Source organism: Micromonospora sp. NPDC007208 (assembly GCF_042869175.1).
GTDB lineage: Bacteria > Actinomycetota > Actinomycetes > Mycobacteriales > Micromonosporaceae > Micromonospora > Micromonospora foliorum.
This window is the reverse complement of record NZ_JBIAFG010000026.1, coordinates 1-55,928: the sequence shown is the minus strand read 5'-3', so window position 1 is coordinate 55,928 and position 55,928 is coordinate 1. Positions and strand designations below refer to the sequence as shown.

The following is a 55,928-nucleotide window of genomic DNA, read 5'->3' as shown; positions in this document are numbered from 1 at the left end:
ATCGCGCTCACCGCACTGACCCTGGGGTACGCGTTGCTGCCACGGCCGCCGTGGACGGCCGAGGGAATGTTGCCGGGGTACGGGATGGCGGTCTCCGGGTTGTTCGCCGGGCAGGTGGCGCTGCTCGCGATGCTCGGCCTGGTGGTGGTGCAGCGCCGCGCCCTGCCTCGCCCCTTCTTCCTGCTGGCCGGTCTGGGCGCGCCGGTGCTGACAACCGTCGCGATCGGGCTGGGCGTCGCCTACTCCTCCGGGCTGACCTACGGCCTCGCCGAGTATCTGGACCGTGGTTCCAGCCCGACGCCCGCCCGGCCGCTGCCGCCCGGGGCGCCGCCGCTGTCGCCGCCGATCGCCTACCGGTGGGTCACCCTCGGCTTCACCCTGGCCGTGCTCCTGGTGGTCGTGACGGCCCTGCTCGTACCCCGGATTCGCCGGAATCGCCGCCGTCGGGAGGCCGAGGAACTGGTCCGGCGGGACTATCCGGAGGCCTCCCGGGCGACCCCGGAACGGGTCCGGGCCGTCCGCGACGCGATCGTGCGAGCCCGGCTGACGGATCGGCTCGGGCCGCTGCTGGCCACCGCGTACGTGGTGTTGGCACTGCTCACGTTGGCGGCGGCCGGGCTCTCGGTGATCGGTCCCGGCCCGGGTGCGCTCGCTCGACGACTCGGCGGCGAGTCGCTGGCCCGCCCGGTGATCTTCGTGACCGACCTGGGGGCCCTGCTGATCGGGCTGTTCGCCACGGTCCTCGCCGTGATGGGACTTGTCGCCTACCGATCCGGCGCGATCCGGCTGGTCGGGGTGCTCTGGGAGCTGGCCACCTTCTGGCCGCGTGCCGCGCATCCACTCGCCCCGCCCTGCTACGTCGAGCGGGCGGTACCGGAGCTGACCCGCCGGATCGGCCAGCTCACCGCCGACGGGAACGGGGTGGTGCTGTCCGGGCAGAGCCACGGCAGCGTGCTCGCGGCCGTGACGGTCCTCCAACTCCCCGACCACTGCCGCCGGCGGGTGGCCCTGCTCACCTACGGCTCTCCGCTCGGCAACCGGTACCGGCGGATCTTCCCCGCGTACGTCAGCGACGAGATGGTGCGCGAGGTCGGCAGTCGGTTGGCCTGGCGGTGGATCAACCTGTGGCGGTACACCGACGCGGTGGGCGGACCGGTGTTCGTCCCGTTCGTTCAGGGATCCGACGACCCGGCCGCCCGGGTCGACCGTCGGGTACGGGATCCGAAGGGACTGCTCATCCCACCGACCGACACCGTGCCCCCACCGGTGCAGGGCCACCGGTTCACACCGGACGACGACTTCCACGCCGCGATCCGCGAGCTGGTCGGGCGCCTGGAACAAACGGCCGAGTGAACGGCTGCCTCAGAGGGTGAGCTGCCAGTCGGTCCAGGAGTCCACCGGGTGGAAGCCGAGCTGCTCGTTGATCGCCACCATGTAGCTGTTGCTGGCGGCGTTGATGGTGTCGATGCTCCGCACCGCCGGCTCGTGGGTGAGCAGATGGTGCAGATTCTCCGCCTTGGCGATGAGGCCGAGCCGGTGCCCACGGTGGGCCGGGTCGACGATGGTGATCTGCTGGAACGCGTGCCAGTCGGCGGAGGCGCCAACCTCCAGGAGTGTCCAGGCGACCAGCCGGCCGGAAGCCTCGTGCCGCATTGCGAGGTGGTACCGCCGGCGGCCCTTGGCCTCCAGGGCCCGATCGGTGCCGCGGATGCGCTCGGCGTCCACCTGCTCCGGCTCCCACTGCATGTCACCGAGGGGCGCGTCCATCATCAGCCGGCCGTCGAGGTAGGCGATGTCCGTCAGATACTCCTGCGGGGTGGCGCCCTGCCAGCACACCGATCGGTACCCCGCGGCCCTGGGCTGGGCCTCGACGAGTGCCGCGCGGAGCGCGACCCGGTCGATGTCGGCGATCTCCAGCCGGCGACGCACCTCGACCAACACGGCTTGGGCGCCGGTCGACGCGGCGAACGCGTCGCCCGCCACGCTCCGGGGCGGCCCGTCGGGCAACGCGGAGACGGTCAGCCCGACGACCCGCTTGCGCCCGTGCTCGCGCAGGACCCGTACGCCGTACTCGTGCAGTGCCCGACCGACGCCCCGGCGCCGCAGCTCCGGGCGCACCTTCAGCTCGACGGTGGCGTTGTCGGTGTTGTCGAGCTGCGGCAGGTCCAGTTGTAGGAAGCCGGCCGGGACGCCGTGCAGTCGGGCCAGCGCCCAGAGCGTCCGGGTGCCGGGCAACGGCGTGTGGAACAGCGCGTCGAAGCGGCGCCGGCAGAAGGGCGGCAGGTCCGGCAGATCCCCGTCGTTGACCGCCACCCCGATCCGGTACGCCTCGTCGACGGAAGTCCGGTCGGCGCCGTCGAACGACGCGATGGTGATGCTCATGCCGGTGAGCGTGCGCCTCGGAAAAGCGATCGGGCCAGCGAATTAATCGCTGGCCCGATCGAACGTGGTCGGGAGGGGCACTCGCACAACGCCTCCGGCGTTGGGTCGCAAGAACTTCAAAAGTCTTCGGCGAAATGCCCTCCCGCACGGAGCATCTTGCGCCGTCCGGTTCCTGTCGTCAAGTCCGTAGCGGCGGGTTTTCCACACTCACAGCGAAAACCCAGTTACCGACTGATCCACTCGGCCCCCGAGGTCAGCCGAGGAGGCCAGCGTCGCGGGCGGCGCGCAGCGAGGGCTTGATGTGGTGGGTCGGCCCGACCTGGCCGGCCACCGCGTCGATCGTCTTCAGGCCCTCGCCGGTGTTGAAAACGACGGTCTCGGCCGTCGGGTCGAGCCGACCGGACTCGACCAGCTTGCGCAGTACGGCCACGGTCACCCCACCCGCGGTTTCCGCGAAGACCCCGGTGGTCCGGGCCAGGTCGCGGATGCCCGCACGGATCTCGTCGTCGTCGACGTACTCCATCCAGCCGCCGGTGCGGCGGACCGCCTCCAGGGCGTAGAGGCCGGCCGCCGGGTCGCCGATGTTGAGCGACTTGGCGATGCCGGTGGGCTTGACCGGGATGATCGTGTCGGTCTCGGCGTGCAGGGCGACGGCGATCGGGTTGCAGCCGGCGGACTGCGCGCCGAAGACCTTCCAGCCGTCGGCCGGTGCCTCGACCAGGCCGATCTCCACCAGCTCCGAGAACGCCTTGTCAATCTTGGTGAGCAGCTCGCCGCTGGCCATCGGGATGACCACCTGCGCGGGGATCCGCCAGCCGAGCTGCTCGGCCACCTCGTAGCCGAGGGTCTTGGAGCCCTCCGCGTAGTACGGCCGGACGTTCACGTTGACGAACGCGGTGTCCTCGAACTCGTCGGTCTCCACCAGCTCGCCGCAGAGCCGGTTGACATCGTCGTACGAGCCGTCGATGGCGACCAGCTCGCCGCCGTAGACGGCGGTGGTGATGACCTTGCCCTGCTCCAGGTCGCTGGGGATGAAGACCACCGAGGGCACCCCGGCGCGGGCGGCGTGGGCGGCCACCGAGTTGGCCAGGTTGCCGGTCGACGCGCAGGCGAACCGGGTGAAGCCGAGCGCCTTGGCTGCGGTGAGCGCCACCGAGACGACCCGGTCCTTGAACGAGTGGGTGGGGTTGGCGCTGTCGTCCTTGACCCAGAGCGGCGCGGTGATGCCCAACTCGGCGGCGAGGAGCGGGGCCGCCACCAGTGGGGTCAGCCCCGGGTCGAGGGTGACCCGGGTGGCCGGGTCCTGACCGGCGGGGAGCAGTGCGGCGTACCGCCAGATGTTGTTCGGGCCGGCCTCGATCTGCTCGCGGGTGACGGTGGCCAGTGCGGCGGTGTCGTAGTCGACTTCCAGCGGGCCGAAACACTCGTAACAGGCGTGCTGGGCGGCGAGCGGGTAGCGGGCCGAACAGGCACGGCAGACCAGGGCGCGGGCGGGGCTGGCGGAGGTGTCAATGCCGGAGGTGACGAGCGTCGACGTCATGTCGAGAGTCCTCTCATCTTTCCCCGCATCGCACGGTGCGGCGGGGACGGAATTGGCACCTGCCCCGCGGGTCGCTCAGCGGTGAGCGCGCGGGGTGGTTGCCGGGGCGTCGTCGGGCCGTATCCCTCAGCCCCTCTGGATGAGGTATTCAGTTGTGCCGTCGAGTCTAGGACAACGCTGTCGGCCGCTGCTACCGCAGATCCCACGGTGTGAGCGAACCGCCGGTATCCCGGCGGGTGGCGTGCGCTGCTGGTCAGCGGCGGCGTCGACGCCCGAGGTAGACCGCGACGGCCCCGAAGACGGCCAGTAGGGCCACGAGAACCCAGCCCGCAGTGGCGATGGCGCCACCCGTGGGCCGGTCACCGCCGGCGAGCAGCCAGACCGCACCCGACACGACGAGAAGCGCGACCACCACGGACACCATGACGACCACGGCGCGCTGCGCGGGGGTCATCGCTGCCACCGCGGTCGAACGGTGCCGGGCATCGCGGCGCCCGGGTCGGCCAGGATCTCGGCGACCGAGCGGCCGCCGATGGTCAGCGACCCGAGCAGGGCGTTGCGGGCCTGCTCGGCTTCGGCCTCGGCGGCTCGAATCGCGTCGCGTACGTGCTCGCCGAGGGTGAGGTTGTCCACGGAACGCCGGGCCTGCGGTGTGATCCGTACGTCGAGCAGCTGACCGCCGATGCCGACGGTTGCGATCACCGCGCCGTCGCCGGCCGCACCCTGATACTGGTCGCCCGTCGGCCGCTCGACGAAATCCGCCGCCGACTCCATCGCGGCGGCGATGTCACGACGGATCGCCGAGAGGGCATCGGGGTTCATCCGGCCCTCCGGGCGGCGGTACGCAGTGCCTCGGCGGCCGACGCCGGGTCGTACGCCTGCGGCGCTGGTGCGGGAACGTCGACCGGAGCGGGCTGCCCGGAGACCTCGGCGATCGTCGCGGTCAGGGCCTGGGCGGCGCGCATCCTCGCGTCACCCACGGCGGTCACGCACGCTGCCCCGAGGGCCTGCGCGTCGAGGTCGCGGAACGCCTGCGGGCTGAGGTAGACGTCTTCGACCCGGCCGGCCCCGGTGGCCCTGACCACCACGGTGCCCGAGTCGTCAGTGCCCTCGTAGACCGCCTCCTGTGCCGCGCTGATCCGGGCGAGGACCCCGTTGAGCTGATCGGTCATCGCTCGCAGCGACCCGCCGGTCAGGGCCGCGCGTTCCGCCTCGCGCGCCGCGTGCTCGAACGCTGGTACGTCGCTCACTCCTTCACCCACCCCTTCGGCTCGGCGATGCGAACCCGGACCTGCTCGGGCAGTTGCAGGCTCGTGGTGTCGATCCGGTCACTGTCGCTTGTGAACATGTTCTCCAGAACGCTGAAGGCGTCGCCGACGTCACGCCCAGCCGTCCACACCTGCTGCACGAAGGTCAGCACCGCGGTGAGCGTCGTGATGGCGAACGCCGCCCATGCTCCGACGATCGCCCACTGCACGGCCGGCGTATAAGGGCCGGAAGCGTAGGCCACACCGGCGGCCACCAGCGCCGCGCCCGTGACGCTGATGTAGCTGACCAGGTTCGTGGTCAGGCCCCACCACATGTCGTCGCACATGTTCCGTACGTTGCTCGCCGCCTGCGCGATCGCGTCGAGTGCGGGCTCGATGCGCGTTTCCAGGAACGCCTTGAACGCCTCGGCGCCCTGATCGGCCCAGTAGGTGTCGACGTCACCGCGCGCCCGGGTCAGGCCCGCCTTGCACTGCTCGAACACGTCGCTCATGTCGTTCCACGCCTCGGAACCCTTGTCCCACGGGTCCGGCGTGCGGATGTTGATCTCGACGAGTGCGGTGAGGCTGGCCACCACCGCCGGACCGCCACCGGTGGGCCAGACGGCCGCGGCGAGCGCGGTGCCGAGGACACCGACCAACACCCAGAGGTTTTCGGTGGTGTCGCCGTCGAGTCGGTCGGAGTAGAGCGAGGAGTCGGACATCGCGGCTCCGTTCAATCCTGGTATGTGAAGTTCTCGCCCCGCACCCGCTCCTGCTCCTCGTAGTGGGTGGCGATGGTGGTCAGTGCGGTGCCGATCGAGTCCATCGTCTTCTGCAGCGCCGCGGCGACGTCGTCCACGCCCTGCCGGACACGCTCGTAGTCGTCGGGCAGGTTCCAGGCGAACATCGGAAAGGCATCCCGGGGCAGTGTCAGCGAGGCGATCCTGGGCAGCACCGTATCGGCGAATGATTTCGCGTCGGCGCTGATCGCCTGGCCGGCCTTGCGCATGGCCTCGGTTTCGAGCGACGTCACGACGGCCCCCTCACCAGACATCCAGCGATCGATGGAAACGGCTGGTCCTGGCGGTTCATCCTGCCACGGATGCACCACCTGGGCTGTCCCTGCCGCCGTCGTTCGGGTCGACGGGTCAGCGCGCGCTCACGGCCACCGGGTCGGTCACCGCGATCGGATCAGTGACCGCGGTCGACTGGGGCAGCGAGCTGGCCCGGGGTCGGGGGCGGGCGGCGAGGTTCGCGGCGATCAGGGCGGCGATCGTGATGGCGGCCCCGACCAGCTCGACGGGCTCCGGGCGGTAGCCGCGGGCGATCTGCACCGCGAAGGTGGTCACCGGGACCAGGTTCATGAACAGCGCGGCGTTGGCGGCACCGAGTCGCTGCACCCCGGTGTTCCAGGCCAGGACCGCGATCACGGCGCCCACGAACACGGCGTACGCCAACTGCGGGGCGATCGCCACGAGGTCGGCGGCGGCCGGCGCGTGCTGCCAGCCGACGGCGTCGGCGCCGATGCTCAGGGCGAGCATGGCGGCCGTGCCGGCGAGCGCGGTCAGGGTGGTGAAGCGCAGCGGCGACCACTCGCCGAACCGGCTGGCACCGTGGGTGTAGATGCCCCAGCCCAGCACCGCGCCGATCATCATCAGCCCACCGAGGCCGAACTGGCCGAGCCCGGCCAGGCTCCCGCGCGTGATCACCAGGCCGACTCCGAGGAGCGCCACCAGGGAGAGGGCCAGCAGGAGCGGCTTCGGGCGTACGCCGTCGCGAGCCCAGCGGACGAGTTGGGTGATCACCGGAGTGGTGGCCACGAAGAGTGAGATCTGCTGCGGGGCGGCGTGTTCGAGCGCCAGGTTGGTGAGCAGGTTGAAGCCCGCGAAGCCGACCACTCCGAGCACCACCACCTCCAGCGCCCGGCCACCGTGCCGCAGCGCGCCGGCACCCTCGCGGAGCAGCAGGATGGCGACCAGGACGACGGCGGCCAGCAGGTAGCGCGCGGTGGTCAGGTTGAGCGGGTCGACCCGGTCGAGCGCGCTGGCCAGGATCGGGAACATCACTCCCCAGCCGAGCACGGCGACCAGTGGGTACGCGGTGGCGCGGGATCGCATCGGCAACTCCAATGTTCGAGTATCGTCGAACCAACGACACCGACCATAGGGTGTTGTTCGATTATTGTCGAACAAGGGTTACACTGGTCACATGGAGCCGCACGAACCCGAACTGACCGCCGTACCGGTCACCAACGTGTTGGCCGCACTCGCCGACGACGTGCGGCTACAGATCGTCCGGGCGCTCGCCGAGGGCGGCGAGGCCGCCTGCGGCAGCTTCGACTTCGGCGTCTCCAAGGCGACCCGGAGCCACCACCTCAGGGTGCTGCGCGAGGCGGGCCTGACCCGCACCCGGGCCGCCGGCACCAGCCGACTGGTCCGGCTGCGCCGGGACGAGCTGGACAAGCTCTACCCCGGCCTACTGGACGCCGTCCTCACCCAGCGCCCGCCGGCCTGACTGACACCGCCCCACCCAGGCCCACACGGCGGCAGCCCGCACGGCGGCGGCGGCGGGTGAGACCTGCCCCCTTCTTCGCGATCTTGCACTTGTTGTCGTGAGATAGCGGGGCATTCCGCGCATATCGGCGACTGAAACTGCAAGATCGGCGCGGGCGGGGGCGCGGGCGGGGGCGGGGGGCGGGGGGCGGGGGGCGGGGGGCGGGGGGCGGGGGGCGGGGTGACGGTGTGGGTTCTTCGTGGGCGAGGATCTACTGATGATCTCTCGCGGGACGGCAGCGCGGCGACGGGTCAGCACGGCGTCCGCGACGGTCACGGCGGTCATGGCGGCTCTCACTCTCGGCGCGTGTATACCTGGCGACCATCGCGGCCAGGGCGGCCCGGACGGCCCGCGACCACTTACCGCGCCCACCACCGCCGCAAGTCCGTCGGGGAGCGTCGACCCGCTGGCCGAGTGCCCGGCCACCGGTGTTCGGATCCGGTCGACCGGCGGGGACGCCGCGATGGGTCTGCGCGCCCTCGGCCTGGAGTTGGTCAACTGCGGCGAGCGCCCCTACCAGCTCAACGGGTACCCGGTGCTGCACGTGTTCGACGAAGCGCGCGAGCCGATCATGCTGCGGGTGGTCAACGGCGCCAAGGAGATCACCTCGGGCTTCGACCAGCCGCCCCGGCAGGTCACCCTCGCCGCCGGGGAGCGGGCCACCGCCGTGGTGCTCTGGCGCAACCTGGTCACCGACTCGACGGTGGTGGCCACCAACGGCGAGTTCCTGACGGTGGCGCCCGCCGCCGGGCAGCCGGCCGAAGAGGTGGACCCGGACGGGCCGATCGACCTTGGCAACACCGGCCGGATCGGCGTCAGCGCCTGGAAGAAGGCCGACCCGTCCACGCCGGTGCCGAGCCAGCCGGCCCCGCCGCCGGCGCCGAGCGCGGTGCCGTCGTCGGTGAGCCCACCCGACAGCCGACTGTGAGCCGACCCGCTACGACGTGATGTCCTTTCGAGTGAAGCGCCAGAACGCCAACCCCCAGAACAGCGTCGCGTAGCTGATCGCCGAGATGCAGCCGCGCACCACGTCGTCGGTCTGCACCGGAGTCGACAGCAACCCCAGCCAGGCGGTGCTGAAGTGGGTGGGCAGGAAGTCGCGCAGCGCGCCCAGCGCGGTGATCTGGTCCAGGATGCTGGACAGGATCCAGAGCAGCACAGCGCCACCCACCGCGCCCAGCGCGGCGTCCGTGGTGACCGACAGCAGGAACGCCAGGCCGGCCACCACCAGCAGTACGACCGCCAGGTAGCCCAGCACGGCCAGCAACCGGAGCAGCCCTTCGGTGGGTTCCAGCTCGGCGGCGACCGTGCTGCGCAGCGGCGACCAGCCGTAGCGCAGGGTACCGGCGAGCAACGCGGTGCCTGCCAACAGCAGCAGGGCCAGTCCCGAGTACGCGAGCGCGACCACCAGCTTCACCGTCAGCAGCCGCGCCCGGGGCACCGGGATGGCCAGCAGATAGCGCAGGCTGCCCCAGCTCGCCTCGCTGGCCACCGTGTCGCCGCAGAACAGCGCGACGACCACCACCAGCAGGAACGACGCCGACACGAAGATCGAGAACAGGGTGAAGTTGAGCCCGCCGGAGGTGGCCAGGTCGACCAGGCTGGCGAACTCGTTGTTGCCGTTGTCGTCGTCGCCACCGGAGTTGAACTGGAACGCGATCAGGATGATCAGCGGCAGCAGCACCATGAACCCGAGCGCCAGCTGGGTCCGCCGCCGGGACGCCTGCCGACGGAACTCCGCCACGAACGGCATGGTGGCCGACGGCCGGTAGCCACGGGCCTCACCCGCGTCAGTAACAATCATCACCGGTCACCGCTTCCCCGAGAGTTCTCGCCCACCAGGGCGAGGAACGCGTCCTCCAGGCGCCGCCGAGGCACCACCCGGTCCACCCCGATGCCGGCGCGCACCAGCTCCGCCACCACCTCGCTGCGGGCCGTGCCGTTGGTGTCGACCACCAGTTGGCCGTCGCTCTCCGGCAACACGCGAACCCCGTGCAGCCGGTCCAGCACCGCCCGCGCCGCCACCGGGTCGGTGACGTCGAAGAGCACGCTCGGCGACTCGCCCACGATCTCGTCCACCGGCCCGGACGCCACGATCCGGCCCTTGTTCACCACCACCGCGTGCGTGCACGTCTGCTCCACCTCGGCCAGCAGGTGACTGGAGACCAGCACCGCCCGGCCGTCCGTGGCGTACCGCTGGAGCACCCGGCGCATCTCGGCGATCTGCGGCGGGTCGAGCCCGTCGGTCGGCTCGTCCAACACCAGCAGTTCGGGAAGGCCGAGCATGGCCTGGGCGATGGCGAGACGCTGGCGCATCCCGTGGCTGTAGTTCTTGATCCTCCGGTGCACGGAGTCACCCAGCCCGGCGATCTCCAGCGCCGCGTCGAACTGGGCGTCCTCCCACGGCCGCCCGGTGGCCCGCCAGTACGCCTTCAGGTTGTCCAGACCCGACAGGTGCGGCAGGAAGCCCGGCCCCTCCACCAACGCCCCGATCCGGGACAGCACCGGCGAGCCGGGCACCAGCCGACGACCGAAGACGTAGATCTCCCCGGCGGTCGGCTGGGTCAACCCCATCAGCACCCGCAGGGTGGTGGTCTTGCCGGCACCGTTCGGCCCGAGCAGACCCACGACCTGACCGGGGTGCACCTCGAAGTCCACGTTCGACACGGCGACGAAGCCGTCCGCGTACTCCTTGCGCAGTGCGCGCACGGCCAGCGGGGTGTCCGCGTACTCCGGATGCACCGACCGGTCCTGGCGGCGGTGCCGGCGGCGGACCAGGGCGACGACCACGACGAGCCCGATCACGATGGCGGCGAGCAGGCCGGCGAGCACCCAGCGCCAGATCGTCGCCGCGGTGGGGATCGGCTCACCGCTGACCGTGGGCAGGCTGACCGCGCCGTCCGCGGCCACCGTGTAGACGGTCGGCTCGGCGGGCGTGGTGTACGCCTGGTCGGAGGTGGCCACCACCAGTCGCAGCCGGTGCCCGGCCTCCACCCGGCGGACGATCCCGGGCAGCGTCACGGTGACCGGGCGGGCGTCCTGCACCTGCTGCGGTAGGCCGGTGAGCCGGATCGGGGCGACCAGGCCGTTCGGCAGGGTGGCCGCGCCGTCTGGGTCGACGTCGTAGAGCTTGACGAAGAGCACCGCCTCGCCGGTCGGCGACGCGGCCCGCACTGTGACGGTGGGCGCACCGGCCACGTCGACCGCCTCGGTCAGCGGGGTCGACTCGAACCGGGCGTGCTGGCCGGGCACGTCGCCGGCCACCCCGTCCAGCAGCGACGTGAGCCCGCCCGCGAATGGGATCGAGGAGATGGCGGCCGGGTTGCCGTTCGGCGGGTTCGCGATCGGCTGCGCCGGACCGGTGACCGTCACCTCCCGGCGGGCGTTGCCGGCCAGGCCCGGGTAGTCGGCGCGGCGGAAACCGGTGGCGACGAGACCGCGGTCGAGCGCGTCGAAGCCGGCGATCCGGGACCAGGTGAAGTCGTCGCCGGGCGCATCGCCCTCGCCCTTGACGTAGTGGTCGAGCCACTGGACGGTCAGGAACTTCACCCGGTCCTCATCCGAACGGGGTCCACTGCCACCGTCGTGTCCGCCGGTGAACCAGGCGACCCGTACCGGGGTGCCGGTGGCGGCGATGCCGCGCGCGTTCGCGTCCGCCTCACCGAGCGGGAAGAGCGTGTCCGCCTCGCCCTGCACCAGCAGGGTGGGGGCCTTGATCCGGTCCAGCGCACCCGCCGGGCTGGAGCGGCGCAGCAGGTCCACGGCGGCCTGGTCGGCGCGGCCGGTGGTGGCGATCCGCAGGTACGCGGCGCACACGTCGGCGGCGAACCGACCGCAGGACGGGTCGGCGGCACCGGCCGGGGCGCCACCGGGACCGCTGCCGGGGCCGGCGCCCGGTCCGGGGCTGGGCGGGCCGGCCGACGCCGGTGCGCCCTGCGGCTGGGCCGCGGTCCCGCCGGAGAGCCCGGCCGGGCCGGAGCCCACGTTGCCGCCGCCGCCGAAGAAGAGGCCGGCCCAGCCCTTCTTGAACACGCCCTCGGTCGGCGCTCCGCCGGTGCTCTCCGGCAGGAACGCGCGGGACAGGTCGTTCCAAGTGATCATGGGTACGATCGCGTCGACCCGACGGTCCTGGGCGGCCAGCAGCAACGCCAACCCACCGCCGTACGAGCCCCCGACCACACCGACCTTCGGATCGCCGGCGGCGTCGGTGCGCACCTCCGGCCGAGCGGCCAGCCAGTCCAGCAGCCGCTCAGCGTCGCGTACCTCGTAGTCCGGGTTGTCCAGGTGGATCTCCCCGCCGCTGCGGCCGAAACCCCGCGCGGTCCAGGTGAGCACCGCGTAGCCGCGACCGGCGAACTCCTCCGCGTCGGAGCGCACCGACTCCTTCGTGCCGCCGAACCCGTGCGCCAACAGCACCGCTGGCACCTTCCGACCGGACGAGGCGTCGTCCGGCAGGTAGAAGGTGGTGTCCAGGTTCACCGGTTGGTCGCCGGACGGTCCGGAGCGGACGGTGAGCATCGCGCTCTCGGTGCGTACGCCCGGTCCCTGTGGCCACACCGCCCAGGTCACGGCGGCGGCCAACAGCACGACGACCACCGCGGCTGCGGTCGCGCGGCGGCGGGTGGGCAGGGCACGCCGGAACCACGCGGCCGGCGACGGCGATGTCATGCGGCACACGGTACGGCCCACAGCCTGAGCGTTGGCTGAGATCCGCCGTACGTCCGTCCGGTTGCCCCGATCGGTGCGCGGTGGGGGTGCGAGCGCGCAACGTCCGACGCGGCACAGCGAGTTGAGTTCGGATCCCGTGAATTCCGATCTTCCGCGGATATCCACCTCGATCCCTCCATGTCACACCCACAGCTGACACAGAGCGTGCCGGTAACGCGGACAAATGGTGACATGGCTCGAAGTGACGCGAACCTGACTCGCCCAGTGAGGTCTGACCAGTCGGGGGTTCGATTAGTTTTCCGGTCCGGTGGACGGGACTTGTCGGCTAGCCCGACGCCACGCCGATCAGCGCCCCACGCCGGAGGAGACACACATGACAGTCCCCGCGCCGCGGGCCCGTCGACGGCCGTCCACGCTGGGCCGACTGCTGCCCCTGCTGCTCATCGGAGCACTGTTGGCGCCGTTGGGCCTGCTCGTCACGTCGAGTTGGCGGCAGACCACCGACGACCGGGACCTCGCCGCCCGGGAACGGCTCGGCGTGCAGTACCTCACCGCTCTGGCGGCGGTCACCGACGCCCTCGTGGAGGCCCAGTCCAACGCGATCAACGGCCGCCCCGTCGCACGGGAGGCGTTGAACGGGGCGGTCGAGCAGGCCGCCGCGGTGGATGCCCGCATCGGCGGGGAGCTGCTCAGCCAGGAACGCTGGGCCGGCGTACGGGCCAAGCTGGAGGCGCTGCGCGGCCGGGGCGCGGCCGACCCGGAGGCCGCCTACACCGCGTACGGCGAGGTCTCCGACCTGCTGCTGGCCCTGCACCGGAAGGTCCGGGAGAGTTCCGGGCTGGTCCGCGACCCGGAGGCCGACTCGTTCTTCCTCCAGGACAGCGCCGGCCAGGAACTGCCCGAGGCGGTGGTCGCCGCCGGCCGGCTCGCCGACCTGGGCACGCTGGTCTCCCGCCGGCCGGCCGCCGAGCAACCGCGCGGCCTGATGGAGCTGACCGGGCTGCGGGTGACCGCCCTGGCGCCCGCCGCCGACCTCGTCGACAACCTGCGCTCGGCCGTGGACGGTTCGGAGAGCACCGACCTCGGTGCCAACGTGCTGACCCCGCTGGACACCTACCAGCGGTCGGTGGAGGCGCTTGCCGCGTTCTCGGTGCCGGGCAAGGACACCGGCGTGGTCAACCCGAGCCAGTTGAGTGCCGCCGCGCTCAACTCGCACCGCTCGGCCCGCCAACTTCAGCCGGTCATCCTCGCCGAGTTGGACGCGCTGCTGGTCGAGCGCATCGACCGGCTCAACCGGGACCGCTGGCTGACCGCCGGAGCGGGGGTCGCCGCCGTTCTGTTGCTGAGCTGGCTCGCCGCGTTGCTGATCGCGGCCGGTCGCCGGGCCCGACGTCGGGCCGCCCTCGCCGCGACCCACGCGGACAGCCCCGACACCCCACCGCACCGCGACCCCTGGCAACCGCCGACCGATGAGCCGCGCGCGCTGCAACCGGCCGGTGCGGCCCGTGACCCGGAGATCGCGCAGTGGGGGGCATTCGATGCTGCTCGGTAGGCTCCGGATCCGCGGCAAGCTCGCGCTGCTCGTGGTGATCCCGCTGCTCAGCATGGTCGGCCTGGCCGTGCCGGTGCTGCTCGACCGGGTCGGCGCGGCACAGCGGGCCGGCGACACCGCCGAACGGGTCCGGCTCGCCAGCCGGGTCGGCAGCCTGGTCCAGGACCTCCAGCAGGAACGGGTCCTCTCCGTCGGCTTCCTGCTCGGCCAGGTCGAACGCAGTGAAGTGGTCCGCAAGTCCGCCGACGTGGACGACCGGGTGGCCGACCTCCGGGCGGCGCGGAGCGACGCGCTGACCGACCAGGTCGACCACGCCCTGGACGGCGTGTCCAGCCTCATCGACCTGCGCACGGCCGTCCTGGCCAGGGCCGCCAACCCGGGTCAGGTGATGGACGCGTTCGGCCCGGTCAACAAGGGGATCATCGAGTCGCTGCGGCTGGTGGTCGGGGTGGACACCGACACGTTGGCGGGCCGGCAGGTGCTCGCCCTCGACGGGCTGCTCCGCGCCGATGAGGGCCTGGGCGCCTGCGCCACCCTGAGCCTGCTGGTCAAGGCGATCGGCACCCCGGACACCACCGCCGGGTACGTGGGCTGCATCGCCGCGCTCATGGTCGACAACTCGCGCTTCCGCAGCCTGATCACACCCGAGCAGCTCACGGTGGCCCAGCTCAACGACGCCGCCGTGGCCGCGCGTACCAAGCCCGACTTCCTGATCAGAAGCGCCCGCGATCCGGCCGCCGCGGTCCGCGACGTGACGATCGAGGCGCTCTTCCCGGCCGTCCGCACGATGATCCGGCTCGGTCAGTTCGTCGAGAAGAAGCTGGTCGCCGACGTGCTCGCCGAGGTGACGGCCGAGCAGCGGCGGGCGCTGACCGCCGCGTACCTGGTCGGTGCCGTGACGGCGTTGATCCTGACGCTGGTGGTGCTGCTCAGCGTGGCGGTGGCGCGGACGGTAGCCCGACCCCTGACCCGACTCACCCGCTCGGCCGACCGGGTCGCCCGGGTCGCCGAGGCGGAGCTGGTCCGGGTCACCGACGACGAGGCGGAGAGACCTCAAGCGGTCCGGCTGGAGCCGGTGGACATCCGCGCCAAGGACGAGATCGGCGACCTGGCACGGGCCTTCGACCGGGTGCAGAACACCGCGGCGCAGCTGGTCGAGCGGCAGGTCGCCGGCCGGCGCAACGTGGCGCAGATGTTCGGCCACGTCGGGCGGCGTACCCAGAACCTGGTGGGTCGGCAGATCGCGCTGATCGACCGGCTGGAGCAGCAGGAGGCCGACCCCGGCCGCCTGGAGCACCTGTACCGACTCGACCACATCTCCAGCCGGTTGCGACGCAACGCCGGCAGCCTCGTGGTGCTCTCCGGCTCGGCCGGGGCCGACGCGCACACCGCGCCGGTGCCGCTGGCCGACGTGGTCCGGTTGGCGCTCGGTGAGATCGAGGACTACACCCGGGTGGAGGTGCAGGTGCCTGCGGGCGTCTCGGCCGCGCCGGCGGTGGTCGGTGACCTCGTCCTGGCGCTGGCCGAGCTGATGGAGAACGCCACCGTCTTCTCCCCGCCGCACACCCGGGTGCTGGTGGCCGCCGAGACGTCCGGCCTGGGCGCGCGGCTCACCGTGGTGGACCACGGCATCGGCATGAGCGAGCAACGGCTGGCTGAGGAGAACGCCCGGTTCACCCGCCGGGAACGGCTCGACCTGGCCCCGACCGAGGTGCTGGGTCTCTTCGTGGTGGGCCGGCTGGCCCGTCGGCACGGCTGGCAGGTTGCCCTGGCCGCCACCGGCGGCGGTGGGGTGACCGCACAGCTGGAGATCCCGTCGGCGTCGCTGGTGCTGCGTCGCGCCGACCGGGCCGGGGCCGCCGTGGCCCGCGCCACGGTGCCGGATCGGGACCGGCGTACGGCGATGCTCGACCCCGAGCACGACGCGCGGCCCAGCGCGGTGGCCGTCGCCGTACCGACCCGCTTCGACTCGGACCTGCTGAGCCGGGCCACCCGCAGCCTGGACACCGGCCCATCGTGGAACGCGTTTGGTCGGGGCCAGCCCGAGCAGGCCGCTCCCGAACCCCCGAGCCCGGAACCGGCGGGCAAGCCGACCGGGCCACGGGTGCGGCAGCGGGTGCCCGGGGCCACTCTGCACGCCACCGCCGCGACGACCCGGCCGGTGGACGCCACCGGCGCGGACCCCGCCGCCGCCCGCGCACTGGTCGAGGCCTTCCAGGCCGGGGTACGCCGCGCCGAGCTGCACGTGACACCGAGCCTCGACGCCGCGTCGGCGCAAACGGCCAGCCACCCGTCGACCAGCGCCGGGGCGGCCGTGGTGGACCGGGACGCGACCGTCGACCTGCCCAGCACCCCGGGCGGCGCCGGCCCCACGGTGCCTCGTGGCGGCAACTCGACCGATGCCGCACCGGGGCGGCTCCGGTTGAGCCGACGGGTGCCGGGAGCGAACCTCACCGCCATCCCGGCCTGCCAACCGCTCAGCACCCACCTCGGTGACCCGGCCGAGGTCCGCGACCTCATCAACGAGTTCGAGGCGGGCGTCGCCCGCGCTCTCCGCGAAGTCAGCCCCGACCACCGGAACGAAGAAGGATCATCACGGTGACCAGCCCCTTCCTGCACGACAATGTCGACCAGAGCCAGCCCAGCGCCAATGGGGACCTCAGCCCGGAGGCCCGTACGTTCAACTGGCTGTTGGACTCCTTCACCTCCAGCACCGCCGGGGTCCTGGAGGCGATCGCGGTCTCCTCGGACGGTCTGCTGATGGCCATGTCGGCGATCAAGGATCGGTCCAACGCGGAGCGGTTGGCCGCCGTCGTGTCCGGGATGACCAGCCTCGCCGGTGGGGCCGCCAGTTGGTACGCGCTCGGCGGCCTGAACCGGGTGATCGTCGACATGGCCGACGGCTACCTGCTGATCAGCGCGATCAGCAGTGGTTCCGTGCTCGGGGTGGTCGCCGACCGTTCGGCGAACCTGGGCACCGTCGCGTACGAGATGACGCTCTTCGCCGGGCGGGCCGGTGGCGCCCTGACCCCGCGACTGATCGTCGAGTTGAAGAACGCCGCTCAGCAGTGACCCCCGACGTCGCCGGCGAGGATCCGGATCCGGATCCGAGGGTCCGGATCCGCCCGTACCTGCGTACGCAACCCCCGACCGGGGACGGCGCGGCGGCGACACCGGCCCTGCCGGAGCCGGACGGGGGCCAGCCGGCCGGTCCCCGTCCGTTCGTGCTCACCTCCGGGCGGGTGGCGGGCGCCGACCCGGCGATCGGGCTGGAGACCCAGGTGACCGCCCGCATGGACAGCGGCTGGTGGGCCGGCCCGCCCGGTGCCCTGCTGGCACCGGAACTTCAGACGATCATCGCGCTCTGCGCGGAGCCGATCTCGGTGGCCGAGATCTCGGCCCGCGCCCGACTGCACTTCGGCGTGACCCGGGTGCTGGTCGGCGACCTACGCGCCGCCGGGCACCTGGACGTGCACGTCACCGACACCGACGACGCTGTCGACCCCGATCTCATCCTGCGAGTGATTGATGGACTCCGTGCGATCTCCTGAATGGCCGGTCGCCCCGCTCGGCGGGGTCGCCGCGAACAGCGCCGCCGCCCGTTACGGCATGTCCCCGGGCACCGGGCCGATAGTCGGGCGGGCCGGCCCACCGGCGTCCGCGCCGCCGCCGTACCGGCCCTCGTCCGAGACGGGGTCGGTGCCGCCTTCGGCCGGTAAGCCGGCCGCACCGCCGATCCCGGTCAAGATCCTGGTGGCCGGCGGGTTCGGGGTGGGCAAGACCACCACCGTGGGTGCGATCTCCGAGATCGCGCCCCTGACCACCGAGGCCGAGATGACCACCGCCGGGATCGGCGTGGACGACCCGGGTGCCCGGTCCACCAAGACCACCACCACGGTGGCGATGGATTTCGGCTGCGTGACGATCGACCGCAGCCTGAAGCTCTACCTGTTCGGCACGCCGGGGCAGACCCGGTTCGGCTTCATGTGGGACGACCTGGCCCGGGGAGCGCTCGGCGCGTTGGTGGTGGTGGACAGCGCACGGCTGGACGACTGCTTCCCGGCCGTCGACTTCTTCGAGCGGGCCGGGCTGCCGTTCGTCGTCGGGGTCAACGCCTTCGACGGACGACTGGCCCTGGAACTCGGCGAGATCCGCTGGGCGTTGGCCATCGGCGATCATGTACCCCTGGTGCAGTTCGATGCCCGCGACCGGCTCTCGGTGCGGGACGCCCTACTGGTCGTCCTGGACCGAGCGCTGGACCGGGCTACCCGGGACAGGAGGGCCTGAGCGGACCAGCTCCGGCCGTGGCGGGAAGAGGTGACCTGGTGAGGGGCGACCTGGACGAGACGCTGGCCCGGCTGGCCCGACGTGAGGAGGCGTCGCGCCGTCGGGCCACCGACCGTGACGACACCACCGCACCGTCGAGGCCGCCTGGCCACGGTGGCGACACCCGCAACGCCCGGTCGGGCCGGCATGCGGGGGTGGAATCCCCGAGCGAGGTGGCCGGATGGGGGCCGGTCGAGGAGGTGGCCGAGGCGGTCCGCCAGGTGGTCGGGGCCTACCCGGGGCTGGCGGTGACCGTGCGGGTGGAGCACGCCGGGCGGACGTACCCGATGCGGGTCTCCTGGGACGGGCCTGCCGTCACGGTCGGACCGGTTCCCCCGCCGACGCCGGTGGAACCCCCGCCGGCCTGGCCGCTCTCCGGCCGGACGGTGCCGGCCTGGGCGCCCGGCCCGGACGGGTTGACCCCGGACCCGGCGGCCCGGTTGGCCGAGCTGATCCGACGCGACCCGACGTTGTTGGACGAGCTGGATCCGCGGCGCTGACCGGCGGGGCTGGCTGCTGGCGGCTACGGTCGGGCAGTGGCGCAACCCGACCTGACCCTGACGGCGAGCCTGCGGCCGGCGGCGCTGGACGCCCGACGGGGCATCGTGCGCCTGCACCCGGAGGCACTGACCGCGCTGGGGCTGCGGCCCGGCGACCCGGTCCGCCTTGCCGGCCGCCGGGAGACGGCCGGGATCGCGGCGGCGGCCGGGCCGGGCGCGAGCAGCGCCCTGCTGTACGCCGACGACCTGACGTTGGGCAACCTGGGTCTGCGCGACGGCGGTCAGGTGCGGGTGAGTCCGGTGCCGTTGGTGCCGGCGAGCCGGGTCGTCCTGGCCGGGCCGGTGGGGGTCGTGGCGGCGGTCAGCCCGGAGATGCTCCGGCTCGCCCTGCTGGGCAAGGTGCTCACCGCCGGGGATGACGTGTCGCTGCTGCCGCAGGACGTGCTGCCGGACGCCTCGGTTCGCAGCCTGGTCGAGGCGGCGCGACGCAGCCTCGCCAACACCGTCGGCTTCGCCTGGACCAGCTCTCTGCTCAGCGTGGTCACGGTCGAGCCGTCGTCCGGCGCACTGGTCACCATGGGCACATCGGTCGCCTGGGAGCACGGTGCGACGACCCATGGTGGGCCCGTCCCGGTCGGCACCGAGTCGACCCGGCCGGGTACGAGCGCCGACGCGGTTCTGGCCGAGGACGCCCCTGACGTGGACGAGCTGCCCGGGTTGCGGGCCCAGGCCGAGGAGCTGACCGAGCTGCTGGACCTCGGCTTCCACCACCGGGAGGTGTTGGGCCGGCTCGGCACCACCATCTCGTTGGGGGTGTTGCTCGTCGGCCCGGCGGGCTCCGGGAAGTCGGCGCTGGTCCGGGCCGTGGCCGCCCGGGTCGGTGCCCGCGTTCACCCGCTCTGGGCGCCGGAGGTGGCCGCGTTGGCCAGTCAGGCCGCCGCCGAGCGGTTGCGCGTGGCGGCATTGGCGGCACGGGCCGAAGGGCCGGCGGTACTGCTGGTCACCGACGTCGAGGCGCTCGCACCCGCGGACGACCCCGGTCCGGTCGCGACGGTGTTCCGGCAGGTGCTGGCGGAGAGCATCCGCGCCGGCGTCGCCGTGGTCTGCACCACCGGCCGACCGGAGGCGGTCGACCCCGCCCTGCGCGCGCCCGACCTGCTGTCGCTGCGGATCAGCGTCCCGCTCCCGGATCAGGCGCTGCGCCGCGAACAGCTCACCGTGCTGACCCGACAGGTGCCGTTGGCCGACGACGTCCGGCTGGACGACGTGGCCGCGCGTACCCCCGGGTTCGTCGCGGCGGACCTGGCCGCGCTGGTTCGGGAGGCCGGGGTACGCGCCGCGCTGCGACAGAAGTCCGCCGAGACGCCGACGGTGTCGATGGCCGACTTCACCGCCGCCAGGGAGGTGGTCCGGCCGACCACGATGGCCGCGTCCACCTTGGACCTGGCCTCGGTGACCCTCGACGACGTGGGCGGGCTAGACGAGGTCAAGCAGACGCTTACCGAGTCCGTGCTGTGGCCGCTGACCTACCCGGACACCTTCGCCCGGCTCGGCGTGCAGCCGCCGCGCGGCGTGCTGCTCTACGGGCCGCCGGGCTGCGGCAAGACCTACCTGGTCACCGCGCTGGCCGGGTCGGGGCGGGCCAACGTGCTGTCGGTCAAGGGCGCCGAACTGCTCTCCAAGTGGGTCGGTGAGAGCGAACGCGCGGTCCGCGAGCTGTTCCGTCGGGCCCGGGAGGCGGCCCCCACCCTGATCTTCCTGGATGAGGTGGACGCGCTGGCGCCGGTACGCGGCCAGGCCACCGACGGGGGCACCACGGACCGGGTGGTCGCCGCCCTGCTCACCGAACTGGACGGGATCGAGACCCTGCGCAACGTGGTGGTGGTCGGCGCGACGAACCGGCCGGACCTGGTCGACCCGGCGCTGCTGCGGCCGGGCCGGCTGGAGCGGCTGGTCTACGTGCCGCCGCCGGACGGGCCCGCCCGCGCGGAGATCCTGCGGGCCGCGTCCCGGCAGGTGCCGCTGGCACCGGACGTCGACCTGTCCGCCCTCGGCGAGGAGCTGACCGGCTTCTCCGCCGCGGACTGTGCGGCGCTGGTCCGCGAGGCGGCCCTGGCTGCGATGCGGGAGTCGCTCGCCGCCGCCACGGTCACCGCCGAGCACGTGTCGACCGCACGGGCCCGGGTACGCCCGTCGCTGGACCCGGCCCAGGTCGCCGGGCTGGCCGCGTACGCGGCGAACCGCCAGTGATCAAAACTGCACAACCTTTTGTCGCGCCCAGGACGTTCCTAAGACGTCACATTCCTCAGTGGAGTCATCCACTGCGACGTCAGGTGGTGTTCCTTGCGCAAGCGGCTCTCTCTTCTCCTCGTCCCCCTCGTGGCGGCGGCGACCCTGGTCTCGATCGGCGCGCCGGCGACGGCTCATCCGGCGAAGCCGTTCCCCACCCGGATCGCGCTGCCGAACGGGTTCACCCCGGAAGGGTTGACGATCGGCCGGGGCACCACCGTCTTCGTAGGGTCCATTTTGGACGGTGCGGTTTGGCGGGGTGACTTACGCACCGGTCGTGGCTCGGTGCTGATTCCCGGCACACCCGGCACCGACAAGGCGGGCCTCAAGCTCGACCCGCAGGGCCGGCTCTGGACCGCCGACTTCTCCGGTGGCGGCGCGAGCGTGTACGACGCGGACACCGGCACCAAGCTGGCCCACTACCAGTTCACCGATGTGCCGGGCAGCTACGTCAACGACCTCGTGATCACCGAGCGAGCGGTCTACTTCACCGACTCCGCGCGGCAGGTGCTGTACGTGGTGCCCCTGGGCCCGGGTGGCCGTCTTCCGGCCCCCACCGCCTTCCGGGTGCTGCAGCTCAGCGGTCCGGCCGCCACTCCGGACGTCTACCACAACGGGATCGTGGCACTACCGGACGGCGATCTGCTGGTCGCGCAGATGCTGTCCGGCCAGTTGGTGCGCGTCGACCCGCGTACCGGCGGCAGCCGCCTCGTCGACCTCGGCGGCTACTCGGTGGAGCGGGCCGACGGGCTGGTGCTGCGCGGACGCACCCTCTACGTGATCCGGAACCTGACCAACGTCGTCGCGGTGGTCCGGATGAACGCCGGGTACACCGCCGGCGTGGTGCAGCGCGAGATCACGGGCCCGCAGCTGCGTTCGCCGGCCACCGGCGACCTGCTCGGCTCGGCGTTGTACGTGGTGAACGGTCGGTTCGACGTGGAGTCGACGCCAAGCACCGACTACGACATCGTCCGGCTGCCGGCCTGACCGAGGCGGTCGGCGGCGGCCCGCACGGGGTCGCCGCCGGCTGTCCGGTGCGGGCATGGGTCAGTCGGTGGGGAGCAGCGGGCCAAGTGGGCCGAGGTCCAGGTTCAGGTCCTCCGGGGCCAGGCCGAAGTGCTCGCGCAGCCCCGTCATCTGCTCCTCCAGGGCCATCAGCGTCACCCCGATGCGCTCGACCTGTTCCTCGGAGAGGTCACCAAGATCGACCCGGCGGAGGGCCTGCCGCTCCATCAGTTGCCGCAGCAGCTCGACGACGGTGAGCACCAGGCTGGCCAGGCCTCGCTCGACCGAGTCCCGGTCCACCGTGATCCGACGGTCCAGCGGGGTGACCCGGGGCGGCTGCCACGACTGGCCGCCCAGCGCAGCGACCAGCTCCCCGGCCTCGTCCCGCCCGGTCATCCGGTGTTCTCCGGCGAGGCCAACGCGCCGACCGAGGCGACCAACGCGCGCAGCGAGATCCGGACCAGGTCGACCTCGGCGATGGACAGCGTGATGTCACCGCTGATCACCACCCCGGTGGCGAGCACCCGGTCGAGCAGGTCGACGAGGGCAACCGGCCGGTAGGCCAGCGGATCGTCCGCGCTGTTCGGCGCGAGGGCGGCGGTCAACGCGACTCCCCGACGGCACCGTCGAGATCCGGCCGTTCCGCCACGAAGGAGTACGCCGGCCACGGGCCGGTCAACTCCAGCCGGACCCCCGGGTGCCGGCCACCCAACGATCCGAGCAGGTCGGTGAAGCGGGACAACTCCGAGACGTCGACCAGGTACGCCCCGTTGAGCACCATCGGCGTGGGCGCACCCGAGAGCCGCCGGTCCTGCGGAGCGTGCCGGCGGCCCGCCACGGCTACCTCGCAGAGGGCGGCGTGCACCGCGTCCGCGGCGGCGCTCGCCACCTGCTGGTGTTCCTCCCGGGCGGTCAACTGCGCGCGTCTGCGACGCAGATACGCCGTCCCCACCCCGCCGGCGCTCGCCGTCTCGGCGTTCACGCTGGCGGCCCCCGGAACCAGGTAACCCTTCACGCCCCACTCGCCGCGCCCGGTCAGTCGGTCCAGGGTGGCGACGAGTTCGGCACGCCGGGCGGCGAGAGACGCGGCCACCCCGTCGTCGCCGCTGTGCACGGTGGCGAGCCGGGCCGGCACCACGGGCCCGTGGCGGGCCAACGTCTCGACCACTGCGTGGTGCGCCCGAGCCGCCCGCTCCAACCAGACCAGGTCCTCCAGGTTGCGGCGCAGCGGCTCCTCGCCGTACTCGTCGAGCGGCGCGGCGCTGACCACGGCGATCAGCCCAGCGGCGGACACCGCCCGGACGGCGCCGCCGTCCATTCCGACGATCGCCGCCAACGTCGCCGGCTCGACGTCCCGAACCACGCCGTGCAGCCAGGCCCCGACGGCCGGGGCCGGCCGCTCGCTGGTCACCTCAGCCGTCGAACTCATCCCACTCCTCCACTTCGGCGTCGCGACGTCGCGCCCGGGACCGCCGCTCCACCTCGACCTGCGCCGGTTCCCGCGGTGCCAACTCCACCGGCGGACGGGCCCGCGAGCTGAGCCACGGGTCGTGCTCCCACCAGTCGATGCCGATCTGACGTGCGGTGTCGACCGAGGCGATGACCAGTCGCAGCTTCAACGTCAGCAGCTCGATGTCGAGCAGGCTGACCCGGATGTCCCCGGCGATCACGATGCCCCGGTCGAGCACCCGCTCCAGGATGTCGCCCAGGTTCGCCGGCTCGTGGCCGGCGGGCAGGACCTGGCCGGAGTTCTGTACCACCGACGGCGGCTGCGCAGCGGTCATGTCAATCCACCTCACTCTTCCCGCGCTGGTAGCGCCGCACCCGCCGATAGCCGAGCAGGTTCCCCTCGACGTCCAGCTCCACCTCGTACAGGCCGAGCAGGTCGATGGAGTTGGGGATCCGGCGTGCCTCCACCACCTCCACCCCGACCAGCCAACCGTCCTCGGTGGCCTCCAGCGACGTGGTCACCGACGGCTCTCGGCCGGTCAGCTCGACGAGCTGCCGCAGCCCCGCCCGGGCAGCCTCGGCCGCCGACACCGGCTCGACGTACTCCTCGTCGGAGTAACCGTCGGCGGTCGGATCACGTCGCCGGGCGCGGTCGCCGTCGGTCATGGCGCACTCCTTCCTGGCGGGCCGGGCCCTGCCGGCGCGGACGTGGCCGCTCACCGGCCTGGCCCCCGCCCCCGGTGAGCCGGTCCAGCACCCGCTGCTCGGCCCGGTCGCGTTCCTCGGCGCTGAGCTCACCGGCTGCCGCCGCCGCGTCCAACGCCTCCAGCTCGCGCCGGATGTTCACCGGGTTCCGCTGTCGCGCCTCCGCTTCCCGGGCCACCACCCCGACCACCGCGGTCAGCCCGCGCACCGGCGCGTACGGCAGGGTCAGCAGCGCCCAGAGCAGGTCCACCGGTCAGCCCGCCAGCTGGTGCGCGTCGACGAAGTCGTACGGGGCGAGCGGCCCGAGCAGCCGCATCCGCAGCAGGCCCCGGCGGTCCCGCGCGTACTCCTCCAGCACGTCCACCAGGGCCGCCTCCTGGTCGGTGTCCACCAGCACTGCCACGTGGGCCCCGTCCATCTCGTGGCCGGGCGGGCGCATCTGCGTGGAGACGACGTACTCGGCCGTCGTGTCGAGCAGCCGTCGGTTCTCCGCCTCGCGGCGCAGCTCGACCGCCTGGCTGATCAGCTCCCCGAGCCGGATCCGGGGCTCCCGGCTGGCCGCCTCGGTCCGGCCACGCACCTGCTCGGCGAGCCGGGCGGCGGCCGGGTTCTCGTCGAGGATGGCGCGCAGCAACGCCGATTCCTCGAAACTGCCCTGCACGACGTACTGCACCCTGCCCTCGAACTCGGCGAGCGCGGCGGCGAACCGGTCGTGGTGCGGTCGCAGCAGGTCGAGCACCGCGTCCGGGCCGGTGACCACGGTGCCGAACCGCACCGGCAGGACCGGCGCCACCACCGCTGTCCCGTCCAGCAGTTCCTGGTACGCCCGAAGGTCGGCCGACCGCCCCAGCGGCGCATCCAACGGCACCTCGCTGACCAGAGCCCCGAGGTCGCCGTGCCGGACCACAGTCACCTCGCCGGGCGGCTCGCCGACCCCGGCGGCGTCGGGCGTCACCTCCACGTCCGCCGGCACCAGCCCGTAGACGAAGAGTCCCGTCTCGTCCGCCATCTCAACCCCTCCCGAGGTCCCGCACGTTGCCGGCGGCGTCACCGACAGCGCCGGTGACGTCCCGGACCGACCCGGTCACGTCCCGAACCGCGCCGGTGACACCGCCGACGAGGCCGCCCAGCCCCTCACCCTCGGCCGGGGCGAGGTCCAGCCGGTCGACCGCCTCGGCGAACCGCAGGTACGTCTCGATGCTCGCCACCACCACCCGAGCGTTGATCTCCACCAGGGGGATGCCGACGACCCCGACCGTCACCTGCGCGTCGATGACCACGCCCTTGTCGAGCACCGTCTCCACCACGTCGGCGAGCCCGCCGGCGGAGCCCACGCGTTCAAGGGCTCCCCCGGCGGCGGCATCGCCGGCGGCGAGCGTCACTCGTCCTCCTCGCGGCGGCGGCGCACCACGGGCCGGCGCGGCGGCTCGGGTCCACGTCGGACCGGCGGACGGGGTCGCTGCGGCTCCTCGCGGGGCTGGGGGCGGCGGGCCCGCTCCGGTGCCCGACGTCGGGGCGGCGGCGGAGGCTCCTCGTCGGGTTCGTCCGCGTACCCCTCGTCGTAGCCGTCCTCGTACGCCTCGTACTCCTCGTCGTACTCCGGCTCGACCGGTCGCCGTTGCGGACGCTGACGCGGTCGCCCGCCGGGCCGCCGGCGTGACTCTTCCTCGGCGTACTCGTCGTCCTCGGGGCCGGCCGGCGCCCCGCCGCGCTGCTCCTGCCCCCGCTCGCGTTGCTCCCGCTCCTCGCGCAGGCCGGTCTCGTGATCCTTGACCACCTGGGAGTCGCGGATCTCCCCGCGCCAGCCCTCGACCTGGTCCGGGTCGAGCGCCACCTCGGTCATGACGTGCCGGACGAAGTGCTTCAACTCCAGCCGCACCCGCCGGCCCTGGGCGCGCCACAGGTTGCCGGTGTGCTCGAAGAGGCCCTGCGGGTGGTACTCCAGCACCACCAGGATGCGGGTCAGGTCCGGGGTGACCTCGTGGAAGCTGACGGTGCCGTCGACCGAGCCCTTCTCGCCCTTCGACCGCCAGTGGATGAGCTTGTCCGGCACCTGGCGGACGATTGTCGACTCCCACGTCCGGTGCGACCAGAAGACCTGCGCCTTCCAGGTCATCTTCTCGTCCGAGTCGTTCTCGGCCTGCTCGACCTTCTTCATGAAGCTCGGGAAGTCGCCGAACTGCGTCCACTGGTTGTACGCGGCCCGTACCGGCACACCGACCTCGATCGTCTCGACGATGTTGGTGACCTTCTTCTTCTTGCCGCCGCCCTTACCGCCGCCCGTGCGGCCGAGAGCCGACATCACCTTCTCCTTACCGCCGGCCACCCCGGCGTGCAGCATCGCTTTCATCGGCGACCCGCCCTCGGCAAGCTTCTGCGCGCCGGTGGCGGCGGCGATCAGACCGGGACCGCCGCCCTGGCGCGCGTACTCGCTGAGGCGGCCGGTCGCGCCGGTGATCCGCTCGGTCACCACGCTCATCGCACGATCACCGATCGCCCCGGCGAGGTTGCGCACCTCATCGGCCAACTGGCCACGGAGTTTGTCGCCGAGGCCGCCCGCGTTGGTGTTCCCCGCCATGGTCACCTCCCCCGCCGCTGCCCGGCCGCCGCGCTGTCCTGGTCGTCCGACGCGTTCCGGTCGTTCGTCTTGTCCCGATCGCTCGTCGTGTTTTGGTCGCTCGGCGCGTCGCGGCCCTTGTCGTCGCTGCCCTGGTCGCCGGAGCGCCGGCGCAGGGCATCAGCGGAGCCGCGCAGGCGGCCGGTGAGCGCGTCAACGCCGCTGCCGGCCGCCGCGGTCGCGGCCGCCCGGCCGGCGTTGACCAACGGCACGCCGAGCCGGCCGAGGTTGCTCAGTTGGGGGGACGACTGAAGTGCCGCGCCGCCCCGCTTCAGCAGCCCGCCGGGGTCTCGGCTGGCGCGGCCCGCGGCAACCGCCGCGGCCAGGGTGAGCGCGGTACGCAGTTTGCGGCGACGGCCCAGCAGGTAGCCGAAGCCCACCGCCAGTCCGATTCGTGTTCCGTTCTTCATCAGGTCTCCATTCGCTCCCCGAGGGTCCGGACGCCTGCCCGGTCGCGACTAAAGAAGGGGTGCCGGGGAATAGCGCGAACCTTGCCTTCGATCAGGCGTCCACCTCTGCGGACCCGGGCGGCAGTACCCGGCGACGTTATGTCGAAACCGGTACGACAATTTCCGTCGACGTCGCCGGAAGGAGATCCGGAAATGCGGCGCGGCAACGCCCAGACCGGACATTCAATCGGTCATGAGCAGGGAGATTGCACAGCGAAGGCGAAAAGCCCAAATAGCTTCAGAGAGCGGGGGGCGTCGAATCGAGACAGATTTCGGCGCGGACCTTGCCGCCGTTCTCGTGCAGTTTCGCGCCGCACTTCTGCAACACGGCGACCGCGCCGATGTTGTCCGTGGTCGTCTCGGCGACCACCGCCCGCATGCCGGCCCGAGCAGCGGCGTTCAGCAGCTCCCGCAGGGCGGCCGCGCCGATCCCCTGCCCCCGCGCCGACCGGCCGAGCCACATCCCGGTCTCCACCGTGCCGGGCTCGTCACAACGCGTCATCCGGACCATGCCCATCACCTCGCCGCCGACGAGGATGGCGTACATCTGCGAACGAGTCGGGCCGTCCAGCCCGCCGAAGCTCGCCCGGTGAAACTCGCGGAACGCCTCGCGGCGGGCGAGCGACCAGCCGGCGGGGGCCTCGACCGGAGGCATCACATCACCGGGTTCCGCCTCCGCAGCCGCTACGGAGAGCAACGGCTCCAGGTTCCGCTCGTCCACCGGCTCCAGCCGGACCGCACCCGCCACGTGCCGCAGTCTGCCGCCCTCATCGGCCGAAGTCCACCCCATTGGCCATCCACTGGCGGTCCGGACAGGCGTACCGGCCGGTCGGGCGGCCCGGGTGTTCCACATCACGCTCTGTTGTCACCCGACCGGGTGTCGCACGCTCAAACGGCCGACCCGAACTCGCAGAACACCACCGACGCGTCGTCGGTGGACTTGTGCCGGCGCAGTCGATCGGGGTGGTCACGTTCGGCGTCCCGCACCCGGTCGATCAGCGCGCCCGGGCCGTCGGCGCTCAGCAGGTCCAGCAGACCAGCCCAGTCGGTCAGCCCGAACTGCTCCACCGCACTGGACGCGCCGTCACTGAGCAGCGCCGCCCGCCGTAGCGCCCGCGGACCGTTCCGGGGCGCGGTCCCGGTCACCGCGTGGAAGGCCGCGTCCGGGTCGGAGGCCGCCACCCAGTAGCCGTGCGTGCGGTTCATTCGCTCCCGCTGCACGCTCACGGCGTGCCGGAACCGGGTGACCGGGTCAGCCGCGCCGCCCGGCACCATGGCCACGGTTTCCCGCAGCTCCGCCATCGCCGCGTCCAGCCGGTTGTCGGTCACCACGCTGACCTGCCCGCCGACGTCGAGGACCAGCGGGCTGTCGCAGAGCACCAGGTAGTCCACCTGGTCGCCGCAGTCCCGCAGGAGGCAGACCGTGCTCGACGGGGTGCCCGGATGGTCGAGGTCGCACTGCTCGCCGTGGTCGGCACGCACCGCGAGGATGGCCGCGGCCAGGTTGCTGGTCAGCCGGGCGGCGGGGCGTACCGCCTCGGCGACGCCGATCCGGGCCGCCAGGTGCCGGACGTACCACTCGGGCCCGTGCACGCAACCGGTGTCGAAGCCGTCCGGCACTGTCGCGCCGTCCAGCACACCGACCAACGGGCCGAACCGGAAGACCAGGTCCTCGTTGACCGGCCGGTCCGGGGCCGGCGCGGACGCGGAGCGTACCCGCATCACCGGCGCCGGCCCCGGCACACCGACGGCCGCATGCGTCTCTCCCTGCACCTGACCGGCGGCCGAACGGCCCTGGTCGCGAACCGCGGACACGCCCTGCTGGGCGCTGGACCGGACCGACTGCGCCGCCTGCTGCGCGGGCTCCCGCAGGTTGTCCTGCATCTGGTGGCCAACCTGGCTCGCCTGCTCGCGCAGCTCACCGGAGTGCTCACTCACCATGTTCCGCGCTCGCCCGGCGAGTTGCCGCTCACGCCCGCTCGGCGGGATCAGGGAGGCGGCCAGCAGGCCGACTCCGAAGGCGACCAGACCGGCGGCCATCGGGTTGCCCTGAGCCTGCTCGCGGGACTGCTGCCCGAGTGAACGGGTTTCGTCGCGTACCGAACCGGCCATGTGCGACATCCGCTGGCCAGTCTCCTGCCCCATGTGACTTGAGCTGCCCATCATCTTCTCCTTCGCTCGGGTGAACGCCCCGCGGGCCTGCCCGACGCGGTCACCGGCGATCCGACGCGGGTTGACCCTGTCGGTCAGCGCGTCGACGTCACTGCTCAACTCGTTGCGGGTGGTTTCGATCTCCCGCCGGATCCGATCCGGATCACTGGACATGACCTGTTCCCTCCCGACTCGTTCACCGACCCCGCAGGGCGTCCGGCAGCTCCCGGGCAGTCTGCTGCGTCCGGGGCAGAACCGCACGAGCCCGCTTCAGCTGGGTCCGGGCGTTGATGAAGAGACCACCGGCCACGGCGGCCCAGATGACCGCGACGATCAGCGCCGCCCACCCCTGGTCCATCGTGTTGGACAGCCCCCACCAGACGGCGTACGACACGAAGAGCACCGCCAGGAACCCGGCCAGCCCCGCACCGCCGAACATGCCGCCGGCCTTGCCCGCCTGACTGACCTCCTCGCGCAGCTCGGCCTTGGCCAGCTCGACCTCCTTGCGCACCAGAGTGGAGACGTCCCGGGTCACCTCGCCCAGCAGTTCGCCGACCGAGGCCTGGGTCCGTTCCTTCTCCGGGGCGCTCACGGCGCCACCCCGCCGGGCAGGTCGGACTGCTGCCGACTGGCGGCCGGGACGTTCTGCGCCCGCGCCGTCCCCACGTACGGCTGCTGACCGGCGTCCGCCGGTGCGCCCTGGGCGGATGACGGAGCACGGGAGGCGCTGCCACCCTGGCCGTTGCCCGAGGCCGGCGCGGTCAGGCCACGGGTCAGCCGCCCGACCAGCAGCCCGGCCACCGCCGCGCCCGCGAGGAACGTCGCCGGATGCTGCCGCGCGTACGTGCGGACATCGTCGAGCACCTCGCCGGGTTCGCGCTGGTCGAGCCAGCCGGCGGCCTGCTGGGCGGCGTCGGCCGCCTTGCGTACCACCTGACCGGCCAGCCCGGAATCGCCGTCCCGTTCGGCCATCGAACTGAGGTTCTGACCCAGGTCGCGCAGGCCTGAAGCGGCCCTCCGCTGCTGCGTCTGCGCCTGGTCCCGAAGCTGCCCGGTGGCCTCACCGGTCAACTGCTGGGCCTGTCGCCGCGCCTCCGCGGCCACCTGCCCGCCCTGTTCAGCGGCGGCGTGGGCGACCTGACCCCCGGCCTGCGTGGCCTGCTGGCCGACCCGGGAGGCCTCCTGTCGGGCCTGCTGTCCCGTGCCGCTCTGGTTCGTTGCCGTCATATCCCGCTCCCTTCCTGAGCCCGAGGTCGCGTGCGACCCCGGAACGCCACCCGCCTACCCGCCTGGTCAGCCGGCATGCGGTTGGGCCGGCCGACCTGGGCGGGAAAGGCCGGCAGCGCGGCCGTGAGGGGGTGGAACAGGCGGATTCGGGCCGCAGAGGTGCGGGAGAGTACGCAGCGGTCAGCGGCGGCGGTTGCGGGCGCGCGACGAGCGCAACCGGCGGAGTCGGCTGATCAGCACGGGGTCGGCGGCGAGTGCCGCCGGATTGTCGAGCAGGCCGTTGAGCAACTGGTAGTACCGGGTCGACGAGATCCCGAAGGTGTCCCGGACGGCCTGCTCCTTGGCGCCGGCGTGCCGCCACCACTGCTGCTCGAAGGCGAGGATGGCCCGCTCCCGTTGGGTCAGCCCCGGCGCGGGATCAGCGGACGGCGCCGACTCGTCCGCCGCCGGCTCGTCGGCGCTCTCGATGGGCGGCGCCGGTCGGGGATTCGGGACGGTCCGCCCGGCAGCACCCGCGACCTCACCCGGACGAGCGTCGGTGGACGGCTCGGGGGTGGCCGGGGTGGTGTCGGCGGACATGTCGCTCAGCCTAGCCAGCGACGACCAGGGACGCAGCAAGCGGCGCGGCCGGTCCGGACCGCCGGGAACCCCGACGGCCGGGTCGGCCGCGCCGCGTCACTTCGGTCGGGTCAGGAGATGTCGCGGCGACGCATCGCCCAGAGCGCCGCCCCGAGGATCACCACCACCCCGACCGAGAGCAGGACGGAGGACTGCTGCCAGGTGATGTCCATCGTGGCCGGCTTGCACTCCCCGTAGTAGGTCGCGTTGCAGGAGTTCCAGTCCTGCAGGGTGACCGTCTTCGTCATCCAGGCCAGCGCGTACGTGGGCAGCAGCCAGGCCTCGGCGAACCGCACGCTCGCCATGGACAGCAGGATGCCCAGGCCGAACTGGCCGACCACCATCACCGCCACCACGCCACCGAGGGCCATCGCGGTGTGCCGACCCAGCGAGGCGAGGGCGAAGCCGATGGTGGTGAGCACCAACACCAGCACCACGCCGCGTACGCCGGTCAGCATGAACGACTGCCAGACTCCCGAGGTCATCTTCTCGGTGCTGCCCCGGAAGTTGGCGACCGCCCAGAACCCGGCAAACCACAGCACCGCGGCCGGAAGCGTCACCGCCAGGATGCCGGTGAGCAGCGCGGCCAGCTTGGTGAGCAGTACGGTGAGCCGCTTCGGCCGCCAGAGCAGCAGGTTCATCATGCCGCCGGTGCTCCACTCGGCGCCGACGAAGGACGCGCCGATGACGAACCCGACCAGGGCGAGGATCGCCGCGAACGGGATCAGTGTCTCGTCGAACGTCTCCTTGAAGTTGAACGTCGAGGGCAGGAACCACCGCGCCTCGATCTGGTCCCGGGACGGTGCCGTGATCATCGAGCAGTCGTCCGGGTAGCGGCCGTCGGTCGCCGTGCCGGCCGTCTTGGCCTGCTCACACGCGGCGCGCTCCTGCTCGCTCCAGCGCACCTGCTCCTGGTACTGCTGGTCGGCCTGACGCTCGGCCTGGGCGAGCTGACCGGCGTCGATCTTCTGGTTGGTGAAGAACACCCCGACCACCACCGCGGCCAGCACCAGCAGGCCGAGCAGCGTCATGTAGCGGGTGAAGCGCCGCTTGCTGAGCCGGCGCAGCTCGGTACGAAAGAGGCTCACGCGCCCCACCCTCCCCCGGCGGGACCGGGCTGGCCCGTTCCGCCGACCTTCATGGACTCGTCGACCTGCCGGTGCTGACCGGGTACCGGTGCGGTGGCGGTCAGTTCGAGGAAGACGCTCTCCAGATCGACGGCGATCGGCGCCAACTCACTGACGTAGAGGTTCTTCTCGGCGAGCAGCCGGGTCACCGACGCCGGCTTGTCGACGCCGGCAAGCATCAGGTGGTCCGGGTGACCGGTGACCCGGATCCCCGCCTCGGTGAGCGCCTCGGTGGCCACCGGCAGGTCGCTGACCGCCTCCAGCCGGATCCGGACCGCACCGGACGAGTGCTGCGCGAGCACCTCGTCGACCGGGCCGAACGCGACCCGCCGGCCCAGCGAGATGATGGTGACCGAGTCGCAGATCAGCTGGATCTCGCCGAGGATGTGGCTGGACAGCACCACTGTCATTCCGGACTCGGCGAGGGTGCGCATCAGGGTGCGCATCTCCCGGATGCCGCCCGGGTCGAGGCCGTTGGCCGGCTCGTCGAGGATGAGCAACTGCGGGTTCTTCAGCAGGGCCGAGGCCACGGCGAGCCGCTGCTTCATGCCCAACGAGTACGTCTTGACCCGCTCGCCGGACCGGTCGCGCAGCCCGACGAGTTCCAGCACCTCGTCGACCCGGACGGCCGGCACCTCGCCCGCCCCCGCGAGCAGGGACAGCGTGTCCCGGGCCGTGAAGTGCGGGAAGAACTGTGGGCTCTCCACGATCGCGCCGACCTTGCCGGCGACCGTGGGCAGCGCGTCGGGGACCTCGTGGCCGAGCAGCGCCATCCGGCCGCCGTCGGGCCGGATCAGGCCGAGCAGGGTACGCAGCGTGGTGGTCTTGCCGGACCCGTTGGGGCCGAGGAAGCCGTGCACCTGCCCCGCGTCGACCCGCATGTCGAAGCCGTCGAGCGCGTTGCGGGTGCCGCGTCGACGACTCTTGTACGTCTTACGTAGACCTTCGATCTCCAGGACAGCTGGCAAGCTGCACCTCCCCCGATGGGTGGGCGTGACAGCCGACACCATACGCGGTATGCAGAAGCGCGCAATACCCGGTATGCATCGACGCGCCGATCTCGCTAATTCATTGACGGAGCGTGACCGCTCAGGCGCAGACGACCTGCACGCCGGCGGCGCGGAACGCGTCCACCAACTCCGGGGCGGCACCGGAGTCGGTCACCAGCGTCTCCACCCGCTCGACCGGGCAGATCCGGGCGAAGGCGTGACCCCCCAGCTTGGACGAGTCCGCGATGATCACCACTCGCTTGGCGCGGGCCACCATCAGGTTGTTCATCGCCGCCTCCCCCTCGTGGTGGGCGGCGGCGCCGAGCTGCGGGTCGATGGCGTCCACGCCGAGCAGGGCGACGTCCAGGGTGACTTCGCGCAGCAGCGCCCCGCCCAGCGGGCCGACCAGCTCGAACGACTTCGGGCGCACCACGCCGCCGGCCACCACGACCTTCATCCGGGATCGGACCAGCAGCTCGTTGGCGATGTTCAGCGCGTTGGTCACCACTGTGAGCTGGGCACCTTCGGCGCTGGTGTTCAGATCCGGTCGCACGGCGAGCGCCCTCGCCACCTCGGTGCTGGTGGTGCCGCCGTTCAGGCCGACCACGGTGCCCGGCGTGACGAGCGCCGCGGCAGCCGCCCCGATCCGCTGCTTCTCGGCCGAGTGCTTGGCCGTCTTGTAGCGCAGGGGCAGGTCGTACGACACGCCGTTGGCGACCGCGCCACCTCGGGTTCTCGTGATCATCTGCTGCTGCGCGAGCTGATCGAAGTCACGCCGGATGGTGGCCTGGGAGACGTCCAGCCGCTCGGCTGCCGCCTCGACGCTGACCCGGCCGTTGTCGGTCAGCATTTCGAGCAGGGCGTTCCATCTGGCGTACCGGTCCACTGCGGGGGTCCTCCCGGCAACTTGCACGGACGGTGATTGATTGCGTGCACACTAGTGCGCGAAACTAGGCTTGCGCAAAAGACTGACCTGCGCGATCGACCGGTCGGTTGCCATGGTCACCCGCGTTCGCGCAGAATAACGCGCGAAATGCGGGCCTAACGAGCCGTATTGCGCACCGATCGCCCCTGCGAGGAGTTTCCCATGGCGTACGTGGACGCGGAGATCGCGAGCCAGCCCGACTGCTGGCGGGAGGCGGCCAGGCTGGCCGAGGTGGTACGCGGTGACCTGCCGCGTCCCGGGGAGCGGGTCGCCGTCGTCGGTTGCGGCACGTCGTGGTTCATGGCGATGGCGTACGCGGCCCGCCGCGAGCAGGCCGGCCAGGGTGAGACCGACGCGTTCCAGGCGTCCGAGTTCCCCGCCGGCCGCCGCTACGACCGGCTGATCGCGATCACCCGTTCCGGCACCACCACCGAGGTGCTGGAACTTCTCGCCGCGCTACGCGGACAGACACCCACCACTGTGCTCGTCGGTGACCCCACGTCCCCGGCGGTCGAGTTGGCCAACGCCACCGTGGCCATGCCCTTCGCCGACGAACGGTCGGTGGTGCAGACCCGCTTCGCGACCACCGCGTTGGCCCTGCTCCGCGCCCAGCTCGGCGACCCGGTTACCGCGCTCGCCGCCGACGCCGAGGTGGCGGTGCGGTCCCCGCTGCCGATCGACCCGGCCACCATCGAGCAGGCCACCTTCCTTGGTCGGGGTTGGACGGTCGGGCTGGCCCAGGAAGCGGCGTTGAAGTGCCGCGAGGCGGCCACCTTCTGGGCCGAGGCGTACCCCGCGATGGACTACCGGCACGGCCCCATCTCGGTCGCCGCGCCGGGCCGGCTGGTCTGGGCGTTCGGTGAGCTGCCCGACGGGCTGCCCGAGGACGTGGCCGCCACCGGCGCGGCCTTCGTGCACAGCCGCACGCACGGTTGGCGCACGGTGCTGGGTAGCTGGTCCGCCGGCCGTACCCCGGTCGACCCGATGGCCGACCTGATCCTGGCCCAACGCTTCGCGGTCGCGCTGGCGACCAGCCGGGGCCTCGACCCGGACGCGCCCCGCCACCTGACCCGGTCCGTGGTGTTGGCGTGAGCGCGAGGAGTGAGCCGGGGTTGCGAGCCCCGCAGTCGCGAACCGAGACGGCACCGTGAGCGACCGCGTGAGCGACCACGTGGTCGTTGCGCTGGACGTTGGCGGCACCGGCATGAAGTGTGCCCTGGTCCGACCGGACGGCGTCGTGGTGCGCACCGAGCGGCACCCCACCGACGCCGCCCGCGGCCCGGCCGCCGTGGTCGGCACCATCCTGGACGTGGCCGGTGGGCTGGCCGACAAGGCTCGCGCCGACGGCCTCACCCCGATCGCGGTCGGCATCGCCGTGCCCGGGGTTGTGGACGAGGCACGCGGAGTCGCGGTCTGGTCGGCGAACGTGGGCTTCCGGGACGTACCCCTGCGGGACCTGACGGTGGCGCGGCTCGGCCTGCCGACGGCGCTCGGCCACGACGTGCGGGTCGGTGGTCTCGCCGAGGCCCGGCTCGGCGCCGGACGCGGGACCGGGCACGTGCTGTTCGTGGCGATCGGCACCGGCATCGCCTCCGCGCACGTCGTCGCCGGCACGGCCGCCGTGGGAGCCCACGGCGCCGCCGGGGAGATCGGCCACATCCTGGTCCGGCCCGACGGTCCGCGCTGCGGCTGCGGCCGGCCCGGCTGCCTGGAGGCGGTCGCGTCAGCCGCCGCGATCGGCCGCCGCTACGCCGAACTCGCGGGCGGGACCGCGGACGCGCCGGTGACCGCGGCCGAGGTGGCCGAACGGGCCGCGGCCGGCGAACCGCTCGCCAGCCAGGTCTGGCAGGAGGCGATCGAGGCGCTCGCCGACGGCCTCGCCAGCGGGCAGGCGCTGTTCGACGTGGCGACGATCGTGCTCGGCGGCGGCCTGGCCCAGGCCGGGGACCGGCTGCTGGCCCCGCTGCGGGCGGCGCTGCACGAACGAATGACCTTCCACCGGGAGCCGCAGCTGGTCGCGGCAGCCCTCGGCGACGAGGCCGGTTGCCTCGGTGCCGCCCTGCTCGCCCTGGACGCAATGGGTGTCCGTGACCATCAGGAGAAGCGATGACCGTACGGGTGAACGGCCGAGTGGTGACCCCGACCGGAGTCGTCCGACAGGGCTGCGTCGAGTGGGACGGCGATCGGATCACAGCGGTGGCCGAGTATCCGTCGGTGCGCGACGGGCACTGGATCCTGCCCGGCTTCGTCGACATGCACACGCACGGCGGAGGCGGGCACACCTTCACCACAGGTGACGCCGACGAGGCCCGCGCGGCGGCCGACTTCCACCTCTCACACGGCACCACCACGCTGCTGGCCAGCCTGGTCAGCGCGCCCTTCCCGCTGATGCGTACGGCCACCGAGGCGTTCGCCCCGCTGGTCGACGAGGGCGTGTTGGCGGGGGTCCACTTCGAGGGGCCGTACCTGTCGGCCGTCCGCTGCGGGGCGCAGAACCCGGAGTACCTGCGCGATCCGTCGACCGACGAGCTGACCGAGCTGATCGAGCTGGGCCGGGGCGCGGTCCGGATGGTCACCCTCGCCCCGGAGCGCGACGGCGCGCTGGAGGCGATCAAGCTGCTCACCGCGCAGCGGGTGGTGGCGGCCGTGGGCCACACCGACGCCACGTACGAGCAGACGCGCGCCGCGGTCGCCGCCGGCGCGAGTGTCGGCACCCACCTGTTCAACGGGATGCGGCCGGTCCATCACCGCGAACCGGGGCCGGTGGTGGCCCTGCTCGACGCGCCCACCGTGATCTGCGAGCTGGTCGCCGACGGGGTGCACCTGCACGACGGCATGCTGACCTTCGTCACGGCGACCGCCGGCCCGGACCGCGCCGCGCTGATCACCGACGCGATGGCCGCCGCGGGAATGCCCGACGGCGAGTACGAACTGGGCGGCCAGACCGTCACCGTCGCCGACGGGGTAGCCCGGCTCGCCCGCGACGGCGCGATCGCCGGCAGCACCCTGACCATGGACGCCGCGCTGCGCCACGCGGTGAACGCCGGAATCCCGATCGCCGACGCCGCGCGGATGGTGGCCACCACCCCGGCACGGGCCATCGGCCTGGGTGACCGGGTCGGGGCGCTCCAGGTGGGTCTCCGCGCCGATCTGGTGGTGCTCGACGACGACCTCAACGTGGTGCGGGTGCTGCGCGGAGGCTCCTGGGTGGACTGACGCCGGGGCTTCGGAGAGTGCCGGGGCGGTGAGGTGGGCCTGTCGGGTGCCTCGAACACCGGCCGCGCCTGTTGCGCGGCCTGTCGAGCTGCCCCACAAGTGGGTGGGGCGGGCGCACCTTCACAGGCTCGGTGTCGGTGCAGGGCCGCGCATGCCTGCCCCACCTGTGGGGCAGCTCGACAGTGCGCCCAGAAAGCCTTTGGAGCTGAACCGTTGCGGGCCGCCAACCGGGCGGGGCCTCAGCCCAGGCTGGGGACGTCCACGCCGAGGACGGCCTGCTCGTCGGGGCGGTGCACCAGCACGTCGGACAGGTACGACTGGACCGCGTGGCGCATCCCGACGTCCCGACCGGCCTGCTCGGAGAGCAGCCACTTGTGCTCGATGATCTGGGCGAACAGCTCCTGCGGCTCCAGCTTGCGGCGCAGGTGCGCGGGAACGGCCCGGACCACCGGCTCGAAGACCTCGGTGAGCCAGCGGTGGGCTGCCTGCTGCTCGTCGATCAGGTCGCTCTCCGCGCGGTAGGCGTCGAGGTCGTTGAGCAGCTTGCGGGCCTGGTTCTCCTCGGCGTCCAGCCCGGTCAGCCGCAGCAGCCGCCGGGTGTGGTAGCCGGCGTCGACGACCTTCGGTCGGACCAGGAAGCGCCCGTCGTCGATGGACGACATGGCCACCTCGGCGACGTCGAAGCCCAGCTCGTTGAGGCGGCGGATCCGGCCTTCGATGTCGTGCCGGGCCTCCCGTTCGATCGCCTGCTCATAGGTGATCTCGTGCCAGAGCCGCTCGTAGCGCTGCACGACCTCCTCGCACACCACCTCCGGGTCGATGGACTCGTGCAGCAGGCCGGCGGCCTGCAGGTCCAGCGCCTCACCGAAGATGTTCACCCGGGCGATCTCCAGGTCCTCACCACGTTGACCGTTGGAGAGCGAGTTGTGCAGGGCGCCCGTCTCCGCATCCACAAGGTAGGCGGCGAAGGCGCCCGCGTCCCGCCGGAACAGCGTGTTCGACAGGGAGCAGTCGCCCCAGAAGAAGCCGGTCAGGTGCATCCGCACGATCAGGGCGGCGAGCGCGTCGAGCAGCCGGCTCATCGTCTCCGGCCGCAGGGTGTGCGAGAAGAGCGCCCGGTACGGCAGCGAGAACTGCAGGTGCCGGGTGATCAGCACCGATTCGAGCGGCTCCCCGTCCTCGGTCTGCCGGTCGGCGACTACCGCCACCGCCTCGACCGAGGGGAAGTCGATCCGTTCCAGGGCCCGGAGCAGGTCGTACTCGCGCTCGGCGATCCGCTCGCGGGTCTCCTTGAACGCGTACACGTACTCGCCCAACCGGACGAACCGGACGATGTGCCGGGAGATGCCCTGCGGCAGCGCGACCAGGTGTTGGGCAGGCCACTCCTCCAGCGGTGTCGACCAGGGCAGGTCGAGCAGCGCCGGGTCCACGAGGGCAGACGTGATCCGCACGGGCACAAGCATGACTGGTTGCCCCCCGCATCCGCCCCTGATCGTGGTTGGGCCCACAGCGCCGCACACCCGGGCCTCGCGCCGGGCCGGTAGCGTGGTCGCGTGCTCAAACCCACAGCGGTACGACGTGACCTGCGGCTACGGCCCGTCCGCCCGGCCGGCTGGTGGTTCGACGCGCTCCTGCTGGTCGGTTTGGTCGGGTTGACCGTGGCGCTCGCCGCCGACCAACTCTTCGGGTTGGACCGGGCGGTCGCCGACTGGGCCGACGGGCACCGGCCGGCCGCCGCGTACTGGGTGGCTCGGGTGCTGAACTTCCTCGGCCAGGGCACCCCGCTCACGTTGATCGCCGCCGGGTTGGGCGTGCTGCTGGCCGTCCGGCTGCGGTCGGTGCGACCGATCCTGCCGCCGGTGGTCGCGTTCGTGCTGACCTTCCTGACGATCGGTCCGCTCAAGGTCTGGACGGCGCGGGCAGCACCGAGCGCCAGCGTCAAGGAGCCGTTTCTGACGCCCGAGCAGACCCTGCCGCTGTTCCACGACGACCTGCCGGTGCGGTTCGCCCAGTCCTACCCGTCGGGGCACGTCGCCAACGCCATCGTCTGGTACGGCGTCATCGCGCTGCTGCTCGCCCCGCTGGCCCGCAGCTTCGGCCGCAACCTACCGGCCCGGCTCGTGACCGTGATCCGCATCGTGCCGCCGCTTGTCGTCCTCACCACCACCACCTACCTCGGCTGGCACTGGCTGACCGACTCGGTGGCCGGGCTGCTGCTGGGCCTGCTCCTGGACCGGCTGCTGCACCGGGCGCCCTGGGACGGCGTGCCGCTCCCCGGCCGGCTACGCGGGTGGGATCGGCCGTTCACCTCGTACCCCTAGGGTCTTGTTTCGTGGATCAACTGGCGCGGCGGCTGGGCGTACCCGATGCGGTTGTCATCGGGTTGGGCTCGATGCTCGGCGCGGGCGTCTTCGTGGTCCTCGGTCCGGCCGTGGCGGCGGCCGGCGGCGCCGGCCTGCTGCCCGCGCTGGTGCTGGCCGGCTTCGTCGCCTTCTGCAACGCGACCAGTTCCGCGCGGCTCGCGGCCCGGTACCCGGAGTCCGGCGGCACCTACGTCTACGGCCGGGAGCGCCTCGGGCCGTTCGCCGGGTTTCTGGCCGGTTGGGGCTTCGTCGTCGGCAAGACGGCGAGCTGCGCGGCGATGGCGTTGACCGTCGGGGCGTACCTCTGGCCGGGTCAGGCCCGGTTGGTCGCCGTCGGCGCGGTGCTCGCGGTGACCGCCGTGAACCTGCGTGGCATCGGCAAGACCGCCGCCGTGACCAGGGTGTTGGTCGGGCTGGTGCTCGCGGTGCTGGCCCTCGTCACGGTCGTCGGCCTGATTGGTGGGCCGGTGCACCTGGACCGGCTCGGCGAGCCCGGCGGTTCGGCGCGGGGCGTGCTCACCGCCGCCGGGTTGCTGTTCTTCGCCTTCGCCGGGTACGCCCGGATCGCCACCCTCGGTGAGGAGGTCCGCGACCCGCAGCGGACCATCCCGCGCGCGGTGCCGCTCGCGCTCGGCGTGGTGCTCGTGATCTATCTGATGCTGGCCGTGGTCACCCTCGGCGTGCTCGGCGCCGACCGGCTGGCCGGTTCCGCCGCGCCCCTGGCCGACGTGGTGACCGCCGTCGGGCTACCCGGCCTGGCCTGGGTGGTCCGCGCCGGTGCCACCATCGCGGTCGTCGGGGTGCTGCTGTCCCTGGTCGCCGGGGTCGGCCGGACCACCCTCGCCATGGCCCGCCGCCGTGACCTGCCCGGCGCGCTGGCCGCCGTGCACCAGGTGCACCAGGTGCCGCACCGCGCCGAGCTGGCGGTCGCCGCCGTGGTGATCGTGGTGGTGCTGCTCGGCGACGTACGCGACGCGATCGGCTTCTCCAGCTGCACGGTGCTCGTCTACTACGCGATCACCAACGCGGCGGCGCTCACCCTGGGCCGGGACCCGGGCCGGCGGTTGCCGGTCCGGGTGCTCGCCGGTCTGGGGCTCTTCGGTTGTCTACTGCTGGCGGTCAACCTGCCGCTGGGCAGCGTCCTCGCCGGCTTCGGTGTGCTCGCCGTCGGCGCCGCCTTCCACGCTCTGCGGGCTCGCCGCTGAGCCCGTCAGGCGGCCGGAGTCAGCGGCTCAGCCGCTGGTAGCGGCGCACGGCCAGCGGGGCGAACGTCGCGATCAGCAGCACCGGCCACAGCACCGCCAACAGGATCGCGTGCTCCGCCGGCCAGGAGTCGCCACCCAGGCCCGGGTTGCCGAACAGTTCGCGGATCGCCGCGACGGTGGCCGACAACGGATTCCACTCCGAGATGGTCCCGATGACAGAAGGCATCAGCTCGGGAGACACGAAGACATTGGAGATCGCGGTGAACGGGAACGCCGCCGGAAAGACGATCACACCGACCGTGTCCGGGTTGCGGACCAGCAACGCCAGGTAGATCCCGACCCAGGTGATCGCGATCCGCAGCAGCAGGAGAAGGCCGACGGCGAGCAACGCCTTGCCGACCCCCTGTCGCCACTGCCACCCGACGAGCAGGCCACAGATCAACAGGGTGGACATCTCCAGCAGGGCGCGCAGCAGGTCTGCGGCGCTGCGACCGGTCATCAGGGCGGACCGCGCCATCGGCATCGACCGGAACCGGTCGACCACGCCCTTGCTGAGGTCCAACGCCACGCCGGTGGCGGTCGCCCCGAGCCCGTACAGCATCGTCATCACGAAGACCCCCGGCAGCAGGAACTCGCGGTAGTTGCCACCACCGGACACCTGCATGCCGCTGCCGAACACGTACCCGAAGACCAGGACGAACATGATCGGCAGCGAGAAGTAGAGGATCAGCTCCTCCGGCGCGCGGATCACGTGGGTCATGTTCCGCCTGGTCATCGTCCAGCCGTCAGCGATAGCGGTGGTCATGCCACGTCCGCCTTTCGTCCGGCGGCGACGGGCTCGCGGGCCTCGTCCGGCCGGTGCCCGGTCAGGTGTAGAAACGCCTCGTCCAACGTCGCGCGCCGCAGGCCGATGTCCTCGACCGCGATCCCGGCGTCGTCCAGCGCGCGTACCACGTCGACCAGGCCGGCGACGCGATCGACCACCGGCACGCTGAGCCGTCGGACCTCCGGGTCGAGTTCGGGCTCCGCACCGCAGATCGGCGCGACGAGGCGGGCAGCGTCGCTCAGCTCGGCCGCGTCGCGAACCACCACCTCGACCCGGTCGCCACCGGTCATCGCCTTCAACTGGTCCGGCGATCCCTCGGCCACCACCCGACCGGCGTCGATCACCGAGATCCGGTCGGCGAGCTGATCGGCCTCCTCCAGGTACTGCGTGGTGAGCAGCACCGTCGTCCCGTCCGCCACCAGACCGCGGACCAGGTCCCACACCTGGTTGCGACTGCGCGGGTCCAGGCCGGTCGTCGGCTCGTCCAGGAAGAGCACCCGCGGCGTGCGGATCAGGCTGGCGGCGAGGTCCAGTCGGCGACGCATCCCGCCCGAATACTCACCGGCGGACCGACTCGCCGCCTCGTCGAGCCCGAACCGTTCCAGCAGTTCAGCGGCGCGTCGGCGAGCCTCCCGTGGGCCGAGCCGGAACAGCCGGCCGAACAGCTCCAGGTTCTGCCGGCCGCTGAGGATCTCGTCGACCGCGGCGTACTGCCCGGTCAGCCCGATCCGGGCGCGCACCTCGTCCGGCCGGCGCAGCACGTCGTACCCGGCCACGGTGGCCCTTCCCGTGTCGAAGCGCAGCAGCGTGGTGAGGATCCGTACGGCCGTCGTCTTGCCCGCGCCGTTCGGTCCCAACAGTCCGTGGACCGTGCCGGCCGGCACGGTCAGGTCGAACGCGTCGAGCGCGGGGGTCGGGCCGTACCGCTTGCCCAGACCCTCGGCGACCACCTCGAATGTCGTCATGGCCCCACGGTGCGGTGGGGCGCTTACCGGTCACGCACCGTCCGCTGACGGCGGCGCACCGGGCTTCTCCGCCTCGGTGATCTCCTTCAGGACGAGGATGATCTCCGCCCGGGCGGCCTCGCCGACGTACCAGCCGGTGAGCCCGCCGGTCAGCGCCTCCTCGCAGAACCGCCTCGCGGCGGCCAGGTCCCCGCGTACCCGGGCCACCTGGGCGAGGCCGAGCCGGGCGCTGGCCACGAACTCGGGTGCGCCGCTGCGCTGCGCGAGGACCAGCGCACCGGCGAAGTCGTCGTGCGCCGCCGCGAGGTCACCGGCGCGCAGCCTTATCTCGCCCCGGGTACGCAGCATGTCGGCCTGGTCGACGGCCGACCCGAGCGCCTCGACCAATCCCATGGCCTCATCCATGTGGGCGCCCGCCGTCTCCGGATCGCCCTGCCAGGCGGCCAGTTCGCCGAGCGCACCGAGCGTGATCATGGTGCCCCACCGGTCCCCGGTGCCGCGGAAGCCGTCGAGCGCGGTGGCCAGCGCGGCCCTGGCCCGGTCCCATTGGTCACTCCACATCAGCGCCGAGCCGCTGCCCATCGCGCCGAGCGCGTTGATCCACGGGTCCGGGCCGACGAGCCGTCGCAGCTCCCCCATCAGCTCGTCGACGTGATCGGCCCCTCCAGACGGCGGTCCGGTCGAGATCCCCGACAGGTACAGCAGGAAGGGCTGTCGGGGCGCCCGGTCGAGGCTGCGGATCACGGACCGCTGCGTCCCGAGGGACGGCAGAGGGCCGGAGCCAGCGAGCGAGGCGTTGTAGACGCAGAGGGCGAACTCCTCGCTCAGCCCCGGCGGCGCTTCGGTGCCGAGCAGTTCGAGGACGTCGGCGGCGAGCCGCGCCCCTTCCCCGCGCATGCCGCGCAGCCACCAGTAGAACGACAGGGCCGCGACCATCCCGGCCGCGTCGGACGCGTCACCGGCGGCCGTGGCCCGCCGCAACGCCGCATGCAGGTTGTCCCGGTCCGCGTCGAGCCGTCGTAGCCAGTGCAGTTGTTCCGCGCACCGGAGTTGGTCGCTTGCGGTCCAGGCGAACTCCAGGAAGTACGCGGTGTGCGCTCGACGGAGCTGGTCGGCCTCGCCGGCCTCGGCGAGACGCTCGGCGCAGAAGGCCCGCACCGTCTCCAGCATCCGGTAACGGCCGCCGGTCATCTCCACGAAGGACTTGTCGACCAGACCGGTCAGCGCGTCGACGAACTCGGAGGTGGGCAGGCCGCAGACCCGCCCGGCCGCCTCCAGCGTGGCCCCACTGGCGAAGACGGTCAGCCGTCGGGCCACTATCCGTTCGGCGTCGTCGAGCAGGTCCCAACTCCACTCGACCACGGCCCGGAGGGTGCGGTGTCGCGGCGACACGGCCCGGCTGCCCGTCGACAGCAGTCGGAACCGATCGTCGAGACGGGCGGCCACCTCGGCGACGGACAGCGCCCGCAGTCGCGCGGCGGCCAACTCGATCGCCAACGGCAGGCCGTCCAGGCCGCGGCAGATCCGCAGCACCATCTCGACGTTGGCCGGCGTGACGGTGAAGTCGGGCGCCACGTCGACGGCCCGCTGGGCGAAGAGCCCGACCGCCGCGTACTCATCGGCGTCCAGCGCGGACGCGCCGGGCGGTGGCAGGGTGAGCCCGGACAGCGGGCACAGCGCCTCACCGGCCAACCCGAGCGGCTCCCGACTCGTGGCCAGGACGCGCAACGCCGGGCACGCGCTCAGCAACCGCGCCGCCAGCCGGGCCGCGTCGACGAGGACGCGCTCGCAGTTGTCGAGCACCAGCAACAGTCGTCGCTCGGCGAGCGCCTCGACCAGCCGATCGATGGTCTGCCAGCCCGACTCGGCCGGGGCACGCAGCCCCGCGTCGCGCAGGCCGAGCGCGCTCAGCACCGCCTGCGGTACGTCCGAACCGTCGGCCAGCCCCGCCAGCTCGACGAAGCGGACCTCCCCGTCGACGCGGCCCGCGGCCTCGATCGCCAGGCGCGTCTTGCCCGCGCCCCCGGGACCGGTGAGGGTGACCAGCCGGCGCTCGCCGAGCAGCCCGCCGAGGCGCCTGAGTTCCTCCTCCCGCCCGACGAACGTGGTGAGCTGACTCGGCAGTGCCGGTTCGGCCGGCCCGCGCCCGGCCAAGCGTTCGTCGCCGCGCAGCACCGCGAGGTGAATCGCGGCCAACTCCGCCGACGGGTCGGCACCCAGTTGCTCGGCCAGGGTGCGCCGGGCGTCCTCGAACTCGGCCAGCGCCTCCGCCGGCCGACCCAGTGCCGCCAGGGCACGCATGAGCTGACCGCGTGACCGCTCCCGCAACGGATGCGCGACGACCAACTCGCGTAGCTCCGCGACCAGCGCGCCGTGCGCGCCCAACGCCAGCTCCGCCTCGACCCGATCCTCGGTGGCGGCCAACCGCAGCTCGTCCAGCCGGGCCGCCTGCGCGGGCGCGCCGGCTGCGCCGATCGCATCGGCCAGCGCGGGACCCCGCCACAACTCCAGCGCCTCGCGCAACAGGGTCGCCGCCCGGGGCCAGTCGCAGTCGACGAGCGCGCGGCGTCCCGCCTCGGCGAGCCGTTCGAACCGGTGCGCGTCGACATCGTCGGGATCCACGGCGAGGCGATAACCGGCCGGGTGGAACTCGACCGGATCATGCTCGGCGGGCAGGGCCTGACGCAGCCGCGACACCTGGGACTGGAGCGCGTTGGCCGCGCCCCGGGGCGGATGCTCCCCGTACAGTCCGTCGATCAGCCGCTCAGTGGAGACCATCCGCCCCGCGTCGAGCAGGAGGAGCGCCAGCAGAGCGCGCAGCCGCGGACCGCCCACGGGGACCTGTCGCCCGTCGGCCAGCAACACCCGGGTCGGCCCCAGGATGCGGAAACGCATGCCATGGATTGTCGCGCAATGCCACCCGGTTCCGGGCTGACCGATCCGCCAGCCTTTGACCGTCAGCTCCGTCCCGGCCGGACAGGCGCAGAGCTGGGTGGTTCATGAATAGACGTCCTTACGATGACCGACGTCGTGGATGGTCAACTCGTCGCCGTCGAGGCGATATAGGACCCGGTAGTCACCGACTCGCAAACGACGTCCAGATCCGTCGCGCATCTCGGTCGATCTGAACCTTCACGCCGCCTCGCCGCTGGCTCGGTCGGACAGCAGCGCCTCCACCTCACGGGGATCGACCCCGAGCGACTCGAGCGCCGCCGACAGCGGCACGAACTGGCCCTCGGCACGAGAACGGGCAATCACCGCCGAGTCCCTGCTATCGCGGAACGCCTCGATTTCCTCCCACTCGTCAATGCCGACGAGCACGGCAACAGGCCGTTCGTACTTCGTGATGACGACCGGCTCGCCGGTGCGCTCGACACCGTCCAGCACCCGACCCGCGCCGTCACGGAATTCCCGTAGCGTGATCCTTTCCATGGCCAAACAGTACCACACGGTACCGCACTGCCTTCATTGCTAAAGAGTTGAGCGAACCAGAAGTAGCTTCGTCGGAAATGGCGCCGCCCGAACGGGACAGCCGCAGCGGACGGATCGGGTGGCGTCAGCTCACCTCGCCGACCCCGTCATGCCGACGGGTCAGCTCGAATTCGTCAGGTTGACCGCCGTTGGTCGTCGAGGGCGCGTCCCCGGCGGGCGGGACGGGATGTGGCGCGCCAACTCCCGAACCCGTCTGGCCCGGCACCGGAGGGGGCGCCGCCGCGGGGGCGTGCACTCCCCCGTGGACCGGCCCGGCCGGCCGGACGACCGGGCCCGGATGGGCCGGCGGGGCGCACTGCCGCGTCAGCCAGTCCAACCCGCGCCGCCGGGCGACCACGGTCAGCCGGTCACCGGCGAAGATCACCTGCCGGGGGTCGAGGTCCTTCCACCAGATCGTCTTGGCACCGCCGGCCGGGGTGCGGGCGATCAGCCGGACCTGCCCGTCCCGGTTGACCATGTCCAGCGGTCGGCCGTCCAGTTCGGAGCCGGGGGCGACCGGCACCTCGGCGACCGGCAGCGCGTGCCGGTCGACCGGGATGGTGCTGATCACTGCGCGTTCGGTGAGCGCCCCGATGAAGGCCGGGGCGGCCAGGTAGGAGACCGACCGGGACACCCCGAGCGCGAACGTCTCCTCCACCCGTTCGGCGAAGTCACCGTCGAAGAGCCGAAGCACGACGCGCAGGTCGGCACGGAGGTCGCGGGCGGCGAGCGCCGCCTCCAGGTTGGCCACGTCGTCGGTGGACGCCACCACCAGCGCCTGGCAGTCGGCCACCGAGGCGGCGGCCAGCGTCTCCGGCAACGCGGCGTCGCCGACGATCAGCGGCACCTCCAGTTGGCGGGCCAGGGCCGCGCCGCGCGGCTCCGGGTCCTTGTCGATCGCCACCACCTCGACGTCGTACTCGCGCAGTTGTGCCATCACCCGCGTGCCGACGTTGCCCAGGCCGATCACCACCACGTGCCCGACCCGCGCGGGTTGCAACCGGCCGGTGTGCAGGGCCAGCCGGGCGTTGACGATGCCGTCGACCACGACGGCGGTGATCAGCGGGATCAGCGCCAACCCGGCCAGGTTGAGCACCACCTGCATGATCTGGGCGTCCGCCGTCTTGGTGGTGTCCGGGTCGGCACCGCTGAGGGTGGTGACAAGCGTCAGGTACAGCGCCTCCAGCGGAGAGACGTCCTCGGCACGGGAGATCAGCGCCCCCAGCACCGCGATCAGCGCGAGCACCACCATCACCGCGATGCCGATCTTGCGGGTGGCGAAGCCGCGTACCGCTCCCATCACCACCGTGACCGGGCGACGCCGCCGCCGCGCGCGGACCAGCCGACGGGCGGCGACCTCGGTGCCCGGCGGCTGGCCGGTCGCTTCGGCGAGCACCAGGTCGGCGCCGGCCTGATCGGCCGGCAGCAGCTCCACCCCCTGCGCCTCGCTGAGGTGCGCCAACGCGCAGACCACGTCCTGCGGTCGGACGTCGGCCCGCCGCGCCACCCGCAGCGTCTTGTCGCGATGTTGGAAGGAACTGGGGTCGACCTCGTTGAGCGCGGCGGCCACGAAGGCCGGCGCGGCCATCTCGGCGTCCGAGAGCACCTCGACCGGGGCCTTGAGCAGCTTGCGTACGCCGTCGGCGAGCGTGCCGTTGAACATCCGCAGCACCTGGCGGACCCGCTGGTCGACAGCCTGGGCGCAGAGCGCGGCGTACAGGTTGCCCACGTCGTCCTGGTGCAGCAGGGCCAGCCCGGTCGCGCCGGCCAGGCCGGCGGCCTCGAAGGTGGCCACGTCCAGCCGGTCCGAGCGGACCACCCGGACTCCGCGCAGCCCGGCCACGTCCGGCCCGTTGCTGCGGTAACGCTCCGGCACCACGACGGTGACCCGTGCCCCACCCGTCGGCAGCTCGGATTCGAGCATCGCCCGGGCCACGTAGTAGGCGAGCGCGTCCTTCCCGCAGATCACGTAGTGCGGGCGCGGATCACCGACGGACCGCAGCCGCCAGTTCCACTCGACCGCCCGTCGCGCCCGGTCCCGCCACGGCTCCGCCATGCCCGGATCGTAATCAGCACGGCCACGGTGGGCGACCCCGCCCGGATCATCCCGTGTCCAGGTATGTCCGTCCCGGCGACGGGTAGAGCAGCGCCATGCAGACGTTCCTCCCGTACCCGGGCTTTCTGGCCAGCGCTCGCACGCTGGACCAGAAGCGGCTGGGCAAGCAGCGGGTGGAAGCCATCCAGGTGCTGCGCGGGCTCACCCGACCCGGGTACGGCTGGCGCAACCACCCGGCCGTCAAGATGTGGGCCGGGTACGAGGAGGCGCTCGTCCGCTACGGGCTGGACATGTGCGCGGTCTGGACCGAGCCGGGGAGGGCCGACACCTGCGCCGCCACGATGACCGTCGACCTCGCCGCCGCCTGCGGGGCCGGCGTCGTACGGACCCAGGACGAGCTGGCCCGAGCCGGTGAACTGCCGCCGTGGCTGGGTCGCGACGACCTGCACCTGAGTCATCGCTCGTCGCTGCTGCGCAAGGACCCGGCGCACTACCGCCCGCTGTTCGGCGACGACGTGCCGGAGGATCTGGAGTACGTCTGGCCCGCCTCCGACCGCACCCGCCGTTGCCTACCCGCCGACTAGGGCTGTGAACAGGCCTTTGAGCCGCAGGTGGGGCAGACTGGGCCAATGGCGCTGTCGCAAGTGGTAGGTCGGCTGATCGGCGTACGGCAGCACCAGGTGGACCCGGGCGGCGGTGGCGCCGGCCGCGTGCCGCGACCGACCACGGCGCTGGTGGTGGGTGGCGGCATCGCCGGCATGTCGGCGGCGGTGGTGCTGGCCGAACGGGGTGTGGCGGTCACCGTGCTGGAGGCGGCACCGACGCTCGGCGGTCGACTGGGCGCCTGGCCGGAGGCGCTCGCCGACGGCAGCCAGCGGAACGAGCACGGCTTCCACGCGTTCTTCCGGCAGTACTACAACTGGCGGTCCATCCTCCGCCGGGTCGACAGTGACCTGGGCTTCCTCAAGCCCATTGCGGGCTACCCGATTCTCAGCGCGCAGTGGCCGACCGAGGAGTTCGGCAGGTTGCCGCCCGCGCCGCCGGCGAACCTGCTCGCGCTGCTGCTGCGCAGCCCCAGCCTGCGCCTGGCCGACCTGCGACTGATGGACCGGGACGCGGCGCTGCCGCTGCTCAGCTACGACCCGGTGCGCACCTACGCCGATTTGGACGACACCACCGCCGACGAGTTGCTGGCGTCGCTGCGACTGCCGGACCGGGCGCGGGCGATGCTGTTCGAGGTCTTCTCGCACTCGTTCTTCAACCACGAGGCGGAGATGTCGGCCGCCGAGATGGTCGCGCAGTTCCACTTCTACCTGCTCGGCAACCCGGAGGGGCTGGCCTTCGACTGCCCCGACGAGGACTACGCCACGGCGATCTGGGAGCCGCTGACCCGGCACGTGGAGAAGCACGGCGGCCGGGTCCTCACCGGCTGCGCCGCCACCGGGGTGCACCGCGACGGCGAGGGCTGGCGGGTGACGACCACCGACGGCGGCAGCCATCCGGCGGGTCACGTCGTGCTCGCCGTCGATCCGCCGGCGCTCGCCGCGCTCGTCGCCGCCTCCCCGGGCCTCGGCGAGCAGGCCCCCGAGTTGGCGGCACGGATGCCGGCCTTCGGCACCCCCGGCCCGCCGTACGCGGTGGCACGGTACTGGTGTGACGGGGACGTGGCCGCCGAGCGGGCCGTGTTCAGCGGGGTTTCCCGCCAGCCCACTCTGGACTCGGTGACGCTCTACCACCGGCTGGAGAACGAGCCGCGGCGCTGGGCGCGGCAGACCGGCGGGTCGGTCGTCGAGCTGCACGCGTACGCCTGCGAGCCCGGCGTACCGGCCGAGGAGCTGGCCGAGCGGATGCGCCGCGAGCTGGTCGCGCTCTGGCCGGAGGCCGGCGACCTGCGGGTCCGCGAGCTACGGGCCCGGGTGGAGGCGCAGGCGCCGGCGTTCACGCCGGGTAGCCACGCCTGGCGCCCGGGTGTACGCACCGACGCGAACGGCCTCTACCTGGCCGGCGACGGCATCGCCACGGACTTCCCGAGCGCGTTGATGGAACGCTCGGCCGCGACCGGGATCATCGCCGCGAACCACATCCTGCGCGCCGTGGGTGGCGCGGCCGAGCCGGTGCGCTCGGTCCGACCGCGCGGGCTGCTGGCCGGTCGCACCAGGCCAAATCGACAAAACACAACATAAGCCACCGTACGCTGCCGTACGCTCGAATGATCAACCGTCGATCGGCCGGGCGGGAGGGCAGCGGGAGATGTCACCACTGCACCGCGCCGGCGCGGAGAACGGTTCCTCGATCGACGAGATCGGCCGCGACGACGCGTACCCGCTGATCCGCGACGAGCGCGCCTGCATCGTCACCGCGCTCCGGCTCGGTTGGTGGATGGCCGACGCCTACCACCACGGGCAGCAGGCGGAGCCCACCGCCTTCGTCGAGGCCCGCCCGGCCGTACCACCGGCCAAGCTCTCCAACCTCACCGAGATGTCCGCCCACCGGCGGATGCGGATGTACCTCGACGGGGTGGACGTCGCCCTGGCCCAGATCGCCGACCTCACCCGGCACACCGGGCCGGTGCCCGACACATCGGCTGCCCGAGCTCTGCTCCCCGACCTGGGGCAGCCCGACCCCGCCGACCCGGTGCCACTGCTGCTCGCCCTCGACGACCTCAACGTGGAGGTGCTGCGCTGGGCGATGGCCGCCAACCACCGGGTCGGGCTGGCCTACCGGCTGGGCCGGTCGGTGGCCGACACCGTCCGAGCCGGCGACGTCACGCAGTTGCTGCGGCAGTTCGGCGGACGGCAGGTCCAGATCAGCAGGTGGTTGGACGAGCTGGCCAGCGTGCTGCCGCCGTACTCGGCCGCAGTGGTGCGCCGGTCGCTGGCCGCCTGGGCGAGCGCGGTCGACCGCGCCGGCCACGGGGACCCGACCGAGCCGACACCCGCCACCCTGAGCCGGGCGCTGCGCGGCCAGGGTGACCTCTGGCGCGACGTGCTCACCGGCGGCCTGCACCCCCGCGACCTGCTCGACGAGGAGGACTACGCGGTGATCGCCAGGAATCTGATCATCCGGGACCGGCGACTGGTGGCGCAGGCGGCCCGAGGCATCTTCTGGCCGGTGCTCGTACCCCTGCTGTTGGTGCTCTTCGCTGTCGTCGGGGTGAGTGCCGCCGCGGCCGCCGGTTCACCGACCACCCGGGCCACCGTCGCCCTGGTGGGCCTCGGCGCCGGGCTGGCCGCGATCTGGCGGACGGTCTCCGGGCCCGCGCTGGCCGTCGCCGGTGAGGTCAACCGGCCCCTGCTGGACAGCGAACTCACCGCCCGGATGGCCCTGCGGCTGAACCGGCCGCTGACCACCGCCCAGGTCTCGGCGAAAGCCGCTCCCCGCACCCGCCGCCAGCGGCGGCCCGAGGAGGCCGGCCGATCGAAATACGTTGCCCGTGCCTCCCGCGTCGACCTACCGTGAGCGCGCAAGGTCAACCACCACCGCGGGAGCAGCTCATGACGATGTCGCACGTCACCACCGTGCCGTCGACGCTGCCCGGTGACGGTTACCGAGCGGAAGGTCCCCGGGCGGGCCGGCCCGACTGACGCGTACCCGTACGCGCCGAGCCGCCCCGTCCGACAGCCGGACCGGGCGGCTTCTTGCTGTCCATCCCTGATTGCTCTGTTCGTCGTCGCCTTGTTCGTCGTCGCCTTGTTCGTCATCAGCACGTTCGTCATCAGCACGGAGGGAGATCCCGGTGGACGCCGTCCTCGTCATCAACGCCGACCTCGGCCCGCTGCACCGGGTCACCGTCCAACACGCCGTCCGCATGCTCTGCCGTCGGGTGGCCGAGATCCACGAGGCCGAGCCGGACCGGGTGATCGGGGTCTTCCCGATGCCCCGGGTGGTGCGGCTGGTCCGCTTCGTGGTCACCCGGTGGAGGTTCAACTCAGGGCCGGCCTGGTCCCGCGCCGGTGTGCTGCGCCGCGACGACCGGTGCTGCGCGTACTGCGGTGGCCCGGCCTCCACCATCGACCACATCCTGCCCCGCTCGCGCGGCGGCCGGAACACCTGGCGGAACACCACCGCCGCCTGCTACGCCTGCAACCAGCGCAAGGGGGACCGGACGCCAGCGGAGGCGGGCATGCCGCTGCGCCGGGAGCCGGTGAACCCGGGCTGGGGTGCGCTGGCCGGGCGGTAACGGACCGGCCGGCGGGAACGGGGGGCCGCGTCCCGGGTACGTCCCGGGCGCGGCACCCGCCGGCCCCCGATCAGGCGGCGCGTTCCTTGACCTTCGACTTCAGTTGGCCACTGGGGCACTGCACCCGGATCTCGCTGCGGTACTCCGTGGAGGCCAGCTCGACCACGATCTGCTTCGCCGGGCCCGGGTCGTACGCCTCGGCCCGGAAATCGGGCGCGAGCACCACCGCGAGCACCTCGACCGAGCTTCCCACGCAGCGAACGGTGACCGTCCCGCCGCGCGCATCCACGGGTACGCCGGCGGCAGGGGTGGGAGTCGGCGCGGCCCTGGTCGGGGTCGGCCCTGCGGTGGTGGTCGTCGGGGCCGGGGCCGCTGTTCCGCCCGGACCGGTCGGGGGGCTGGTCCGGGTAGCGGTGTTCCCGGTCGGCGGCACGGCGGACGGTCCGGTGCGGACCGCGTCGGTCGGCTCCTCGGTGCGGGGCAACCCCACCGTGGTGGTGCCCGGGCCGCTGCCGGTCGGTGCAGCGTTCTGTCCCTGTCGACGATTGCTGAAGTCGCCGAGGGAACCGGCCAGCGCGACCGCGGCGATCACGGCACCGCCGACCGTGAGAATGGCCCGCCCCCGACGCCACGGCCCGCGCCTCGTCGGCGCGGCCGAATCGCCGGCCGGCCCGACGCCGGTAGGGCCGGCGCCGGTCGGGCCGGCCCCGGTTGCGGTGCCGGTCGGCTCGGGGACGTCTGCCGCCGGTTCGGCGGCGACGGCAGCGACCTCGGGTGCGGCCGCGCTGGCGGCGGCGAGCAGGATGCGGGCCGCGTCGGCGGCCGACGGCCGGTCGGCGGGGTCGCTGGCCAGGCACCAGCGGTAGAGCCGGTGCACCTCGGGCGGTACGCCGTCGATCGGGGGCAGCGGGTCCGGCTCGACGTGCGTGTGCGCGCGGAGCATCCCGGTCTGCGCCTCGGCGGGCCACGGCAACCGGCCGGTGAGCACCCGGTACAGCAGCAGGCCGAGGGCGTACACGTCGCTGGCCGGCAGCACCTCGCCGGCCTGCAACCGCTCCGGCGCCAGGTACGCCGGCGTGCCCAACAGCCGCCCCTCGAAGTCGATCTCCGGGGCGCCGGCCGCTGCCGCGATGCCGAAGTCGAGCACCTTCGCGCCGGTCGGCGTGAGCATGACGTTGCCCGGCTTGATGTCGCGGTGCACCAACCCCTGATCGTGCGCGGCGGCGAGCGCCGAGGCCACCTCGGCGCACACCCGCAGACCGGCGCGCGGCGGCAACGGCCCGACCACCAAGCGGTGTTCGAGGGTGTGGCCGCCGAGCAGCTCCATCACCACGAACGGGACCTCGACGCCGTCCAGCGCCGACTCGCCGTAGTCGTAGACGCTTGTGACGTGCGGATGCGACAGCCGGGCCGCGGCCTTGGCCTCGCCCCGGATCCGTTGTCGGGCGTTGGTGTCCGTGTCGACCAGCACCTTCACGGCGACGTCCCGTTCGAGCACCTCGTCGTACGCCCGGTGCACCGCCGACATGCCGCCACTGCCGAGGCGCTCCAGGAGCCGGTAGCGGCCCGCAAGCAACTGATCACGCTGCACGAAGGACAGCCTGCCGTACCGGCCTGAGATCCGGGCACCCGGGATCGAGGTGTTGCGATGGGTGGGAGCGGGTTGCGGCTACCGTCCGCTCAGACCCGGATGCGCGCGTAGGAACGCCTCACCCCGGCGGGCGTTTCGGAGGACCGACACGATCAGCACCACCCAGATCACCAGCAGCAACCCGCCGATCATCCCGTGGAACGGCGCGAACCCCACGAAGACCTGACCGACGCTCGTCATCACCAGCCCAGCGCACAGCACCGCAAGATAGCGCTGGCTGACGAACTGTTTGGCGGTCTCCACGAGCAGGGCGGGGTCTTCATCGGCCTCGGGTGTGTCGCGTCGAACCTGCCGATCCAGCCGTCGACGGTGCGACCAACTGAGCCCGATCAGGGGCGACTGTCGTCCCGACCGGTAGCGGCCGGTACCGACCACCCAGACGGCTGCGGCCACCTCGATGACGACTCCGAGAATCACCAGGACGAGTCCAAGGTTGCTGGCCCAGCGCGGCGGGTCACCGTCGAAAATGCCGGTGTTCTGACCGCCCATCGCGACACCGACCGCGAGCGCGCCGACCACGGCGGCCAGCAGCACCAGGAGCAGAATCAGACGGAGTCGCCGTTGTCCCCGCCCGGTCCGGTCCGGATTCGTCGCTGCCGCGTCCATAGTGGCCCCCCGATCACCGCGTGAAGCGGGCACTACCCATCGACCACTACGACTCAAACCGGTCAGTCGCCGGTCGGGGGCTGCCAGGCGAAGCGGGGCGTACGCCGTTCGGCGATCGCGGCGACCCCCTCCCGAGCCTCGCCGGTGGTCGTCACCTTCCGGTGCCACCAGGCGATCCGGGCGGGCTCGGCCCGCTCCTCGATGATCTCCTTTGCGGCGGCGATGCTCAGCGGCGACCGTTGGGCGATGGTCGCGGTCAGCTCGTCCACCCGTGCGGCGACCCGGTCGGCCGGCAGCAGCTCGTCGACCAGGCCGATCCGCAGGGCCCGCTCGGCGTCGATCAGCTCAGCGGTAAACAGCAGATGTTTGGCGGCGGACGGGCCGACCAGCCGGGCCAGCCGGCGCGTCGTCGGTGCCGGATAGACCAACCCGAGCCGGGCCGGCGGTACGCCGAATCGGGCGTCGTCGGCGGCGATCCGCAGGTCGCAGGCGACCGCGAGCTGGGTACCACCGCCGACGCAGGCGCCCCTGATGGCCGCGACCGTCGGCTTGGCGAAGCGGGCCAGCCGTTCCTCGGCGGCGACCGCGATGCTGGCGTCACCGGCGTCCAGCAGTTCGGCCAGGTCACCGAGGTCGGCACCCGCGCAGAAGGTGTCGCCCGCGCCGGTGAGCACCACCGCCCGTACGTCGGGGTCGGGTTCCAGCCGGTCGAGCAGTTCGGGGAGCTGACGCCACATGGCCGCGGTCATCGCGTTACGCCGGGCCGGATTGCGCATCACCACGGTGGCGACCGGCCCGGCCACCTCGACGGTCAATCCCGCGTCCGACACGTCCGCTCCTCCCGCGTCACCTGAAGCGACGCCGCCAATCTGCACACCGGCGTCGCACGCCGGTGCGGCGACCATAGCGAAGACGATCGCTCAGCCCGGCACAGGCGCACTGCTGAAGCAATCTTGGACAGTTTCCGTTAGCGCGGAACTGTGCTGTCCCGAGACATGTGTCAAGGGGAAGTCCCGATAGATGTGTCATGAGTTGTTGATCAGGCTGCTCGGGTGAGGCTGATGTAGGTC

55 protein-coding genes, 3 pseudogenes and 1 riboswitch (1 of these 59 running past the window's edge) are annotated in these 55,928 nt (G+C 72.5%); of the genes and pseudogenes, 20 read left to right on the top strand and 38 right to left on the bottom strand.

The window, feature by feature from the left end:
- Positions 1-1,353 carry the 3' portion of a hypothetical protein gene (locus ACFYL6_RS32140; protein WP_387176985.1) on the top strand. The gene continues 837 nt to the left of window position 1, outside the view, so the window shows 1,353 of its 2,190 coding nt (coding positions 838-2,190); its start codon lies off the left edge, out of view; it ends in the stop codon at positions 1,351-1,353.
- A 9-nt stretch (positions 1,354-1,362) separates the two neighbouring features.
- Here the strand turns inward: ACFYL6_RS32140 and ACFYL6_RS32135 are convergent, their stop codons facing one another.
- The 8 genes from ACFYL6_RS32135 to ACFYL6_RS32100 all read right to left on the bottom strand — a co-directional run bounded on the left by ACFYL6_RS32135 (position 1,363) and on the right by ACFYL6_RS32100 (position 7,286).
- Positions 1,363-2,382, bottom strand: coding sequence for a GNAT family N-acetyltransferase (locus ACFYL6_RS32135; protein WP_387176984.1), 1,020 nt, complete (start codon positions 2,380-2,382; stop codon positions 1,363-1,365).
- Between the two features lie 253 nt (positions 2,383-2,635).
- Entirely contained in the window at positions 2,636-3,922 is a 1,287-nt protein-coding gene (thrC, locus tag ACFYL6_RS32130) for a threonine synthase (RefSeq protein WP_387176983.1), read from the bottom strand.
- 10 nt (positions 3,923-3,932) lie between these two features.
- Positions 3,933-4,068, bottom strand: a riboswitch (SAM riboswitch).
- 107 nt (positions 4,069-4,175) lie between these two features.
- A complete protein-coding gene (locus tag ACFYL6_RS32125) occupies positions 4,176-4,376 on the bottom strand; it encodes a hypothetical protein (protein WP_387176982.1) in 201 nt (66 codons plus the stop codon).
- On the bottom strand, positions 4,373-4,744 hold the full coding sequence (locus ACFYL6_RS32120) for a YbaB/EbfC family nucleoid-associated protein (RefSeq protein WP_387176981.1): 372 nt from the start codon (positions 4,742-4,744) through the stop codon (positions 4,373-4,375). Before ACFYL6_RS32120 ends, ACFYL6_RS32125 begins: the two co-directional genes overlap by 4 nt.
- On the bottom strand, positions 4,741-5,172 hold the full coding sequence (locus ACFYL6_RS32115; protein ID WP_387176980.1) for a YbaB/EbfC family nucleoid-associated protein: 432 nt from the start codon (positions 5,170-5,172) through the stop codon (positions 4,741-4,743). Before ACFYL6_RS32115 ends, ACFYL6_RS32120 begins: the two co-directional genes overlap by 4 nt.
- Positions 5,169-5,891 carry a hypothetical protein gene (locus ACFYL6_RS32110; RefSeq protein WP_387176979.1) on the bottom strand — a complete coding sequence of 241 codons (723 nt, stop codon included), beginning with the start codon at positions 5,889-5,891 and terminating at the stop codon, positions 5,169-5,171. The genes ACFYL6_RS32115 and ACFYL6_RS32110 overlap by 4 nt, the downstream gene beginning before the upstream one ends.
- Positions 5,892-5,902: 11 nt before the next feature.
- Positions 5,903-6,202, bottom strand: a complete 300-nt coding sequence (locus tag ACFYL6_RS32105) for a hypothetical protein (protein WP_238660350.1) — start codon at positions 6,200-6,202, stop codon at positions 5,903-5,905.
- A 115-nt stretch (positions 6,203-6,317) separates the two neighbouring features.
- Entirely contained in the window at positions 6,318-7,286 is a 969-nt protein-coding gene (locus ACFYL6_RS32100) for a DMT family transporter (protein WP_387176978.1), read from the bottom strand.
- Between the two features lie 91 nt (positions 7,287-7,377).
- Here ACFYL6_RS32100 and ACFYL6_RS32095 point away from each other — a divergent pair, with 91 nt between their 5' ends.
- Together ACFYL6_RS32095 and ACFYL6_RS32090 are read left to right on the top strand one after the other, a co-directional pair.
- Positions 7,378-7,683: an ArsR/SmtB family transcription factor gene (locus tag ACFYL6_RS32095; protein WP_387176977.1), complete on the top strand. Its 306-nt coding sequence runs from the start codon at positions 7,378-7,380 to the stop codon at positions 7,681-7,683.
- A 256-nt stretch (positions 7,684-7,939) separates the two neighbouring features.
- Positions 7,940-8,650: a DUF4232 domain-containing protein gene (locus ACFYL6_RS32090; RefSeq protein ID WP_387176976.1), complete on the top strand. Its 711-nt coding sequence runs from the start codon at positions 7,940-7,942 to the stop codon at positions 8,648-8,650.
- Positions 8,651-8,659: 9 nt separating this feature from the next.
- On the opposite strand, the gene ACFYL6_RS32085 is transcribed toward ACFYL6_RS32090, so the two are convergent.
- Both ACFYL6_RS32085 and ACFYL6_RS32080 read right to left on the bottom strand, forming a co-directional pair.
- A complete protein-coding gene (locus ACFYL6_RS32085; RefSeq protein ID WP_387176975.1) occupies positions 8,660-9,526 on the bottom strand; it encodes an ABC transporter permease in 867 nt (288 codons plus the stop codon).
- Positions 9,526-12,390, bottom strand: coding sequence for an alpha/beta fold hydrolase (locus ACFYL6_RS32080; RefSeq protein ID WP_387176974.1), 2,865 nt, complete (start codon positions 12,388-12,390; stop codon positions 9,526-9,528). The genes ACFYL6_RS32085 and ACFYL6_RS32080 overlap by 1 nt, the downstream gene beginning before the upstream one ends.
- A 373-nt stretch (positions 12,391-12,763) precedes the next feature.
- Here ACFYL6_RS32080 and ACFYL6_RS32075 point away from each other — a divergent pair, with 373 nt between their 5' ends.
- The 8 genes from ACFYL6_RS32075 to ACFYL6_RS32040 all read left to right on the top strand — a co-directional run bounded on the left by ACFYL6_RS32075 (position 12,764) and on the right by ACFYL6_RS32040 (position 22,044).
- Entirely contained in the window at positions 12,764-13,942 is a 1,179-nt protein-coding gene (locus ACFYL6_RS32075) for a hypothetical protein (RefSeq protein ID WP_387176973.1), read from the top strand.
- Positions 13,929-16,544, top strand: a complete 2,616-nt coding sequence (locus ACFYL6_RS32070) for a nitrate- and nitrite sensing domain-containing protein (RefSeq protein WP_387176972.1) — start codon at positions 13,929-13,931, stop codon at positions 16,542-16,544. Before ACFYL6_RS32075 ends, ACFYL6_RS32070 begins: the two co-directional genes overlap by 14 nt.
- Positions 16,541-17,014 carry a roadblock/LC7 domain-containing protein gene (locus ACFYL6_RS32065; protein WP_387176971.1) on the top strand — a complete coding sequence of 158 codons (474 nt, stop codon included), beginning with the start codon at positions 16,541-16,543 and terminating at the stop codon, positions 17,012-17,014. Before ACFYL6_RS32070 ends, ACFYL6_RS32065 begins: the two co-directional genes overlap by 4 nt.
- Entirely contained in the window at positions 17,011-17,493 is a 483-nt protein-coding gene (locus tag ACFYL6_RS32060; protein WP_387176970.1) for a DUF742 domain-containing protein, read from the top strand. Before ACFYL6_RS32065 ends, ACFYL6_RS32060 begins: the two co-directional genes overlap by 4 nt.
- On the top strand, positions 17,471-18,229 hold the full coding sequence (locus tag ACFYL6_RS32055; protein ID WP_387176969.1) for an ATP/GTP-binding protein: 759 nt from the start codon (positions 17,471-17,473) through the stop codon (positions 18,227-18,229). The genes ACFYL6_RS32060 and ACFYL6_RS32055 overlap by 23 nt, the downstream gene beginning before the upstream one ends.
- A gap of 38 nt (positions 18,230-18,267) precedes the next feature.
- Entirely contained in the window at positions 18,268-18,768 is a 501-nt protein-coding gene (locus ACFYL6_RS32050; RefSeq protein WP_387176968.1) for a hypothetical protein, read from the top strand.
- Between the two features lie 36 nt (positions 18,769-18,804).
- Entirely contained in the window at positions 18,805-21,018 is a 2,214-nt protein-coding gene (locus ACFYL6_RS32045; RefSeq protein ID WP_387176967.1) for an AAA family ATPase, read from the top strand.
- A 93-nt stretch (positions 21,019-21,111) separates the two neighbouring features.
- On the top strand, positions 21,112-22,044 hold the full coding sequence (locus tag ACFYL6_RS32040) for an SMP-30/gluconolactonase/LRE family protein (protein ID WP_387176966.1): 933 nt from the start codon (positions 21,112-21,114) through the stop codon (positions 22,042-22,044).
- A 60-nt stretch (positions 22,045-22,104) separates the two neighbouring features.
- On the opposite strand, the gene ACFYL6_RS32035 is transcribed toward ACFYL6_RS32040, so the two are convergent.
- The 18 genes and pseudogenes from ACFYL6_RS32035 to ACFYL6_RS31950 form a co-directional block, all read right to left on the bottom strand.
- Positions 22,105-22,458 (bottom strand): gas vesicle protein K, encoded by a 354-nt coding sequence (locus tag ACFYL6_RS32035; RefSeq protein WP_387176965.1) that lies wholly within the window; start codon positions 22,456-22,458, stop codon positions 22,105-22,107.
- Positions 22,455-22,667 (bottom strand): gas vesicle protein, encoded by a 213-nt coding sequence (locus ACFYL6_RS32030; RefSeq protein ID WP_238658293.1) that lies wholly within the window; start codon positions 22,665-22,667, stop codon positions 22,455-22,457. The genes ACFYL6_RS32035 and ACFYL6_RS32030 overlap by 4 nt, the downstream gene beginning before the upstream one ends.
- Positions 22,664-23,491: a GvpL/GvpF family gas vesicle protein gene (locus tag ACFYL6_RS32025; protein ID WP_387176964.1), complete on the bottom strand. Its 828-nt coding sequence runs from the start codon at positions 23,489-23,491 to the stop codon at positions 22,664-22,666. Before ACFYL6_RS32025 ends, ACFYL6_RS32030 begins: the two co-directional genes overlap by 4 nt.
- A 154-nt stretch (positions 23,492-23,645) precedes the next feature.
- A pseudogene (gene gvpJ / locus ACFYL6_RS32020) lies at positions 23,646-23,846 on the bottom strand (gas vesicle protein GvpJ); the annotation flags it as partial.
- Between the two features lies 1 nt (position 23,847).
- Positions 23,848-24,177, bottom strand: a complete 330-nt coding sequence (locus ACFYL6_RS32015; RefSeq protein ID WP_387176963.1) for a gas vesicle protein — start codon at positions 24,175-24,177, stop codon at positions 23,848-23,850.
- The gene (locus ACFYL6_RS32010; protein ID WP_387176962.1) at positions 24,146-24,466 is read right to left on the bottom strand and encodes a gas vesicle protein GvpG; all 321 of its coding nucleotides are present in this window, start codon (positions 24,464-24,466) and stop codon (positions 24,146-24,148) included. Before ACFYL6_RS32010 ends, ACFYL6_RS32015 begins: the two co-directional genes overlap by 32 nt.
- A gap of 3 nt (positions 24,467-24,469) precedes the next feature.
- On the bottom strand, positions 24,470-25,225 hold the full coding sequence (locus ACFYL6_RS32005; RefSeq protein WP_387176961.1) for a GvpL/GvpF family gas vesicle protein: 756 nt from the start codon (positions 25,223-25,225) through the stop codon (positions 24,470-24,472).
- Between the two features lie 157 nt (positions 25,226-25,382).
- Positions 25,383-25,598: pseudogene (gene gvpJ / locus ACFYL6_RS32000) on the bottom strand (gas vesicle protein GvpJ); the annotation flags it as partial.
- Entirely contained in the window at positions 25,595-26,794 is a 1,200-nt protein-coding gene (locus ACFYL6_RS31995) for an SRPBCC family protein (protein ID WP_387176960.1), read from the bottom strand. The pseudogene gvpJ (ACFYL6_RS32000) and the gene ACFYL6_RS31995, both read right to left, overlap by 4 nt.
- A 2-nt stretch (positions 26,795-26,796) precedes the next feature.
- Positions 26,797-27,243, bottom strand: a complete 447-nt coding sequence (locus ACFYL6_RS31990) for a hypothetical protein (protein ID WP_387176959.1) — start codon at positions 27,241-27,243, stop codon at positions 26,797-26,799.
- A 277-nt stretch (positions 27,244-27,520) separates the two neighbouring features.
- Positions 27,521-28,030, bottom strand: coding sequence for a GNAT family N-acetyltransferase (locus ACFYL6_RS31985; RefSeq protein ID WP_387176958.1), 510 nt, complete (start codon positions 28,028-28,030; stop codon positions 27,521-27,523).
- A gap of 140 nt (positions 28,031-28,170) precedes the next feature.
- A complete protein-coding gene (locus ACFYL6_RS31980) occupies positions 28,171-29,607 on the bottom strand; it encodes a DUF3618 domain-containing protein (RefSeq protein ID WP_387176957.1) in 1,437 nt (478 codons plus the stop codon).
- Between the two features lie 22 nt (positions 29,608-29,629).
- A complete protein-coding gene (locus ACFYL6_RS31975) occupies positions 29,630-30,025 on the bottom strand; it encodes a phage holin family protein (protein WP_387176956.1) in 396 nt (131 codons plus the stop codon).
- Complete coding sequence (locus ACFYL6_RS31970; protein WP_387176955.1) at positions 30,022-30,660, bottom strand: hypothetical protein; 639 nt, start codon at positions 30,658-30,660, stop codon at positions 30,022-30,024. Before ACFYL6_RS31970 ends, ACFYL6_RS31975 begins: the two co-directional genes overlap by 4 nt.
- A gap of 180 nt (positions 30,661-30,840) precedes the next feature.
- On the bottom strand, positions 30,841-31,239 hold the full coding sequence (locus ACFYL6_RS31965) for a DUF3263 domain-containing protein (RefSeq protein ID WP_387176954.1): 399 nt from the start codon (positions 31,237-31,239) through the stop codon (positions 30,841-30,843).
- A gap of 110 nt (positions 31,240-31,349) precedes the next feature.
- The gene (locus tag ACFYL6_RS31960; RefSeq protein WP_387176953.1) at positions 31,350-32,366 is read right to left on the bottom strand and encodes an ABC transporter permease subunit; all 1,017 of its coding nucleotides are present in this window, start codon (positions 32,364-32,366) and stop codon (positions 31,350-31,352) included.
- Positions 32,363-33,373, bottom strand: coding sequence for an ATP-binding cassette domain-containing protein (locus ACFYL6_RS31955; protein ID WP_387176952.1), 1,011 nt, complete (start codon positions 33,371-33,373; stop codon positions 32,363-32,365). Before ACFYL6_RS31955 ends, ACFYL6_RS31960 begins: the two co-directional genes overlap by 4 nt.
- 121 nt (positions 33,374-33,494) lie before the next feature.
- Positions 33,495-34,280, bottom strand: a complete 786-nt coding sequence (locus tag ACFYL6_RS31950; RefSeq protein WP_357494885.1) for a DeoR/GlpR family DNA-binding transcription regulator — start codon at positions 34,278-34,280, stop codon at positions 33,495-33,497.
- Between the two features lie 201 nt (positions 34,281-34,481).
- Here ACFYL6_RS31950 and ACFYL6_RS31945 point away from each other — a divergent pair, with 201 nt between their 5' ends.
- The 3 genes from ACFYL6_RS31945 to nagA are packed head-to-tail and all read left to right on the top strand — an operon-like array spanning position 34,482 to position 37,535.
- On the top strand, positions 34,482-35,411 hold the full coding sequence (locus ACFYL6_RS31945) for an SIS domain-containing protein (RefSeq protein ID WP_387176951.1): 930 nt from the start codon (positions 34,482-34,484) through the stop codon (positions 35,409-35,411).
- Between the two features lie 55 nt (positions 35,412-35,466).
- On the top strand, positions 35,467-36,429 hold the full coding sequence (locus ACFYL6_RS31940) for an ROK family protein (RefSeq protein WP_387176950.1): 963 nt from the start codon (positions 35,467-35,469) through the stop codon (positions 36,427-36,429).
- On the top strand, positions 36,426-37,535 hold the full coding sequence (gene nagA / locus ACFYL6_RS31935) for an N-acetylglucosamine-6-phosphate deacetylase (protein WP_387176949.1): 1,110 nt from the start codon (positions 36,426-36,428) through the stop codon (positions 37,533-37,535). The genes ACFYL6_RS31940 and nagA overlap by 4 nt, the downstream gene beginning before the upstream one ends.
- A gap of 239 nt (positions 37,536-37,774) precedes the next feature.
- On the opposite strand, the gene ACFYL6_RS31930 is transcribed toward nagA, so the two are convergent.
- Positions 37,775-38,998 (bottom strand): DUF4032 domain-containing protein, encoded by a 1,224-nt coding sequence (locus ACFYL6_RS31930; protein ID WP_387176948.1) that lies wholly within the window; start codon positions 38,996-38,998, stop codon positions 37,775-37,777.
- A 120-nt stretch (positions 38,999-39,118) separates the two neighbouring features.
- On the opposite strand from ACFYL6_RS31930, the gene ACFYL6_RS31925 reads away from it, so the two are divergent.
- Positions 39,119-39,856 carry a phosphatase PAP2 family protein gene (locus tag ACFYL6_RS31925; protein ID WP_387176992.1) on the top strand — a complete coding sequence of 246 codons (738 nt, stop codon included), beginning with the start codon at positions 39,119-39,121 and terminating at the stop codon, positions 39,854-39,856.
- 11 nt (positions 39,857-39,867) lie between these two features.
- Entirely contained in the window at positions 39,868-41,103 is a 1,236-nt protein-coding gene (locus ACFYL6_RS31920) for an APC family permease (RefSeq protein WP_387176947.1), read from the top strand.
- Between the two features lie 19 nt (positions 41,104-41,122).
- Here the strand turns inward: ACFYL6_RS31920 and ACFYL6_RS31915 are convergent, their stop codons facing one another.
- The 6 genes and pseudogenes from ACFYL6_RS31915 to ACFYL6_RS31890 all read right to left on the bottom strand — a co-directional run bounded on the left by ACFYL6_RS31915 (position 41,123) and on the right by ACFYL6_RS31890 (position 48,421).
- Entirely contained in the window at positions 41,123-41,908 is a 786-nt protein-coding gene (locus tag ACFYL6_RS31915; protein ID WP_387176946.1) for an ABC transporter permease, read from the bottom strand.
- Positions 41,905-42,894 carry an ATP-binding cassette domain-containing protein gene (locus ACFYL6_RS31910; protein ID WP_387176945.1) on the bottom strand — a complete coding sequence of 330 codons (990 nt, stop codon included), beginning with the start codon at positions 42,892-42,894 and terminating at the stop codon, positions 41,905-41,907. Before ACFYL6_RS31910 ends, ACFYL6_RS31915 begins: the two co-directional genes overlap by 4 nt.
- 30 nt (positions 42,895-42,924) lie before the next feature.
- Entirely contained in the window at positions 42,925-45,789 is a 2,865-nt protein-coding gene (locus ACFYL6_RS31905; RefSeq protein ID WP_387176944.1) for a BTAD domain-containing putative transcriptional regulator, read from the bottom strand.
- A gap of 102 nt (positions 45,790-45,891) precedes the next feature.
- Positions 45,892-46,017 (bottom strand): annotated as a pseudogene (locus ACFYL6_RS31900) (type II toxin-antitoxin system RelE/ParE family toxin); the annotation flags it as partial.
- Between the two features lie 9 nt (positions 46,018-46,026).
- Entirely contained in the window at positions 46,027-46,326 is a 300-nt protein-coding gene (locus tag ACFYL6_RS31895; protein WP_387176943.1) for a type II toxin-antitoxin system Phd/YefM family antitoxin, read from the bottom strand.
- Positions 46,327-46,450: 124 nt separating this feature from the next.
- Positions 46,451-48,421: an NAD-binding protein gene (locus ACFYL6_RS31890; protein WP_387176942.1), complete on the bottom strand. Its 1,971-nt coding sequence runs from the start codon at positions 48,419-48,421 to the stop codon at positions 46,451-46,453.
- A 95-nt stretch (positions 48,422-48,516) separates the two neighbouring features.
- Here ACFYL6_RS31890 and ACFYL6_RS31885 point away from each other — a divergent pair, with 95 nt between their 5' ends.
- The 4 genes from ACFYL6_RS31885 (at position 48,517) to ACFYL6_RS31870 (ending at position 52,601) form a co-directional block, all read left to right on the top strand.
- On the top strand, positions 48,517-49,005 hold the full coding sequence (locus ACFYL6_RS31885) for an MSMEG_6728 family protein (protein ID WP_387176941.1): 489 nt from the start codon (positions 48,517-48,519) through the stop codon (positions 49,003-49,005).
- Between the two features lie 45 nt (positions 49,006-49,050).
- The gene (locus tag ACFYL6_RS31880; protein WP_387176940.1) at positions 49,051-50,604 is read left to right on the top strand and encodes an FAD-dependent oxidoreductase; all 1,554 of its coding nucleotides are present in this window, start codon (positions 49,051-49,053) and stop codon (positions 50,602-50,604) included.
- Between the two features lie 67 nt (positions 50,605-50,671).
- Entirely contained in the window at positions 50,672-51,880 is a 1,209-nt protein-coding gene (locus tag ACFYL6_RS31875; protein WP_387176939.1) for a hypothetical protein, read from the top strand.
- Positions 51,881-52,157: 277 nt separating this feature from the next.
- Entirely contained in the window at positions 52,158-52,601 is a 444-nt protein-coding gene (locus tag ACFYL6_RS31870) for an HNH endonuclease (protein ID WP_124818902.1), read from the top strand.
- Between the two features lie 70 nt (positions 52,602-52,671).
- Here ACFYL6_RS31870 and ACFYL6_RS31865 read toward each other — a convergent pair whose 3' ends face one another.
- The 3 genes from ACFYL6_RS31865 to ACFYL6_RS31855 form a co-directional block, all read right to left on the bottom strand.
- The gene (locus tag ACFYL6_RS31865; RefSeq protein ID WP_387176938.1) at positions 52,672-54,192 is read right to left on the bottom strand and encodes a serine/threonine-protein kinase; all 1,521 of its coding nucleotides are present in this window, start codon (positions 54,190-54,192) and stop codon (positions 52,672-52,674) included.
- 78 nt (positions 54,193-54,270) lie between these two features.
- Positions 54,271-54,858: a hypothetical protein gene (locus tag ACFYL6_RS31860; RefSeq protein ID WP_387176937.1), complete on the bottom strand. Its 588-nt coding sequence runs from the start codon at positions 54,856-54,858 to the stop codon at positions 54,271-54,273.
- 62 nt (positions 54,859-54,920) lie between these two features.
- On the bottom strand, positions 54,921-55,688 hold the full coding sequence (locus ACFYL6_RS31855; protein ID WP_387176936.1) for an enoyl-CoA hydratase/isomerase family protein: 768 nt from the start codon (positions 55,686-55,688) through the stop codon (positions 54,921-54,923).
- Positions 55,689-55,928 lie beyond the last annotated feature (240 nt).

Excerpts from the sequence above, each read along its gene's own strand:
- ACFYL6_RS32135 (WP_387176984.1), bottom strand. The coding sequence starts at position 2,382 with ATGAGCATCACCATCGCGTCGTTCGACGGCGCCGACCGGACTTCCGTC.
- thrC (WP_387176983.1), bottom strand. The coding sequence starts at position 3,922 with ATGACGTCGACGCTCGTCACCTCCGGCATTGACACCTCCGCCAGCCCC.
- ACFYL6_RS32125 (WP_387176982.1), bottom strand. The coding sequence starts at position 4,376 with ATGACCCCCGCGCAGCGCGCCGTGGTCGTCATGGTGTCCGTGGTGGTC.
- ACFYL6_RS32120 (WP_387176981.1), bottom strand. The coding sequence starts at position 4,744 with ATGAACCCCGATGCCCTCTCGGCGATCCGTCGTGACATCGCCGCCGCG.
- ACFYL6_RS32110 (WP_387176979.1), bottom strand. The coding sequence starts at position 5,891 with ATGTCCGACTCCTCGCTCTACTCCGACCGACTCGACGGCGACACCACC.
- ACFYL6_RS32100 (WP_387176978.1), bottom strand. The coding sequence starts at position 7,286 with ATGCGATCCCGCGCCACCGCGTACCCACTGGTCGCCGTGCTCGGCTGG.
- ACFYL6_RS32095 (WP_387176977.1), top strand. The coding sequence starts at position 7,378 with ATGGAGCCGCACGAACCCGAACTGACCGCCGTACCGGTCACCAACGTG.
- ACFYL6_RS32090 (WP_387176976.1), top strand. The coding sequence starts at position 7,940 with ATGATCTCTCGCGGGACGGCAGCGCGGCGACGGGTCAGCACGGCGTCC.
- ACFYL6_RS32085 (WP_387176975.1), bottom strand. The coding sequence starts at position 9,526 with ATGATTGTTACTGACGCGGGTGAGGCCCGTGGCTACCGGCCGTCGGCC.
- ACFYL6_RS32080 (WP_387176974.1), bottom strand. The coding sequence starts at position 12,390 with ATGACATCGCCGTCGCCGGCCGCGTGGTTCCGGCGTGCCCTGCCCACC.
- ACFYL6_RS32075 (WP_387176973.1), top strand. The coding sequence starts at position 12,764 with ATGACAGTCCCCGCGCCGCGGGCCCGTCGACGGCCGTCCACGCTGGGC.
- ACFYL6_RS32070 (WP_387176972.1), top strand. The coding sequence starts at position 13,929 with ATGCTGCTCGGTAGGCTCCGGATCCGCGGCAAGCTCGCGCTGCTCGTG.
- ACFYL6_RS32055 (WP_387176969.1), top strand. The coding sequence starts at position 17,471 with ATGGACTCCGTGCGATCTCCTGAATGGCCGGTCGCCCCGCTCGGCGGG.
- ACFYL6_RS32035 (WP_387176965.1), bottom strand. The coding sequence starts at position 22,458 with ATGACCGGGCGGGACGAGGCCGGGGAGCTGGTCGCTGCGCTGGGCGGC.
- ACFYL6_RS32025 (WP_387176964.1), bottom strand. The coding sequence starts at position 23,491 with ATGAGTTCGACGGCTGAGGTGACCAGCGAGCGGCCGGCCCCGGCCGTC.
- ACFYL6_RS32015 (WP_387176963.1), bottom strand. The coding sequence starts at position 24,177 with ATGACCGACGGCGACCGCGCCCGGCGACGTGATCCGACCGCCGACGGT.
- ACFYL6_RS32005 (WP_387176961.1), bottom strand. The coding sequence starts at position 25,225 with ATGGCGGACGAGACGGGACTCTTCGTCTACGGGCTGGTGCCGGCGGAC.
- ACFYL6_RS31995 (WP_387176960.1), bottom strand. The coding sequence starts at position 26,794 with ATGGCGGGGAACACCAACGCGGGCGGCCTCGGCGACAAACTCCGTGGC.
- ACFYL6_RS31990 (WP_387176959.1), bottom strand. The coding sequence starts at position 27,243 with ATGAAGAACGGAACACGAATCGGACTGGCGGTGGGCTTCGGCTACCTG.
- ACFYL6_RS31980 (WP_387176957.1), bottom strand. The coding sequence starts at position 29,607 with ATGTCCAGTGATCCGGATCGGATCCGGCGGGAGATCGAAACCACCCGC.
- ACFYL6_RS31970 (WP_387176955.1), bottom strand. The coding sequence starts at position 30,660 with ATGACGGCAACGAACCAGAGCGGCACGGGACAGCAGGCCCGACAGGAG.
- ACFYL6_RS31965 (WP_387176954.1), bottom strand. The coding sequence starts at position 31,239 with ATGTCCGCCGACACCACCCCGGCCACCCCCGAGCCGTCCACCGACGCT.
- ACFYL6_RS31945 (WP_387176951.1), top strand. The coding sequence starts at position 34,482 with ATGGCGTACGTGGACGCGGAGATCGCGAGCCAGCCCGACTGCTGGCGG.
- nagA (WP_387176949.1), top strand. The coding sequence starts at position 36,426 with ATGACCGTACGGGTGAACGGCCGAGTGGTGACCCCGACCGGAGTCGTC.
- ACFYL6_RS31930 (WP_387176948.1), bottom strand. The coding sequence starts at position 38,998 with ATGCTTGTGCCCGTGCGGATCACGTCTGCCCTCGTGGACCCGGCGCTG.
- ACFYL6_RS31915 (WP_387176946.1), bottom strand. The coding sequence starts at position 41,908 with ATGACCACCGCTATCGCTGACGGCTGGACGATGACCAGGCGGAACATG.
- ACFYL6_RS31910 (WP_387176945.1), bottom strand. The coding sequence starts at position 42,894 with ATGACGACATTCGAGGTGGTCGCCGAGGGTCTGGGCAAGCGGTACGGC.
- ACFYL6_RS31905 (WP_387176944.1), bottom strand. The coding sequence starts at position 45,789 with ATGCGTTTCCGCATCCTGGGGCCGACCCGGGTGTTGCTGGCCGACGGG.
- ACFYL6_RS31895 (WP_387176943.1), bottom strand. The coding sequence starts at position 46,326 with ATGGAAAGGATCACGCTACGGGAATTCCGTGACGGCGCGGGTCGGGTG.
- ACFYL6_RS31890 (WP_387176942.1), bottom strand. The coding sequence starts at position 48,421 with ATGGCGGAGCCGTGGCGGGACCGGGCGCGACGGGCGGTCGAGTGGAAC.
- ACFYL6_RS31885 (WP_387176941.1), top strand. The coding sequence starts at position 48,517 with ATGCAGACGTTCCTCCCGTACCCGGGCTTTCTGGCCAGCGCTCGCACG.
- ACFYL6_RS31880 (WP_387176940.1), top strand. The coding sequence starts at position 49,051 with ATGGCGCTGTCGCAAGTGGTAGGTCGGCTGATCGGCGTACGGCAGCAC.
- ACFYL6_RS31875 (WP_387176939.1), top strand. The coding sequence starts at position 50,672 with ATGTCACCACTGCACCGCGCCGGCGCGGAGAACGGTTCCTCGATCGAC.
- ACFYL6_RS31860 (WP_387176937.1), bottom strand. The coding sequence starts at position 54,858 with ATGGACGCGGCAGCGACGAATCCGGACCGGACCGGGCGGGGACAACGG.